Here is a 57,671-nt window from a genome sequence, read left to right on the forward strand (position 1 = left end):
GAGCGGGGGCCGCGTGCGCGCCATGGTCACGTGCGCGCGGCCAATCTCCCGCCGCCGCCCGCGCACCGGCACCGCCACCCGGCGCAGGTGCATGCCGATGAGCGTGTCGCCGATGTCGATGCCGGCGTCCGCCGCCACCGCCTCGACCAAGCACGCGTCCGGCCACGTGAAATACGCCGCCGCCGCCACCGCGCCGCCCGCGCCGGGGACGGGGACGGCCGTCACCTCGCGCCATCCGTGACGCTCGACCGCATCCGCCCGCGCCACCAGCGCGCGGTTGAGGTGCTCGCAGCACTGGAACACCACGTCGCACCCTGTCTCCTCCGCAAACGCCAGCACCGCGTCGACGACAGCTTGTCCGAGCGCCGCCGAGGTCGCCGTGCCGATGCGCTCGCCGGCAATCTCGCTCGTCGACGCGCCGACGACCAGCACCTTCCCCGGCCCGAGTCCGGCGGCCGCCTGCAGATCGGCGAGGCACTCCGCGGTCTGCCGCCGCACCTCCTCGGGGGTGACGGGTCCATCCGCACGCGCGGGCGGCTGCCCGGTGTGTGCATGCGCAGGTGGCTGTCCGGCCACGATGCTCACCTCCCGCCCTGCGGTCAGCAGCTGCTCCCGGCGTCGATCACGGCTCCCGCGGCGCGCAGGCTCTCGCGCTCGACGGCCTGGATCTTCTCCACCCGCTGCCCGTGGCGGCCGCCCATGAAACCGGTCGTCAACCAGACCTTGAGCACCTCGGCCGCCAGGCCGGGCCCGATGACCCGCTCGCCCATGGTCAAGACGTTGGCGTCGTTGTGCGCCCGCGACATGGCGGCGGAGAACGTGTCGTGCGCCGTCACCGCCCGGATGCCCGGCACCTTGTTGGCGGTGATGCACATCCCGAGGCCCGTGCCGCAGATGAGGACACCGCGATCGTACTCGCCGGCCGCGACCGCGCGCGCCACCTTGACCGCGTAATCCGGATAATCGACCGATGTTTCCTCGTAGCAGCCGAGGTCGTCAAACGCCACGCCCAGCTCCGTCAGGGTCGGCTTCAGGAGCTCCTTCAGGCGGAAGCCGGCGTGATCGCTCGCAATCGCCACTTTCATCACGGTTTGCCTCCAGTGTTTCGTCTTGCCCCGGCCGCACACCGGCACCGCCCGCCGCTGCCGCCGTCCCGGCGGCCGGTTCGGCAGCAGCATCCGCCGGTGCGCCCGCGGGCACGCCGCCGCGGGTCTCATCTGCCGCCGGCGCCAACTTGTCGACGAGCCGCTCCACCAACCGCTCGAGCTGGGCGGCACACGCTTCGTACACCTCCGCCGACCCGCCGAACGGATCGAGGATGTCGTGCACCTCCGCGGCTTCCTCCGCTCCGGCGACAAACGCGCCCAGCGCGTGGATCTTTCCGGCCAGATCCGGGAAGCGGGCCTGTGCCTCGCGCGCGTGGCTGGCGGTCATCGTCAAAATCAAGTCGGCCCGCTCCGCGAGTTCGCGCGTGAGCGGGCGGGATGCGTGCGGCTTGAGCGGGACGTGGCGCCGGGTGAGCGCGTCCTGGGCCAGCGGGGTCATCGGCTGTCCCTCTGCCGCGTACAACCCGGCGGATTCGGCCGTCCAGCCGAGGCCGCGTTCCTGGAGCTTCGCCATCGTCAACATCGCTGCCATCGGACTGCGGCAGGTATTCCCGGTGCATACGAACAACAGGTGCATCCCGTCCCGGCTCCTTCGGCAAATTCCCTGCAGATTGCGGACTCGTCTGCGGCGTTCGTTCGTGCCTACAGTATATCCCGGCCCGGATGGGGCATGCAACCGCGCTGCGGCCACGGTGCGGCGATGCGGCAAGGCGGTGTGGCAGCGGACTTGCAGCACCCCGTGACGCGGGGGCCGGACGGGTGTCCGCCGAGGCGGGTGTCAGCCGAACAGGAAGTGGGCGCCGTACCCGATGAGGATGCACGCGCCGACCACCTCGCCCCACGCACCGGCCCAGGCGTTCGCCTTCTTGCCCACGTACATCCCGGCCAGGCACATCCAAGTGGCTGCCCACCCGAACGCCAGCGCCGACATCACCCCGTACGCGGTGCTGCGCAGGCCGAGGCTGAAGCCGACCGACAGGGCGTCCACCGACACCCCGGCCGAGAACGCCAGCTTGGAGGAGAGCGTCCGGCCGAACGGCATCGCTTCCGGCTGTTGACTGACCGATCCGTACAGCATATGCAACCCCATGCCGATGAGCAGGGCTGCCCCAAAGACGTGGGCCGCGTAACCCAACCGGCTGCCCAGCACCGCACCAGCCCACAGGCCGGCGAGCGTCATCCCGACATGAAAGACGCCAATCCACGCCGCCAGCCGCAGGGCCTGGTCCCGGCGCAGACCGTTGAGCCCGAGTCCCATCGACAACGAAAACGCGTCCATGCCGATGGCGAGCGACATCAGGCAGATTTCGAGCAGGTCGTGCAGGTGTTCTGTCACTTGGCTCCCCCTCGTGCGGACACCTGCTCCACTGTATGCGCCTGTCCGGGGGATCATGAGGAGCGGAAAATCAGCTACAATGGTCGCGGAGGGAGGCGTTGCCCATGCCCCGCCGGTCAACCGGCGTTTACCGCATCACCGTGGCACTCTTTGCCGCCTGCGCGGCCGTCGCCGCACCCGCGGCGAGCGGATGGGCGAAGCAGGAACAGCATCTGGTCGCGCTCGGCGACTCCATCACCTACGGGCTGTATCTCGCGGCCGACACGGCCCATCCGGCGCCGCAAGCCTATCCCTTCCTCGTCGCCCGCGACGAGGGGTGGCAGGTGACCAATCTCGCCGTGCCCGGCTGGACGTCGGCCGACCTGCTCCACGCGCTCGCCACACCCAGGTTCACCGCGGCGTTGCGCCAGGCCACCGTCGTCACGGTGGACATCGGCAGCAACGACCTGCTGCGGGCGGCCGCACCGCTCCTGGCCCGCTACTTGGCCGACGGATCGCTCACCGTCACGCCGGCGGATACGGCCCGCCTCCAGGCGGCCGCCGCAGCGTTCGCGGCCAACCTGCCGCGGATTGTGGCGGCCATCCGGCGGCAGACCGCTGCGCCGCTCGTCCTTCTCAACCTGTACGATCCCTTCCCGGACCGCCACCCGTTGCACCCGCTGGCCGAGGAGGTGATTGCGGCGGAAAACCAGGCCATCCTGACGGTCGCGGCGCAGTCCCAGAGCCTGTTCGCCGACGTATACCTGGTGTTCAACCACCATCAGGCGGAGGACGTGCGGGTGGCTGCGCACGACGTGCACCCGACCGTGGCCGGCCAGCGTGCCCTCGCCCAATGCGTCGAGGATGCGCTGGCCCATCCCCTCGCCGCCTCGCCGCACTTCTACGCCGTGGCGCCGCGCGGGGCGGTCATCCGCAGCCAGCCGAGCCCTGCCGCGCCCGCCCTCTTCTATCTGCACGGCAACCAGGGGGTGCTCGTCATCGGCGCGGCGAGCGCGGCGCCGGGTGCGGCCAATGCGGCCCAGGACGCGGCCAACGCAGCGCCGGGTGCGGCCAATGCGGCACCGAGTGCGGCCGCGGCTTGGCTGCAGGTGGTGACGCCGGACGGCCAGCGCGGCGACGTGCCCGCCGGCGAGGTGCAGACGTTCATCCGGCCTTGGAACGACCCTGTCTTCGCCGACCGGGTGGTCCGTCTCGCCGCGGCGCCTGGCACCCCCGCCGTGTCCTGGCAGGGGACGGTCTACGTCCCTGCGGCCTGGCTCGCGCGGCAGGCGGGCGGGCGGGCCGCATGGCACAACACCACGCGTGAGGTCGCGCTGACGACGCCCGGCGCAGCCGGTGTGCGGGGAGCGGCCGCAAGCGGCGCCGCGAACCGTGCCGCAAGTGCTGCCGCAGGCGGCGTAAGCGGTGACACAAGCGGCGGCATCGAATGGGCCACGCGAACGACCATCCCCGTGCCTTCCGGCACCCCCGCGCCGCAGACGGTCATCCGTCTGGCCGGAATCGAGTTGACCATCGACGGCGAGCCCATCCGGCTCGCGCATCCGCCGTTTCTATGGCAAGGGCAGGTGTACCTCCCGGCCGCGGAGGTGTGGACGGCGCTCGGCGGCGAGGTCAGACAAGATGCACGCGGCCTGACGCTGCTTTCGCCAGCCGGTTCATGACCGCAGCGCCCAATCCATCCGGCGCCACGCCTTGGACAAGGATGTGGCGCGCTCCCTGCGCCTCGAACGCGCGCAACAGGCGATAGATCTCCCGCGCCAGCGCCTCGGTGTACGGCGTACCGGGCGGCGGCGACCAGGCGAGCACGCCCGCTTGGGCCAAGCCCTCCGTCCGTTCCGCGATCACGGCCACCGTGTCCTCTGGGTGCCGGGCTCGCAACGTCGCCAACCACGCGCGCATCGCGGCCAGCACGCGGCCGTTCGGCCCGACGAACACATGCACGTCCGCGTCCGGCGCGTAGTGGCGGTACTTCATCCCAGGCGACGGCGGCGGGCCGAGGTCAGGCGCCCCGGATGCAGCGTGGCGTTCCGCCCTGGGGACACCGGGGGGTTCTCCCTCGATATCGCTCTGCATCATCGCAGCGGCCAGCCCGGCATCCGGGCGCAACAGGTGGCCGTGCCAATCCACCGGCACGCCGGACGCCGCCATGAGCGCCTCGCGTGTCACGCCGCCTGGCCGGTAGATCACACCCCGCTCCGCGGTGAACGCGACGACCGTCGACTCCACCCCGACCTGGCACGGCCCGCCGTCCACCACGCCGTCGATACGGCCGGCGAGATCGGCCAAGACGGCGGCGGCGTCGGTCGGGCTCGGCCGCCCTGACCGGTTGGCGCTCGGCGCGGCGACTGGACAGCCCGCGGCCCGGATGAGGGCCCGCGCCACCGGATGGTCCGGCAGGCGGACGCCGACCGTGGGCAATCCCGCCCGCACCGTCGCGGCAATGCGCGGCCCCGCCGGCACGATGACGGTGAGCGGCCCTGGCCACAGCGCGGCCATCGCCCGCCGCGCCGGTTCCGGCAGCGCGTCGGGACAGGTCACCATGCCGAGCATGTCCATATCGGCGATGTGGACGATGAGCGGGTTGTCGGCCGGTCGCCCTTTCGCCTGGAACACCTTGCGGGCCGCGGCGTCGTCCCACGCGTTGGCGCCCAGCCCGTACACCGTCTCGGTCGGAAACGCGATCACGCCTCCCGCACGCAAACAGGCGGCCGCATCCGCGATGGCCGCCTGCGCCGCCTCGTCCATGTTGCCATCTGCGTCCACGTGCACGCGCCAGACGTTCATCCTCCGGCTCCTTTCCCCGCCAGCCACGCGCGCACGCCCTTCCAGACCGCTTCCCCGTAGTCGAGCGCCGCCACCCGCACCGCCACCTGGCGCGGTTGACCGTCCGCGCCGGGCACCGTGATGGTTTCGAGCGGCGGCAGGTCCGGGAAGCCGCCGGTGTTGGGCACCGCGTCGCCGTCGGCGATGTCGATGAAGCACAGCGGCGGATAGAGCACGCACCACCAGTTCTCACCCGCGCCGCGGCCGAGCACGATGCGCAGTGCCTCGTACTCCCCCGCCGGATAGACCCGGTTCCCGTACACCTTCGTCGGAAACGGGACACGGCCGAGTTGGACCTCTGCGGCATACGGCATGCCGTCGCGCCGCAGGATGCGGTCGGCCAGCGCCGTCACCTGCGGCAGGTGCGCCCGCAACACCGCCTCCGCACCGGCTGCCGACGTGACCCCATGCAGCCACGCCGCCGCCGCCGCGACCACCGCGTCGCGCACCTTCAGCTTCTCCGCCTGGTCGGCGGGGCGGTCGCTGTTGGCGATGATCCGCAGCCGCAGCGCGTCCTCCGGGATGGCTGCCGCGCGCGGGGCGGCCAGGTCCACCCAAGCATTCCCCTGCGCCCGGGCCATGAAGGCATGCCCCACGGCGGCCACCAGGCAGAGCCCCGCCAAAAACCAAAGCAACCTCCGTCCGCTCATCCGTCGTCCCTCCGGGCCGGCCGCCTGCCGGTCTTGCGTCTCTAGCAGACAGTCTGTCCCGGAGTTCGTAGAGTTAAACGCCGCGGATGAGCGTCAGGTCTGCGGCAAGGCAGGCAGCGGCGCGCCGCGCGCAGCGGCCACGACACGCGGGATGCCGCGCAGGTCGGGGATCACCGTGAACGCCCAGCCTGGCCAGCGCTCCGCCTGCGCCGCGAACAGCGCGCACACCGCATCCGCCTGGCCGTCCCCCACCTCGAGCAACATGGCGGCTGGCTCCGGCGTCGCCGCGAACGCCGCATCGCCCATGGCGGCAAACCGGCGGTAGAAGTCAAGGCCGTCGGGGCCGCCGTCGAGGGCGAGGCGGGGTTCGTGGTCGCGCACTTCGGCGTCCAGCCGCGCGATCTCGCCCGCCGGGATGTAGGGCGGATTGCTGACCACGAGATGGGGCAGCCAACCGGTGCTCGCCAGTTCCCCCCAGACCGCGAACCCGTCGCCGGTCCGCCACGCGACGCGCGCGCCCAAGGCGGCCGCGTTGCCGGCGGCCACCGCGACGGCGGCCGCCGAGATGTCGCATGCGATGACTTCCGCCGCCGGACAAGCGAGGGCGAGGCTGATGGCGAGCACACCGCTGCCCGTGCCGAGATCGTAGATGCGCGCGCGGAGGTGAGCGCACACCGGAAAGCGAAGCCACGCGGCGGCCGCGGCGTACAGCACCTCCGTCTCCGGACGCGGAATGAGCACGTCGGGCGTGACGCGGAACATCCGTCCCAGAAACGGCGCCCGGCCGGTGATGTACTGCAGCGGTTCGCCCGCTTTCCGGCGCGCCACCGCGTGCCGAAAGCGGGCGGATGCCGCAGCCGGCAGGCGATCCCGCAAGCGCGTGACGAGATCGATCCGCTCCCAGCCCGCGGCCCACAACAGCAGTTGTTCCGCCTCGGCCCGCGCCACCTCCGCGCGCGCGTCCCCGAGGCGCGCCGGGAGCCCCCGCACCATCTCCTCCTGCGCCCAGCGGATGGCCTCCGCCACGGTCAGTTCGTTCGCGCGCCGCGCATCTTCGCCGCCTGGGGCTGGCACGCCGCCCTGCCTGCACGCCGGCACGTCCGTAACCCCCGTCTTACGCCTCTGCCGCCTCCACCGCGGCGTCTGCCTGCTGTTCCAGCAGTTTCGCGCGGTGGGCGACGATGAGCGCCTGGATGATCTCTTCCAAGTCCCCGTCGAGCACCGCATCGAGGCGGTGCAGCGTGAGGCCAATCCGGTGATCGGTCACGCGGCTCTGCGGGAAGTTGTACGTCCGAATCCGCTCGCTGCGGTCGCCCGTGCCCACCTGGCTGCGCCGGTTGGCCGCAACCTCCCGCTGCTGCTCTTCTTGGTACTTTTCGTAGAGCCGGGCTCTCAGCACCCGCATCGCCTTTTCCTTGTTTTTCAACTGCGACTTCTCGTCCTGGCAGGTGACGACAATCCCGGTCGGCAGGTGGGTGATCCGCACCGCCGACTGGGTGGTGTTCACGCTCTGCCCGCCGGGGCCGGTGGAGCAGAACGTGTCGATGCGCAAGTCCTTCTCGTGGATTTCCACCTGGATGTCCTCGACCTCCGGGAGGACGGCCACCGTGGCGGTCGAGGTGTGGATGCGCCCGCCCGACTCGGTGACGGGCACCCGTTGCACGCGGTGCGCCCCGCTCTCAAACTTCAGCTTGCTGTACGCCCCGCGGCCCTGGATGGCGAGCGTCGCCTCTTTGATGCCGCCGATGTCCGTGTAGCTGGCGTCGAGCAATTCGGTGCGCCAACCGTTGCGCTCCGCGTACCGCTGGTACATCCGCAGCAGGTCTGCGGCGAACAACGCCGCTTCCTCACCGCCCGCCGCACTGCGGATCTCGAGAAACACGTTTTTCTCGTCGTTCGGGTCCTGCGGCAAGAGCAACACCTGCAGCTGCTCGCGCAGGCGATCCCGCTCTGCGGAGAGCCGCTCCACCTCGCTCTTCACCAATTCCCGCATTTCATCGTCGAGCTTCTCCTGCAGCATCGCTTTGGCGTCGGCGAGCTCCGCCTCGGCCCGCTTGTACGCACGGTACGCGGTGACGGCATCTTCCAGATCCGCCTGCTCCTTGGCGTACGCGCGCAGCTTGTCAGGGTCGCTGACGACGTTCGGATCGCACAGCAACTGCGTCAGTTGTTCGTACCGGCGCTCCATGGCTTCCAGCCGTTCCAGCACGCGCGCTCACCTCCTGTCCAAGGCAGGCGGCCTGCGCCGGCGAGCCGCCAGAAAGTAAAAAAGCCAACGCCGGAGCCATCCATCCGTGCCGCGCCGCGCGGGCACCGCGGGATGGACGAACGTCCAACCTTGGCCATGGGCACCGCCTCGATTACTGAGCCTTCGGCGTCAAGCCGTACTTCTTGTTGAACCGCTCGACGCGGCCGCCGACGTCCACCAGCTTCTGCTTGCCGGTGAAGAACGGATGGCACTTGGAGCAGATTTCGACGCGGATATTCTTCTTGACGGAACCCGTCTCAAACGTCTCCCCGCAGGCGCAGGTCAACGTGGTGATGTGGTATTCCGGATGAATGCCCGGTTTCATGTCGTTCACCTCGCTTCGTCCCTCATCAGGCGCTACGGGCCATTATAACACGTGACACGTTTCGTGTCACGCCGTGTTCGTGCCAAGCTCGCACTGCGGCCGCTTCTCCAAGCAACCGCGCGCACTGCATTCGTTTCTCCAAAATGATGATAAACATAAACTCCCCGTTATTGCCATCTCTTCCATGTGTGACTTACCATGGTAATCGCCGCGGGACGCGGCGGCACGGGGAGGTGCAGGGGATGCAGGCTGGGTGGACCACGTGGGTCGCCGGGTTCTGGACCGCGCTGTTGTCGTTGTCCGCCGTCAGTGGCGGCAGCGAGCCGGTGTGGTTGGAACCCCCGGACGACTGAGCGCCTCGGCATGAGACACGTCCAAGCTCGCACTGCAGCCGCAGGGAAAGGCTTCCACTCTTCCCTGCGGCTTTTGTGATGGCGCACCCGGCGAATGCGTCGCGGCAGCTTACCGTTTTTCCTTATGCAATTCGAGGCTCTCCAGAAATTCCTTGTTGGTCTTGTAGTTTTTGAACTTGCGGATGAACAACTCGGTGAAGTCGGGGTTGTCGCCCATCGACTTGCGGATGGCCCACACCCGCTCCAGTTCCTCCTTCGGTTGCAGCAACTCCTCGCGCCGGGTGCTGGAACGGCGGATGTCGATGGCCGGAAACACGCGCTTCTCCGCCAGGCGCCGGTCGAGATGAAGCTCCAGGTTGCCCGTCCCCTTGAACTCCTCGTAGATCACGTCGTCCATGCGCGATCCGGTGTCAATCAACGCCGTGGCCAAGATGGTGAGGCTCCCGCCCTCCTCGACGTTGCGCGCGGCGCCGAAGAACCGTTTCGGACGGTGGAACGCGGCCGGATCGATGCCTCCGGACAGGGTGCGCCCGCTCGGCGGGACCACCAGGTTGTAGGCACGGGCCAGGCGCGTGATGCTGTCGAGGAGGATGACCACGTCGCGCTTGTGCTCCACCAGGCGCAGCGCCCGTTCCAACACCAGCTCCGCCACCTTGATGTGGTTCTCCGGCACCTCGTCGAACGTCGAGGCGATGACCTCGCCCCGCACCGACCGCTGCATGTCGGTGACCTCTTCCGGGCGTTCGTCGATGAGCAGCACGAACAGCTCGGCTTCCGGGTAATTGGTGGCCACGCTGTGGGCAATCTCCTTGAGCAGCATCGTCTTGCCCGCCTTCGGCGGGGCGACGATGAGCCCGCGCTGGCCGAAACCCACCGGTGTGAACAGGTCAATCACCCGGGTGGCAATCTTGTCGGGTGAGGTCTCCATGATCATGCGCCGGGTGGGAAACAGCGGTGTCAGGGCGGCGAAGTGGAGGCGTTCGGCGGCTTCGTCGGGGCTCACCCCGTTGACCGCTTCGACGTGCAGCAGGCCGAAGTAGCGTTCATTCTCCTTGGGCGGACGCACCTTGCCGGAGACGAGATCGCCCGTGCGCAGGTCGAAGCGGCGGATCTGAGATGCCGCCACGTAGATGTCCTCCGAACTGGGCAGGTAGCCGACCGGGCGGAGGAAACCGTAACCCTCCGGCATAATTTCCAGCACGCCCTCGGCAAACATCAGGCCGTCCCGCTCGGCCTGGGCTTTGAGGATGGCGAAGATGAGTTCTTTCTTCTTCATGTTCCCGTAGCCCGGGATTTGAAACTCCTTGGCCAGGGTGTACAGCTCTGTCAACTTTTTGGCTTCCAGTTCCTTGATGTCCAATGGCGTCCCCCACATTCCGCGCGCAGGCGGAACCGTTCGCCGGCGCCACAAGGGCGCACGGCGAAACTGCCCGCACGTTGCGAGCCGATTTCTCATTCGTACAGGTTGACCGGCGCAATCATATCTTATGCGCTTTTCCGTAAGAACACCTATACTCCGCGAACTTTGTGCGCTTCTCTCTGTTCCAGGAGTTCCTCGGTGGAGTGGTCAAAGGAGTGCGAAGCCATCGATCCATGGATGTCCAGGCTGGATGGTGCCGTAGCGGCACCATCCAGCGGTGAACGCGGCGCGCGGACAGCATGTGACCGAGCGTCAGAAGATGAACCGCAGTTGACGCAGGCGCCGGCGCAGTTCCTCCATCACCCGGCGCTCCTCTTCCACCGTCGCCGCCTCGTACGTGACGGACCAGCGCACGTACGCGCCCGCGTCATCCCAGGGTACGGTCGAGATGGACTGTTCCTGGATGAGGTATTCCGAAAACGCTGCAGCACTGTCGAAGGTGGGACCGCCCACGACGCCTCGCGGTGCCTTCACATAGAGGAAGAACGTGCCCTTGGGTTTTTTCGCGTCGAACCCCGCCTCGCGCAGCACCTCCACCAACATGTCGTGGCGCCGCGAATACTTCTCCGCCGTCTCCTCGGTCCATTCCGGATGGCCGAGCGCGTACGCCGACGCCAATTGGATGGCGCGGAACTGCCCGGAGTCGTTGTTGTCCTTGACGGTCGCGAACGCCTTGACCACGAGCGGGTTGCCGGCGACGAACCCCAGGCGCCAACCGGTCATGTTGAACGCCTTGGACATCGAATGCACCTCGACGCCGACGTCATCCGCGCCCGGCAGCGAGAGGAAGGAGAGCGGCTTGGCGCCGTCGAACACCAGTGCGCCGTACGCCGCATCGTGGACAACCACCAACTCATGCTTGCGGGCGAAGTGGATGACCCGCTCGAAGAACTCCGGCGTCGCCGCGGCGCCCGTCGGGTTGTTGGGGTAATTGAGGTACATCAACTTCGCCTTGCGGGCGACCTCCGGCGGGATGCTGTCGAGGTCCGGCAGGAAACCGTTCTCCTCCGTGAGCGGCAGGTTGTAGGCGATGCCCCCGAGCCAGGTGGAAATGGTGGCCAGCACAGGATACCCGGGGACCGTCTGCAAAACCACGTCACCCGGATTGATGAACGCGTACGGCAAGAGCGCCAGCGCCGATTTCGAGCCGATGGCGTGGTTGATCTGCGTGTCCGGGTCAATCCCCTCCACGCCGTACACCCGCGCCAAATACTCCGCCGCGGCGCGCTTGTATTCGTCGATCCCGTTGTCGGCGTAAAACCGGTTCGCCGGGTCGAGCGCCGCCTGCGCAAGCACCTCGACAATCTCCTTGCGGGCCGGCGCATCCGGTTCACCGACGCCCATGTCGATGATCTCGCGCTCCGGATGGGCGGCCTTGGCCGCCGCCTTGGCGCGCTTGATGCGCTCGAACTTGTAGATGACCGTATCTTTGCCAAACTGCCGGCCGCCGATGCGATCGGCGATCAAACCTTGGATGTACGACTCAGACATACCTGACTCCTTTCCCTGCACCTCGCGGCCGTCCGAGCGCGATGTGCCACCATCCTCCGCTCGTGCGCCTCACTTCTTCTGCGCCGCGTTCCAGTCGGCGAGGAACCGCTCGATGCCTTGGTCGGTGAGCGGGTGCTTGATCATCCGGTCGAGCACCGCGTACGGGCACGTGGCGATGTGCGCCCCGGCCTTCGCCGCCTGGGTCACGTGCATCGGATGGCGGATGCTCGCCGCGATGATCTCGGTCTTGATGTCGTGGATCTGGAAGATGGTGCTGATGTCCTGGATCAACTCCACGCCGTCATAGCTGATGTCGTCCAGGCGCCCGATGAACGGACTGACGAACGACGCGCCCGCCCGTGCCGCGAGCAACGCTTGGTTGGCGGTGAACACCAGCGTCACGTTGGTGCGGATGCCCTGATTCGCCAAGCGGTGCACCGCCTTGAGCCCTTCCGCAGTCAGCGGGACCTTGATGACGATGTTCGGGTGCAGGGCCGCCAGCGGTTTGGCCTCCTCCACCATCCCGTCGGCGTCGAGGCTCACGACCTCCGCGCTGATGGGACCGTCGACAATCTGCGTGATTTCCTTGAGCACCTCGATGAAATCGCGCCCTTCCTTGGCCACCAAGGACGGGTTGGTCGTCACACCGCTCAAAATGCCCATTTCGGCCGCTTTGCGGATCTCGTTCACATTGGCGGTATCGATGAACAGCTTCATACCCCTCACCTCATCTTCTCGTCGGCAGACGAGTGTATGTACGGCGGGCCGGTCCCTGCCGGGCCCGGCCCGGCGTTGCAAGGCGGAGCGGGCGGGAAACCGGCAGACACAATTCCTACATCATCTTATCACTGAATCACAGGCGCGTAAAACGCTTTAGGACATCAGCTGCGCATGGACAGCCATCCGCAGTTCGTCGATGTCGAAGGGTTTGGTGAAGTACGCGATGGCACCGAGCTCCATGGCCTCCTGGATGAGGTCGAGCTCGCCGTACGCGGTCATCATGATGACCTTGGCCGCCGCGTCCGCTTTGCGGATGCAGCGCAAAATCTCAAGGCCGTCCATGCCCGGGATCTTCATGTCGAGCAACACCAAGTCCGGCCGCTCCCGCACGGCGACGGCCAGAGCCTCCTGGCCGTTGGCGGCCGCAAACGTCTCGTATCCCTCTTGGCTCAACACCTCTTGCAACAACACACGGATGCCCAATTGGTCGTCGACGATGAGGACCTTCTTCGCCACCTTTTCGTCTCCTTCTCCCAAGCGGCGCCCGGCCGCAATCGCGCAGGACGGGGCGTGCCCCTGCGGGGCACGCTTACAGGATTCAACAGGCGGGAAGAAAATCCTCTTCGCAAGTTTCGACAGCATCCGCCAAACGGCGCGCGGATGACGCGCTGCCCGGGTACGGCCGCCAAGGAAACATTCGGAATCCGGCGTGGCCGCCACAGAAGACCGCCACAAGCGGGGCTTGGCTCAGCCGCGGGCCACGCCCTCCACCGCCAACTGCCGCTGGTATGCCAGGGCCGCCTCGATGAAGTCGCGGAACAGGGGATGCGCCCGGTTCGGCCGCGATTTGAACTCGGGGTGGAACTGCACGCCGACGAACCACGGATGGTCCGGAAGCTCGATGATCTCCACCAGACGCCCGTCCGGACTTGTCCCCGCAATGCGCAGACCGGCCGCCTCCAAACGGGCCCGGTACGCGTTGTTGAATTCGTAGCGGTGGCGGTGCCGTTCGCTCAGCGTCAGCGTCTGGTAGGCGCGCGCCGCCAGCGTCCCCGGCACCAGCTGGCAGGCGTACGCGCCCAGGCGCATCGTGCCCCCCTTGTCGGCGACCGCCTTCTGCTCCGGCAACAGGTCGATGACCGGGTGTGCGGTGTGCGGGTCGATCTCGCTCGAATGCGCACCCGCCAACCCGGCGACATGGCGGGCGAACTCCACGACCGCCACTTGCATCCCCAGACAGATGCCGAAGAACGGAATGCGGTTCTCCCGCGCATACCGGACGGCGGCAATCTTCCCGTCGATGCCTCTGTCGCCGAACCCGCCCGGCACGAGGATGCCGTCGACACCCGCCAAGAGCTCGGCCACGTTCTCGTCGGTGACGTCTTCCGAGTGCACCAGCCGGATATCCACATGCGCATCGTTGGCGAAGCCGCCGTGCTGCAGGGCGGAGAGGACGCTGGCGTACGCATCCGGCAGCGAGACGTACTTGCCGACCACCGCGATGGTGACATGGTGGTGCAGGTGCTTGATCCGCTCGACCATCGCCGCCCACTCGGTGAGGTCCGGTTCCGGCGTGGACAGCCCGAAGTGGCGGACGACGATGTCGTCGAGCCCCTCGGCGTGGAGCATGAGCGGCACCTCATACAGGATCTCGGCGTCGCGCGCCTCGATGACCGAATCCACGTCTGTGTCGCAGAACAAGGCGATTTTCCGCTTGACCTCCAAGGAGAGCGGCACCTGTGTCCGGCAGACGATCACGTTGGGCTGAATGCCGATGCTGCGCAGTTCGGCCACGCTGTGCTGCGTCGGCTTCGTCTTCACCTCGCCGACCACCTGCAGGTACGGGATGAGGGTGACGTGGATGTACATCGTGTTCTCGCGGCCGACCTCGCTCTTCATCTCGCGGATGGCCTCGAGGAACGGCAGGCTCTCGATGTCTCCGACCGTCCCGCCAATCTCGGTGATCACGATGTCGGTATCCGGACCGGCGGCCTGCATGATCCGCTCTTTGATCTCGTTCGTCACGTGCGGAATGACCTGCACCGTGCCGCCGAGATAATCCCCCCGCCGCTCCTTGGTGATGACCGACCAGTAGATCTTGCCGCTCGTCACGTTGTTGGCCGCGCTCAGGTTGTTGTCGATGAACCGCTCGTAATGACCCAGGTCGAGGTCGGTCTCCGCGCCGTCTTCGGTGACAAACACCTCCCCGTGCTGATAGGGGCTCATCGTTCCGGGGTCGACGTTGATGTACGGATCGAATTTTTGAATCGTCACGTTCAACCCCCGGTTTTTGAGCAACCGGCCGAGCGAGGCGGCGGTGATGCCTTTACCCAGACCGGAGACCACGCCCCCGGTGACGAAGATGTATTTCGCCATGACGGTTCCCCCTCGCGATCACGCTTCCCAGATGCACGCAACCCGAATGCACGCAAAACAGCGTTCCAGCCCGCGCCGGAACGCATCCGTCTCATCGCACCGCACGCCACCGGGGTGCATGTGCCGATGTGTCTTTCCGCCCGGCACGCCCTCTGCGTCCGTCCCGCGGCGTGCAACAAGGGCGGTGCCGCATCACGATTCGTCCTCTTCGTCTTCGACGGCCGCTTCTTCCTCCGGGAGCAGCTCCTCGTCCGGCAGCTCCGCGTCGTCGACAAACACCTCGTCGTCCGCGGCAAGCAGCGGATCGGCCTCCTCTTCGTCGGCGAGCGCCGGCTCCTCCTCTTCCTCTCCGAACAGGAGCGTCTCCTCCGCCTCCTCTTCGGCAAGCTCCTCCTCTTCCGCGTACTCGTCGAGATCCAAGTCTTCGTCGTCGTCGCTGAACGCATCGCCCGTGCCGCGGATGAACCGCTTGCCAGGCTGTGTCCGCTCGTTCACCTTGTCCACCGGATACCAGCGCTTGAGACCCCAGACGTTCTGGCCGATGCAGACAAAGCGGCCGTCGATGTTGATCTCTGTGTACAGGCGCGCGATGACGTCCATGACCTCTTCGTCGGTCATGTTGCGCAGCGCCTGAATCTCTTTCATCAGGTCACGAAAATAATAAGGCTCCTTCTTCTCTTTGAGGATCCACCACGCCAGCTCGACGAGCGGCATCTGCTGGATCTCTTCCGGTGACTTCGGCAGCGTCACCGCCATCGCCAATCCCCCTCACAGGACACCGGATGGAGCTTGCGCGGGCGCGGCTCGTGCCGCCTTCCCGCGGGCAACTCGCATCAGTATCGACGCGGGCGGAAGGTTTTATTCCACCGCCCGGATACCCTTCTGCAAATGTGGCTATTATAGCACATTCGGGCGCAGGAGTTGAAGGCGACCGACACCATGGCAGGACATGGCCGTTCCCGGTGTCATGAGCCGGCTTGGCCCTGGCCTCTGTCCGCCGGTGCGTTGCGCTTGGCGAGAAACGCCGCCATGGCCGCCCGGCGCTCGGGCGTGGAAAACAGGTCCCCGAACAGTGCGGCCTCCAGGGCGAAGCCGTCGCGTCCGCCGGCCCAGCCTTCGTACACCGCCCGCTTGATGGCCGCCAGCGCCGGCCCGGACAGTGCGGCGAGGCGCTCCGCCCAGCGCATGCCCGCTTCCTCCAGAGCATCGTCCGGGACCACCTCGTTCACGAGGCCCATCGTCAGCGCCTCGGCCGCCGTCACCGGCTCCCCGCGCAACAACAGCGCCATGGCGCGCCCGAGGCCGACCAGCCGGGGCAGGCGCTGCGTGCCGCCAAAGCCGGGCAGGATGCCGAGCGTCACCTCCGGCTGACCGAAACGGGCGCTCTCCGCCGCAATCCGCAAGTCGCACGCCATGGCCAACTCCATGCCGCCGCCGAGCGCCCAGCCGTGCACGAGGGCGATGACCGGCTGGCGCATCCGTTCCAAACGCGCAAACACCGCCTGGCCCCGGGCGGCGAGTTCTGCAGCCTGTTCCGGTGCCAACCCTGCCATCTCCGCGATGTCGGCCCCTGCGGCAAACGCCCGGCCCGCGCCGCGAATCAGGACGACGCGCACGGACGGGTCGTGCGCCAGCTCGTCGAGCGCCGCCGCCAACTGCGCCAACAACGCTTGGCTCAACGCGTTCAACTGCTGCGGCCGGTTGAGGACCACCTTCGCCACAGGACCTTGCCGTTCCACCACGACCCATGATGTGTCCGCCTTCGCCGTATCCGCCATCGTCCACGCCTCCCTTTCGTCCACACCCCGCGGCAGCTCACGCTTCCAGCGCCATCGCCAACAGCTCGATGACGTCGAACACCGCGGCGCGTTCATCCGCCCCGTGCTGTTTCAGACCGTCGGTGAGCATGGTCATGCAGTACGGGCACGCCGTCCCGACGACATCCGCACCGGTGGCGAGGGCCTGTTCCGCGCGCAGGTAGCTGATGCGCGTACCCGCCTCTTCCTTGAACATCCCGCCGCCGCCTGCCCCGCAGCACATGCCGCGGGCGCGGCTCTTGTCCATCTCCACCAGCCGGATGCCCGGGATGGCGGCGAGGACCTCCCGCGGCGGGTCGTAGACGCCGTTGTGGCGGCCGAGGTAGCACGAATCGTGATAGGTGACCGTCCGCTCGACGCGCCGCACGGGCCGGATGCGCCCCTCACGCAGCAACCGCGCCGCAAATTCGGTGCTGTGGTATACCTCGGCGGTAAACCCGAAGTCCGGGTACTCGTTTTTCAGCGTGTTGTAGGCGTGCGGATCGGTCGTGATGATCTTGCGCACGCCGTAGCGGGTGAACACCGCGATGTTGCGCTGCACTAACTCCTGATAGAGGAACTCGTTGCCGAGGCGCCGGGCGGTGTCGCCGTCACTCTCCTCTTCGTCGCCGAGGATGGCAAAGTCGACGCCCGCGGCGAGGAGAACTTGCGCGAACGCCCGCGCGATCTTCTGCGCCCGTTGGTCGTAGGACGCCGCGCTGCCGACGTAAAACAGGTACTCGGCGCGGCCGGCCTCGCGCAACGTGCGCACCGGCAAACCCTGCGCCCACTTGGCGCGATCGCGCCGGTTCATGCCCCATTCGTTCGCCTGGCGCTCCAGGTTCTGAAACACCCGCGCCACCTCCGGCGGCGCTTCGCCCGCGGTGAGCACCAGGTGGCGCCGTAAGTCCACAATGGCCTGGACATGTTCGTTGGCGACCGGACACGCCTCCTCACATGCCCGGCAGGTGGTGCATGCCCACACCTCCGCCTCGCTGAACGTGCCTGCGAACAGCGACGGCATCTCCGCCGTCCCGGCCCCTGCCGCCATCTGCGCCAACGCGGGCGGACCGTCGGCCATCAGGGCATCTTTCATCTTCAAGATGAGGTATTTGGGCGAGAGCGGTTTGCCGCTCAGCGTGGCCGGGCACTGGACGTGGCAACGGCCGCACTCGGTGCACGCGAAGCCGTCGAGGAGCTGCTTCCAGGTGAATTCGAACACATGCCCGGCGCCGAACCGCTCCTGGTCTTCGTCCGTCAGGTCGAGGGCGCGGAGTTTGCCGGGCGGATCCAACTTGCGGAAATACCAATTGAACGCGGCCGCCACCATGTGCAGGTGCTTGGTGCGCGGAATGATGACGAGAAAGGCGAGGATGGCGAGCACGTGCAACCAGAATGCCGCGCCGTCGATGAGGTACAGGGTCCGCGGGGATAACCCCCGCCACCAAATGGCAAACCAGGCGGAGACAGGTGCCGCCGCGCCAAAGTTGTGCGAGACGAGGTCTGCCTCCGCACCGGTCGCCGCCCAATACGTGACGACGATGACCGAGATGAGTCCAAGGATGACCCCCGCTTCCAGCGACGGTTCGATGCGCATCGGCCGCAGCACGTAGCGGCGAACGGCCGCCATGACCACGGCGACGAAGACGAGGCTGGAGAACAGGTCTTCGAGGAACAGGTACACCGGCGAAGCCGCCCAAGGGAAGTGCCAGCCCGTGAGATGGTGGATAAGAAAATCGAGATCGCCAAAGACGAGGACGAGAAAGCCCCAGAAGATGAACAAGTGCGCGATGCCGGACGGTTCCGCCAGCACCTTGCGCTGACCGAGCACATGGACGAGGAGCGCACGCACCCGGTCGCCCGGTTTGGCGAAGCGCCCCGGCTCCGGCGCCGCGCGGCGGAGCAACCGTACGCGCAGCCAGACCTCCCGCGCGAAGAAGCCCGCCGCGCCCGCAAACAGGATCAAAAACACGACGCCTTGCACCACACGCGCCATCCCGAGCCCTCCCCCTCTACAACATACCACGCCACCCGCCGGAAAGAGAACGGTCCGCTCGGGGTGAGGGCGAACGGCGCTCGAGAAGGCGCGCGGCAGGGGGTCGGCCCATCCACCCTGCCGGCCGGCGAGGTGCCATGGCATCCTGCGCGCACGCGCTTCCCTGCGGCGTCACGCGAACGATTCGAGCACCAGCTTGCCGATGGTGCGGCCGGATTGGATCTGCGCGAACGCCTTCTCCAGATTGGCCGCCGTGATGAGGCCGAAGTGCTCGCGCAGGGTGGAGCGGATCTCGCCCTTGTCCACGAACTCCGCGAGGCGGGTGAGGATGCGGTGCTGCGCCTCCATGTCGAAGCGGTGTTTGGGCCGTGCGAACATGGCTTCGGTGCACCAGGTGGCGCTCTTGTCGAACAGCTTGCGGAAGTCGACGGGCGCAAACGGCGGCAGGATGGTGCACACCTTGCCGAGCGGCGCCAGGGCGTCCATCATCGCGTCCCAGTGCGGGTGCACCACGTTCAGGCAGAAGATGGTATCCACCGCCGGGAAACCGAGCGCCTGCAGTTGCGGCAAAAACGCTTTTGTGTGGTCGATGACGTGGTGCGCGCCGTGATGAAGGACCCAAGCCCGCGACTCCGGCCGCGAGGCGGTGCCGATGACCGTCAAGCCCGCACGGCGCGCCAGCTGCGTGGCGATGGAACCGACGCCCCCCGCCGCCCCGATGATGAGGATGGGCCGGCCCTGGTTGTCGTCGGTGTCGAGACCGAGCCGCTCAAACATCCCTTCCCACGCCGTGAGGCTGGTGAGCGGCAGCGCGGCCGCTTCGGCGAAGGACAGGCGCTTCGGCTTGCGCCCGACGATCCGCTCGTCCACCACGTGGTATTCGCTGAACCCGCCGGGCCGGGTGATGTCTCCCGCGTAGTACACCTCGTCGCCCGGGCGGAACAGCCGGCACTCCGGGCCGACCGCCTCGACGACGCCCGCGACATCCCAGCCCAGCACGCGCGGCGCGTCGCCAGGCTGTTGCTTCGTGTCCACCGGGTTGACAGACACCGCCTGCACGCGCACCAACAGGTCGCGCGGGCCTGGCACCGGCCGGGGTAACACGGCGTCCGCCAAACGCCCGGATGGTTCGAGGACCACGGCTTTCATCGTGTCGGACGCGGTCATTTTGTACACCCCTCCGTATCCGCTTGCCAGTTCGGATCATGCGTGGTCTCGCTGTTGTCGCTCGTCATGGCCGTGGTTCTTGCCTTCACACGCAAGTAACCGCCCCCGTAGGTTCGCGCGCCTGCAGGGCGGTTACTTGCCCGTACGATAAAGAAGGCGGGCAGGGACAATGCTCAGAGCGTCGGTGCCCGGAGCGTCGAAGGTGGCAGCCTTCGACGCCCTGATTGCTTTTAGAGTAACACAGTGCGAACATTCGTCAATAAGAACAGGTTTCGGGGCTCATCTCAGCTGCCACACTTGCCCATGCGAGGAGGGATGCTGGTGCCCGCTCATGTCAACGAACGCATCCTCGGCGGCGTGGTGGTGCGCGGGGTGGGCGTGGACGAACACACCCGCTGTGCGCACTACCACAGCCCGCTCGACATCATCGCCATCCGGTTCGTGTGCTGCGATGTCTACTATCCCTGCCACGCTTGCCACGAGGCGGTGGCCGACCACCCGGCGGTGCCGTGGCCGGCACACCGCTTCGACGAACCGGCCGTGCTCTGCGGTGCGTGCCACCGCACCCTGACGGCGCGCGCGTACCTCGCCTGCGGCTACCGTTGCCCGTACTGCCAAGCGCCGTTCAATCCAGGTTGCGGCTTGCACCGGCACCTCTACTTCGCAGAAACAGATCCTTCGCCGGATGAGGCCAAGCCGAAACGTGCAGAAACGACGGTTGGCACCCAGACGAGGGAGGCAAGGCGCTCCGGCCAGGCAGAGACGGCGCAGAACGTCCCGCGCGCGGTTCCGGGGGCACCTGGGTGCCTGTACTTCGATTTTCGCGGCGACGGGCTGACCCCCTTTTGGCTGACGGATCCCGTGCAAATCCTCTCGGCCCGTACAGCAAAGGAGGTACCGGGCGTACTGGCCGCCGTCGACGCGGCAGCGCAAGACGGGTACTACGCCGCCGGCTACGTGGCATACGAGGCGGCCCCCGCGTTCGATCCCGCCTTCGCCGCTCACCCGCCGGGCGAGCTGCCGCTCGCCTGGTTCGGCATCTACCGCCGCCCTGTCCCGGCCGGCGAGATGGCCGCGCCGGGCCGCCGACAGGGCGACGCGGCCGGGGAGGGACACGGTCGCCCCGTCCACGCATACCCCACCCGCACGACGGAAGCGGCCTCAGTGCACCCAGCGGAGGACACCCCTGCCCCGTACCAACTCTCCGCCTGGACGTGCGGTACGGAGGAAGCCACCTACCGCCGTCACATCCGTTTCATCCAGGACGCCATTGCGAACGGCCGCACGTACCAGGTCAACTACACCGTCCGGCTGCGGGCCGGCTTTCGCGGGGACCCGTTCGCGTTCTTCCAGGACCTGCAGGCAGCCCAGCAGGGCGGTTATGCCGCTTACCTGAACCTGGGCCGCTGGCACATCCTCTCCGCGTCGCCGGAACTGTTTTTTCGCCTGGCGGACGGTTGGCTGACGACCCGCCCGATGAAAGGCACCCGGCCGCGCGGCCGGTGGCCGGCGGAGGACGCGGCTTTCCGCGCGGAGCTCGCCGCATCCGAGAAAGACCGGGCGGAAAACGTGATGATTGTCGATCTGCTGCGCAACGACATCGGCCGCATCGCCGCGCCGGGCACCGTGATCGCGGAGCCGTTGTTCTCCATCGAGCGCTATCCGACCGTCTGGCAGATGACATCCACCGTGCGCGGCCGCGTCGGCACACCCGGCGTCGCCGAAGTCTTCCGCGCCCTCTTCCCGTGCGGATCGGTCACCGGGGCGCCCAAGGTGGAGACGATGCGCATCATCCGCGAACTGGAGGAACCGCGCGGCGTCTACTGCGGCGCCGTCGGCTTCGTGGCGCCTGGCGGGCGCGCGGTGTTCAACGTGGCCATTCGCACGGTGGTCGTGGACACCGCGGCCGGGTGCGCCGAGTTCGGCACCGGCAGCGGCGTCACCGCCCTGTCCAGCCCGGAGGAGGAGTACGCGGAGACGCTGGCGAAAGCAAGCATTCTCACCGCCCGCCGGCCAACGTTCGCGCTCCTGGAGACCATGCGGCTCGAGGGCGGCAACATCCTCCTCCTCGACCGCCACCTGGCGCGCCTCGCCGCATCGGCCGACTACTTTGGCTTCCCCTTGGACCGGCATGCCCTGACGGCGGACCTGGTGGCCTTCACCCGCCGCCACGCGCTGTCGCCGCCCACGCGGCTACGGCTTGTGCTCATGCCGGACGGGCGGTGGGACATCGCGGCCGATCCGCTGCCGGATGCCGCGCCGTGGGGACGGCCGCCCATCGACCCGCGGCCGCCGCGGCCGGTGGTGTGGGCGGATGAACCCATCGACCCGGCCGACCCGTTCCTCTACCACAAAACCACGCACCGCATCCGGTACGAGGCGGCGCGCCGGGCGCATCCCGACGCGTTCGACGTGCTTCTGTGGAATCCCGACGGCGAGGCGACCGAGTTCACCATCGGCAACGTGATCGCCGAGATCGACGGCGTATGGTGGACACCGCCGGTGGCGTGCGGCCTGTTGGCGGGGACCCTGCGCGCCTGGCTGTTGGCGGAAGGATGGGTCAAGGAACGGCGGCTGACGCGCGCGGACATCCAGAGCGCCGCCCGGCTGTGGCTGGCGAACAGCGTGCGCGGGCTCGTGCCGGTGGTGTTGGCGGAAGGGGCCCGGTAAGCGCAACCGGTCCCGCCTGTCGAAGCAATTCACAATCCTTCGCCTACTCCGCCAAGTCGCGCTGTGCATGCTAGAATGGAATATCGCGTTTGAACATCGCGTTCGCGCGCGGGCATCCCGTGGCGCGGACGACGTGAAGATAAAGGGGCATCCGCATGACAGGCTATCGAAACTTCCAACTCGCTTTGTATGTCACGGCTGGCTGCATCCGCAACGAGACCCCGGCCGGCTTCGAGGCGGCCTTGGCGTTCTTCGCGAAGCACACCAAACTGACGAAAGCCTACCTCGAGGTGCACCGCGGGGACATCACGCATCCCGCCGACAAGATGCGCGAAGTGAAAGCGCTGTTCCACCAACACGGCATCCGCACGGCCGGCGGCATCACTCCGACCATCCCGCCAGCCTACCGGCCCGACCACGAGCGGTTCATGCACGTGTTCTGTTACACCGACGAGGCTTCGCGCGCCAAGCTGCGGGAAGCGGCTGAAATTGCGGCCAGCGTGTTCGACGAGGTCATCCTCGACGACTTTTTCTTTACCAACTGCGCCTGCGACGAGTGCATCCGCCGCAAAGGGGACAAAAGCTGGGAGGCGTTCCGGCTCGAACTGATGACCGAGGTGTCGGAGAACCTCATCATCCGGCCGGCGAAAGCGGTCAACCCGCGCGTCAAGCTGGTCATCAAGTACCCGAACTGGATCGAATCCTACCAGGCGACCGGCTACAACACCGAGACGCAGCCACGCCTGTTCGACGGCGTGTACACCGGCACCGAAACGCGCGATCCCGCCACCAGCCAGCAGCATATCCCGCGCTACGGATCGTACTCGCTGGTGCGTTGGTTTGAACACGTCAAACCGGGCGGCAACGGCGGCGGCTGGTTCGACAACTTCGACTGCACCACGCTTGACCACTACCTGGAGCAGGCCAACCTGACGGTGTTCGCCAAGGCGCGGGAGATCACACTCTTCTGTTACAGCTCCTTGAAAGACACCATCTTCATCCCGGCGGTCGGCTTCCAATTGGAAAAGCTGGACGAGGCCATGGCGGGGGTGGGATCGCCCGTCGGGACGCCGGTGTACCTGCCGCATCACGCCTGTGGCGAAGACCACCTGTACGACTACCTCGGCATGCTCGGCATCCCGCTCGAACCGGTGCCGGAGTACCCGGCGGACAGCCGCGTGGTGCTGCTCACCGCCGACGCCGCGCGCGATCCGGCGCTCGTCACGAAGATGGAGCAGACGCTGCGCCGGGGCGGCGACGTCATCATCACCTCGGGCCTGCTCCAGGCGCTGCAGGGCCGGGGCATCGAGCAGTTCACGACGCTCGCGGCCACCGGTGCGCGGGTGACCGCCTCCCGGTACGCCATCCAGACGGCCGGGTGCACCTTCCGCGACTTTGTGGCGGCGCCTCGGCCCGTGACCTGGCCGGTGCTCGCCTACCGGACGAACGCCACCTGGCAGCACGTGGTCGCCGTGGCCGGGGAGAACAACATCCCCGTCCTGATGTCCGACCACTACAGCCGCGGCCGCCTGTTCACGCTCACGGTGCCGGACAACATGGCCGACCTGTACCACCTGCCCGCGCCCGTGCTCGCCCCGCTGCGCCAGGTGCTCGCCGGCCGCCTGCCGGTGGTGCTGGACGGCGACAGCCAGGCCGGTTTGTTCGTGTACGACGACGGATCGTTCATCGTCGCGTCGTTCCGGCCGCACCTTCACACGTGGCGCGCCCGGGTCGCGCCGGGCAAGGTGCTGGTCAACGCCCGCGGCTCGGCCGTGGCGCCGTACTGCACCGAGCCGGACGGGACCAGCGTCTACCAAGTCACCCTGCGCCCGTCGGAGTGGCGGCTGTACCGCGTGGCGGACCGGGCGGAGATATGAGTGCGGCCACGGCCGCAGGCCTCGTCGAGACAGGCCGCGGCATGATTTTGCGTGCCGAACCTTTGATCCCTGGAGGTGTCCCATGCCTGCCATCGACGACCTTCTCCGCGCAGCGGACGTCGTCTTCACCGAAGGTGCAGTGGTGGAACGCTTGCGGAGAGAGTTGAGCGCGCCGCTCGATCCGCACGTGGTGCACGCGCACCTGGTCTACGATCCTGCATGGCGCCATCGACTTGGAAAATTTACCTACAGTACGTGCAAGCCGTCGCTGCGGCGGGCCTTCCGCTCATCCTGCTCGCTCCCACGCACCGCGCCCATCCGCGGCGCGTGCAAGCCGCGGGACTGCAAGAGAGAGACGTGATCGCGGACAATGTGCGGTTCGTCCGGCAACTGCGGGAGTTGTCCGGCGTTGCTTGCAGCCATGCGGAATACGGCGAAGGACCACGCGGCCCTGTCCTCATCGGCGGCACGATGGGCTGCTACGGTGACGCGTACAACCCGCGCGAGGCGTTGCCGGAGCCTTCAGCGTTCGTATACCACCGGCTGCACGCATCCCAACTCGCCACAGCGGGTGTGGATTTTTTATACGGCACGACCCTGCCGGCTTTATCCGAGGCCGTCGGTATGGCGCGTGCCATGGCTGCGACAGGCGTGCCGTACGTGCTCAGTTTCATCATTCGATCCGACGGGAGATTGTTGGACGGGACGCCGCTCGTCCAGGCCATTGAGCGGATCGATCAAACAGTGAGTCCGCCGCCCAGGTTTTATATGGTGAACTGCGTCCACCCGTCCATCTTGCTGTCCGCCTTGTCTGCCCCGGTGAATGCGCGGACCGCCGCGCGGTCCCGGCTGCTCGGCATCCAGGCGAATGCATCGGCGAAGAGCCCGGAAGAGCTGGACGGCACCGCGACGCTGCAAGCGGACGACTTCGACGAGTGGGTGGCGGGCATGGTGCGCCTGCGTGCCGAACACCGCCTCCGCATTTTCGGCGGCTGCTGCGGAACGAACGACCGGTATATCGCGCGGTTGGTGGCGGCGTTGACGTGATGCGCCCCGGGCGCAAGGCTCCGACAGCGTTCGCCGTGAAAGCACCGCAGACCGTTTCACCGTGCCCACTGGACTTGGCCGTCCGGCGTGATGTGCAGCAGGACACAGCCGGGCGGTACATACAGGTTGAGCACGCCATGCGGGTCGTCCTGGCCGGATGGATTCAAGCAGCGGACGGTGAACTTCGATCCGCCTTTGAACACGAGCAGCACGCGCCGTCCTGGTTCCGCCAGCTGCACATCCAGGGCGAACCGCTCCAGCGCCGCCGCTTCTGACGCCGGAAGCACGGGTGTCGCATCGCCGTAGGCGGGGGAATACGCGGGCACGTTGGCGGCGATGACCACCACCTTCGCCGTGCTCGCCGCGAGCTGCTGCGCCAGCCACGCCAACTGCCCGCCTGTCGGCACTTGGTGCGCGTCGGAAGCGGCCAGTTCGCCGTGGGCGTCATCCAGCACCAGCCATTGCACGAAGCCTTGGCGGTAGGTGTAATGCGTGGCGCCGAACGCTTGGCGGAACACCTTATCTTCTGGCGCGCCCGCCGCCTCGGCCACCCCGACCGCCGCATGCACGGGATAGCCGTACCGTTGCCACACCTGCTGCCACGTGGTGGCGTTGGCCGCCACCGCGGACAACGCCCCCGCCGGAAACACGTCGCCGAGGGTTTGCACGCCCAGCACGCGGTCTCCCTGCGTCTGCCGGGCGGCCAAGGCTTGGCCGATGCGCGCCCAGACCGCCGCATCGGTTGCGCCCGCAGCCGCGCCCGACATTGCGCCGGAAGCAGTCCCTGAAGCAGTCCCCGCAGCCGCGCCGGAAGCAGTCTTTGAAGCAGCCCCCGTAGCCGCGCCGGAAGCCGCTGCCGAATTCGCGCCCGGCGTTGCGCCGGAAGCGGCGCCGCTGCCCGCTGTACCACCCACCCCGCCAGCCTGTCCGGCCACCAGCACGAACGTTGCCCCTTGACCGCGAAAGTTGGCGGGTGAACCGGCGGCGCGGAACCAAGGCGGCGGCACGGTCGGCCGCCCAAAACGCGAGACCGGATCCGGCGGGTACAACGCCGCAAGCCCGCTGACGTACAGCGTCCCCTTTTGCTCCGCCGGCGGCTGGTTCGTCAGGAAATCGAGAAAGTTCACCGTGACCGCCGGACCCAGTCCGTTCGGCAGCGGGACGGTGACGTAACGCCAGCCGCGGAAGGTCACCCGAAACGGGTAGAGCGTCACCCGGTTGCCGAAGGCGCCGGTGAGCGAGACGGCGAACTGCACCCCGCTGCCGTCTCCTTTCACCCACATCCCCAGCGCCTGCGGTGGTGCCTGGTTGGGCCCCGCTCCCGCCACCAGTGTCCCCTGCGGCCAAAACACCATCTGTTGCACGCCGCCGCCGGGAAGAAAATCGTAGTCGAGCCTAAGCGCACCCTTGGCCATGGAGTCCGGCGGTGCGGCGGCGCAGGCCGAGATGCGTCCGGCGTTGTGCGATCCGACCGCCCAACCGTGCAAGCTCGCCAGCGGATCGAGCACCGCCCGGACGTAGCCAACCGCCACCGTGGCCGATCCACTGACCCCGCCCACACTGGCCGTGACCTGCCCGGTCACGCGCGCAGGAGCTCCGCCGGACAACGGGCTGGCCTGCAGGACCCCGCTTGCCACCTGCCCCAGCCCGGGATGGGACACGCTCCACTGCACCATGTTGTCCGGCACCGCGAGCGGCAGCCCGTCCGCGGTGCGCGCGGTGATGGTGAACGCCTGGCGCTGGCCCGGTGCGAGCGCGGCCACCGCGGGTTCCACCGTGACGGACGCGGGCGCGGCCACCACCACCAACGGCACGCGCGCCGAGGCGCCGGAGGGCGTGATCGCGATGAGCTGGCCACGCCCCGGCTTCAGGGCTTGCACCCGGTTCCCGTTCACCCGCGCGAGCCCCGCCGGCTGCACCGTGAGCTGGACCGGCTCCGCGGCCGTATTTCCGGCCGCATCGAGCGCATAACAAGGCACCGTCTGCGCGGTCCCTGCCAACATGGCGACGGGCGATCCGTAGTTGAGCACGACCTGGGTCGCCGGCGCCGGCTGCGTCTCTGTGGAATACACGAACAGTCCGTTGGCCACGCGCCGCTCCCAACCGTCCGATGGCGAGTTGAGCACCGTGACCGATTGGCTGCCGGGCAACCGCGCCACCATCTCGCTCGATCCGCCGCCATCCAGGACGGCAGCGTCCCAGGCGCCGAGCTGCTGCAGGTACGCCGCCATCTGGCGGTAGGTGAGCCCGACGCTGTGGTTCGACTCGCGTCCGTCGGCCACCACCATGAAGGCGTGCCGGCCGTCGCGGGTCACGCCCACCGCAGTCAACGGGTTTTTCACGTCCACGTTCGGCGCGCCGAGCGCTTGCGGATCGTCGTACCACTGGCCGTGTTTGAGCACTTGGTAGCCTGCACCCACCGCCTGTACCAAATCGTCGTCCGGATTCAGGTGCACCGTGATCGACACGACGCTCCCCGGCTTCAGGTAGGCCGCCGCCCAGTCGGCCGCTGCCCCCGGCGCCGCGGTGAGCACAAACTGATCGGTCAGCTGGGGCACCACCTTGGCCCCCGGCACCAGCCGCTGCACCTGATACCACTGGGTCTGGCCGAGCACGGGTCCCATCGCCGGGGTTGTTCCCGCGCGGTTGCTCGCTGTTGGGGCAGGGCTCGACCCGTTGGCTGCACTGGCCGGCGGGGACGCGCTCTGTCCCGGCGGTGTCGTGTCCGCGGGAGAAGCACCCGTTCCTCCGGTTGCAGCAGACGGGGAGGCGCTCTGTCCCGGTGATGCAGGAAGCGGCGTCAGATACACCAAGGTGTCCGACTTCACATACACTTTATCGCCCATGGCCGGTGTGATGAGGCCGAGCTGGCCGCCGTCTTCTGTGCCTGGGCGGTTGACGGAGATGAGCGGAAAGGAGGGATAAGCGCTCGCTGATCCGTTGTTCCCGGCACCGGACGGGTCTCCGTGCAGACCCGCGGGGGTCCCGCCCGGTGTACCAGCGGACGCACTGGTGGGCGCCCCAACGGACGCTCCATTCGATCCACCGTTCGACACACCGTGGGCTCCTCCGGCGGAAGCACCACCGTTTGCGCCCGAACCGCTACTCGCACCCGAACCTCCGCTCGTGCCCGTACTGCCGCCCGCGCCGGATGCGCCGCCCGGATTCGCCCCGCCGCTCGCCGGAACCGCCGTCACCACTCCGGAAAACGCTTCGGGTCCAATGGTCACCCGCCCGTCCGCCGTCACGCCCACCACCGCGTAGCGGCCCTGGAGGGGACTTTGCAACACCACGCCGTCACGAATGCATAAGTTTTCCGGGCGCCCCGACCTGCCAAGTTCAAAGAAGTCGCCGTTGATACCCGCCACCGCGCCCGTACGGGCCGCCATGGAAGTGAGCGTCTCATCTGGACTGAAGAGCCGGTCATTGGCGAGGACGACACCCAACTTGACATTGGGATCGGTGAGATTGACCGACAGCAGGTTGATCTGGATGGGCCCGCTCGTCGTCTCCCACCGATCCGCTTCCTGCACCACGCCGTGCGTCAGCATGGCAGTCTGCGCGGATTGGTCGAGGACGAGCGGCCAGCCGGCGGGCGTGATTGGCACGCCGTGGGCAGACCACACCCCCGCCGCGGCCTGTGCGGACACCGTACCGCCCAAGACCAAGCTGGCCAAGGCAATGAGCACACATGCACGCTTCCATTGACGCATCATACCTTGCATCCGGGTGCATCCCTCCGTCAACCGTTCACGGTCGGACATCTGCTGCCCGCCTTTCCTCACCGAATCCAACCCCTGCTCTACTCTTTTAACACATGGAATGAACGGGATAGAAATGAGAGTGTGAAGTTTATATGGGGGTTTTGCACGGGATGTGTGATTGATGGTAGCGGCGCAGTGATGCTATAATTTTCTTGCAACATTGGCTGTCTCGGCCATCCAGTTGCATCGAAAGGCAAACCCGCCGAAAGGCGGCGGCGCAAAGCCACGGGTCTAAGGGCGATTGCCTATGACAGCCGGGCTGCCGGAGCCCACCGTGAAAAGGGAGTGGATTGTCATGAAAAGGTTTATGGTCTGTGCCAGCCTTGTGGCATGCACGTTGGGATGGCCCGCCGTACCGGCCTTTGCCAAAGCCGGAGCGAAGAGCGCCAGTCCGACATCCTCCGGGGTTGTGGTCACGAACACGAGCAACCCGTCCTCAACGAACACCACGTTCAGTACCAGCGCAACGAACACGTATTCCCCCGATGGTTGGCGGCCTGTTCCCGGCGACTGATGCCTGTCCTTGTACCGCGGGTGATACATTGTGCTGCCGGACGTTCAACTGGATGCGGCAAAGAAACTGCGGCGCAAAGGGCTTTATCTCGCTGCGCTCTGCACGTTGCAAGCCGTTCCCCACGCGCATCATCCGGAAATCCGCGGCGAAACGCACAATGAACTGGGTTTGGTGCACTACCATTTAGGCCAATACCGCGAGGCTGCAGCGCATTTTGAGCAAGCGGCTGCGTACGCGAACGACACCGATGCGTGGGTTCTGTACCATATACGACGGGCTTTAGCGTATCGGGGTCTGTCCGATGATGATGCTTGTTACCGGATCCTGAACCAGATGAGACCGTTTGGCGGGCAGGTCGCGGCGAAAACGCGCGGCCTGCTCTTCGCGAATTTGGCGATGATCCAGGGAATGTACGGCTTGTACGAAGAGGCCATTGCGAGTATCGAAAAGAGCTTTGCCGCGTTCCGGGAAGCGTCGATTCACACGTACGATGTGCTGCTGTGGAACAACCTCGGTGTGGCCCACTTGGAACGAGGGGACCTGCAGCGTGCGGAACAGGCCCTCCTGCAAGCGCTGGACCTCAGCCAACACGGGGACCTGTCCGTATTGGCGGAGTTGGGGCGGCTTTACTTCCTGCGCTGGCAATTGTCGGAGAGCCTCGCCTATACGGAGCGTGCCCTGCGCATGGTGTGGTCCTCCGTCATCCGCTACGAGAAAGAAGAAATCGCGCGCTTGTGCCGGCTGCTGGCCCACATCACGATGCACCTGGGCCACGATGCGTTGGCACGGCGCCTCAATGAAAAAGCGCAGCTGCTTTTTGGTCAACTCGGACAGTGGCGGCAATGGGAGGACATCGCCGCGGAATTGCTTCGCTGGCCTCGCCATGCCCGGACACGGGAAAGGGCAGCCGAAACACAAAGCGGATTTGTCACAAACACCATCCCGAATTTTCTGCGGTGCTTGGACGCCTTCCACGCGCAAGAACTGCTCCATCCCAAGGTATCGCAGTGGTTGGACCTGCGCGCACACTACGCCGCCTTGTTGGCCCTTGAGCTGGGCCTTGGCGAACGTATGCGGGACCATCTTGTCCTGGCATCGAGATTGGCTGACTACGGACTGACCGCCCTGGAACCGGTGACCGCCGCGAACACACCATGGTCGCCGGCGGTTTTCGCGAACTATGCACAGCACCCATCCTTAAGTGCCCGGATGGCGCAAGCGCTGGACATGCCTCGCGAGGTGGTGCAGGCGATTGCGGACCACCATGAACGCTGGGACGGAACTGGATTCCCGTGTGGAAAATCCGGAGCAACCATCCATCCGCTGGCACGCATCTTGGCGGTTGTGGATACATACTGTACGTCCTTTGTCTTCGACCACCAACCCCATGATCGCATCTTGAAAAGCATGGTGCACGAAAGCGGCCAGAGCTTGGATCCGCAGGTGGTGCAAGCTTTCGTGGCCATGCACCATACGGCATAGCGCGCCATGGGCTCACGGTTGGGACATACCGGTGGCTTACATGCCTTCTTCAAGGTGCAGGATGGCTTGGGTCAATAAATCCATCGCGTCATCCTTGCTCAGTGGACCGCGCAGCTTCTTCCGGCAAGCGGTCAGTGCCCGCGCGACGTCTTCCACACCGACAGGCTTGGCGAGAAAGGATGAGGCTCCCGCGTCAAACGCCTGCTGCACGACATCCGGAGACGCGTCCACAGAACAGACGACGATGAATACCTTCGGATATGTTGACCGGATGGCCCTGCATAACGCGATCCCGCTCCCATCCGCCATTTGAATGTCCAAAGACACGTAATCCACCGGATGGTGCAACATGTGTTGCCAAGTTTCCTCCGCCGTGCGGGCATACCCGACCACCTGCACGTCTGGCTGTAGTCCGTAGATGAGCGCGAGGGTATCCAGCGTCTCCGCGTGGTCGTCGACCAGCAATACCCTGACCATCATCCGATACTCCTTTCAAACGATTCCCCTTTCCATCGCAAGTCCCATACAACCGTGTCGAGGCGCACGCGCTTGTCTCCAACCTGGAGGAGCGAATTTGGGTGGGCAAGACGGCAGCGGATGAATCCGTTCGGCTGGGTCACCCGGACGCTGCCTTCACTGCCGGACGACGTGCCCAATTCATGCAGATATGCCGACCGCGCGCAAATGGCAAAGCCGCTGCGCAATGTCCCCAGCACGGTGATGGTTCTGCCGCACTCCAGCGCGCTGGCGATACACTTGCCCCGGACGACGATGTTCCCTGTGGCGCGCAGTGAGCTGGCGACCGCCGCGCCGACCCTGATACAGGATAAAGCCTGTTCCCGTTGGCGGACTGCCTCGAGATATGCGGCCATCCCCGTCCGCAACTTCTCGATGTCCCGGCGATAGAGAACCCCTTGACCCGCCAGCAACCACTGCGATTGGATAAGTTGCCGCAACTCGGTGTAATCCGGATCCCGCGCGGCAAGCTGTTCGTATACTTGTAAGAAATCTTCCAATCCGCGGCGCAATTCCGGGTGCCTGGCCTGCAAGAGGAGGTGCGGGATCCTGGGAATGATGACCCCCGCATTCGGACGCCCCATCGCATGACGAACCATGATCTCATACTCATCCACGAAGTCATCCAGCTGGGTGAGGATGCGCTCCATCAGAGACGGAAGCTGTTGATACATCATTTGCGACTGACCCGCGACGACGTGGGCTTGCATCACGTCTCCTTTGACCGTCACACCTTGTTCGCCCACGATGGTGGCGTGTTTGACGCTCCCGTAAATCCAAACCTGTCCCGCCGCGCGGATGGACCCCCCGGAGACCGAACCGTGCACCACCACATTCCCGTCAAACGTGATCTCTTCGTCCGTCACATGGCGTTCGATGACTTGTTCCGGAATGACGTCCAACCGGCCACGCGCGCAATACAACCTCCCATCCCGGGCAGCCACGAGCTGACGGTTGACTTCCACAATCCCACTGCCAAACGTCCAGCGCGGCTTCTCGTCGCGTGCCAGGATGGGGTTCCCATACACGTCCTTTCCAGGCCGGTGATGCTTTTCCGGACCCATCACACCCATGATGGTGCCCATGGAAACGAGCCCGGCTCGCTTCGTGCGCAGGAGGCTGTCAGCTTCCACAGGGAAATTCACCCAAGTGATCGCGCGTGGGTTTCCGGCCTCTGGCGGCACACCACGCAGCACAACCGCTTCGGTGTTTTCCATGGCTTTGCATACGCGCAGGACGGCGTCGTGATCCAGGATGCCTTCCAGACCTGATTGGGACAACATGTTCAGAATGACTTCAGGAGGGGTTTCCGCCGGCGGATACGAGGCTTCTTCCAGTTCCAGAACCAACGTTTCCGCAGGAGGACAGTCCTTTAAGCGCGGGATTACACCACAAACCACCCGTTTTCGCAAACAAACGCTGAGCCTGTCCTCGGAAACCTCCAGCTCGTACGAGACCGAAGGTGATTGTTCAACCAATTCGACTTGGATGTCTTGTGACGCGCTCACCACCACCCGCCCGGTCACCGGCCTGCCATCCACAAGCACGCGTATGTGCGGGCTGTCAGGAACCACCATGGTGGCGTAGGTGCCAAAATGTTCTGGATCAGATACCTGGATGCGGCCTGCAGCGACCCAGGCCCTGCCATGCACAGGTGATGGCAGGACGGTTTCCGGCTGCGGTTCCGTGAAGGAAGCGCCGGTCGTTGCGCGGTTGCGTTTGAGCAGCTGGCCCAATGCGGCGGGTGACTTGTCCAGCCCGGCCTGACGGATGATGTTCCAAATCTTTGTGACCTTCATCTCCGACCCGCTCCGCTGTTTGGATTGTCCTCAGCGCCCCGTCGGAGACAGAAAAGGCAACCTGACGATGACAGGTTGCCCTCCCTTATCCCGTAAGACCCCCACGGTGGCAACCCGGCGATCATAGGTGCGCAAACGATGCACACCCTTAGACCCGTAGCTTTGCGTCCCAGCGTTTCCACTGGTTTGCCCTGAGACACTGTTGGTCTTCGTATATGGTTTCGTATGATTGACGTTCATTGTATCCCTATTGTGACGGCTTCTTCAACCATTTTCAACAGTTTTCCCACGTATCTTCTGCGCCGCCGCCGTATCGAGCAGCACCGTCACGTCGCGGTGCAGCTGCAAGAGACTCGCCGGCAACCGGGTGGTGATGGGGCCGGTCAGCGCCCGCGCCACCACCTCCGCCTTCTGCTCGCCAAACGCCAGGAGCACAACCCGCTCTGCGCGCAAGATGCCGCCGACACCCATGGTGATGGCCCGGCGCGGCACCTCGCCGGGGTCACGGAAGAAACGCGCATTGCTCCGGATGGTCGTCTCGGACAGTTCGACAAGGTGCGTTTCCGCCACCAGCTCATCCCCCGGTTCGTTGAAACCAATGTGCCCATTCAGACCAATGCCGAGGAACTGCAGGTGCACAGGGTGTGTGGCCAAAAGCCGGTCGTAACGACGGCACTCGGCGGCAAGGTCCGGCGCGCACCCGTCGGGGATGTGGGCACGCGCGCCATCCCACGGAACGTGCCGGTACAGGTGCTCGCGCATGAATCCGGCGCAGCTCTGCGGGTGTTCTGCGCCGAGCCCTACGTACTCGTCGAGGTTGATGGCCCACGCCCGTGAAAGATCAAGACCTTGGCGCACCGCCTGAACCAGCGCCTTGTAAAACGGGATCATGGTCCCGCCCGTCGCCAATCCGAGCACCGGTTCCGCATACACCGCCGCGGTCTGCTCGACGAGCGCCACCGCATACGCGGCTGCAGCGTCCGGCGTGTCAAACACGCGTATCCTCATCGTCCGTCTCCTCCTTCGCACTCCCGCATGAGCCCTGCCCGTTCTTTTCTCCCGGTCCAACGCAATTCATCCGCCGCCAGGAAGACCGTGGCCGCCGCACCAAGCGCGGCCGAGTCTTCCCCCAGACCGGCGAGTTCAATCGGACATGATACGGGCGACAAGCGGGCGACGTGCGCACGCACAGGTTCCAGCAGCGCCGATCCCGCCTGTGCCACGCCGCCCCCGAGCAAGACCAGGTCCGGGTTGAGCAGGGTGATCATGTTCGCAATCGAAAACGACAGAAACAGGATGGCCCGCCCAATCACTTGCTGCGCGATGACGTCTCCCGCTTTCGCTGCGGCAAACAACTCCTCCGCGGTCATGCGGCGCGGATGCTCCTCCACCGCGGCACGCATCGTCAACGCGACCTGTTCCATCCCGAGCCCGGATGCGGCCGACTCCAGGGGGCCGAACTCGTGCAACGTCCGCCGCCTGTCGGCGAGCAGCGGATCGACGTGCAGATGGCCGATCTCTCCGGCCGATCCGCCGGCGCCCCGATACACTTCTCCATTCAGGATGAGCCCCGCGCCGATCCCGGTGCCGATGGCCACCAGGACGACATTCTGCAGACCTTGTGCGGCGCCGAGCCACCGCTCCCCGATGACCCCCATGTTCACATCGTTGTCGATGAAGACGGGGCCGGGCAGCGGATCGAAAAATTGGACGGCATCAAAATCGACCAGGCCGAGGCTGGGGGAATTGAGGACAACACCCCGCGCGGTGTCGGTGACCCCGGGGAAACCAATCCCGGTCCCGAGCAGTTTTTCCCGTGCCACCCCGGTCCGGGCCAAAAACGCTTTGACCCGTTCCAAGATGGCGGCAAGGGGATGTTCGTCGCCCGCACGCGTGGGGAACTTCTCCCGTGCGACGACATGCCCGGCCAAATCGGTGAGGACGACGATGGTGTTGGTCCCGCCGATGTCGACGCCGAGGGCGAACTTGGCATCGGGCACGTAGTGCAGATACTGGGGCGGCCGCCCGCCTTGGGCGGTGGACTGGCCGTTGGCGCCTTCCCGGATGCGCCCTTCTTGAATGAGTTCATCCACGATGGCCGAGACGGTGGACCGGCTCATCTTCAGGACGCGGGCCACACGCGCCCGGGACATCGGACCGTATTCTTTGATCAGGTGAAGCACGCTCATCCGATTGGCCTGGCGGATGCCCGCAGGCGTCTCCTTCACAAACCGCATGCACAAAAGCCTCCCTGGTGAACGTGTCGTGGTCTTGGCCGCGCGGACGCCGCCATGGGACATCCGCGGGGCGCCCGCGTGGAGGAAGACCTTTGGCGCGGACCTCGTCCACCTTCCGTCAGCCTTTGACCCCGCCTGCGGTCATGCCGCTGACAATATAACGGTACAAGAGCAGCGAGATGGCCACCGGCGGCAGAGAAGCGATGAACCCGCCTGCCGTCATCAAACCCCAGTCCATTCCGTGTTTGCCGATAAACTCGGAGATGGCAATCGGCAGGGTCTTGGACGCGTACGTTTGGGTGAAGGCGTTGGCAAACATGAACTCGTCCCACGCGCCGAGCAGCGTGAAGATGGCGGTGGCGGCAATGCCCGGCAGCGACAGGGGGAGCACCACCTGAAACATGGCGCGCAGCCGGTTGCATCCGTCCACGTAGGACGCCTCTTCCAGTTCCAGCGGAATGGTCTGGAAGTAACCGGCCAACAGCCAAATGACAAACGGCAGCGAAAACGTCGTGTACGCGATGACCAGTGCCCAGACCGTATCCAGCAAGGGCGGCGATTGGTACAACACGACCCCGGTGAACGGGAGGTCGATTTGCACCCCGTTGCGCATCATGACGTACATGGGCACGAGAATGCTGATGGAGGGCAGGATCTGCATCGCCAACACCGCAAACAAGCTCGTCATGCGGAGCGGGAACCGGATGCGAGCAAATGCGTAAGCAGCAAACACCCCGATGACCATGGAAAAGACCGTGGTCCAAACCGCCACGGTGACGCTGTTGCGGATGGCGTGGATGAAATCCCCCGCGCCTGCGCCCGTGAACAACCGAACGTAGTTATCGAGCGTCACCCGGTGCGGTACCAGGTGACCGCTGAGCAACTCCTGCTTCTCGGACAAGGAAGACGTGAACAGGTACACAAACGGTGCCAACGTGAACACCGTGAGGAGGATGAGGCCCACCCAAAGATAAAACGGCGGGAAGAGGTCCGTACTGCGAGCCCGAAACCACTTGCGCCAGACCGGGTATCCCTTCCGTGCCCGCGGGCCTCGCGCATCTTCGCCTGCCGTGGTGGCACGCGCACCGTCCAAGGCGCGATCACGCTGCCGGAGCATGCTCTTCCCTCCTTCGTACTTTGCAGCGCGGCTGCCGGGGGCGACAGCCGCGGCTTACTGCGCGTCGGCGTTGCGCTTGAGCGCCCAGATGTAGACGACGATGAGCGCCAGGATGAACAGGGTGCTGAACCAGGCCATGGCCGAAGCCTTGCCGAGGTAGAAGTACCGAAACGCGTAGTTGAACGTCAAATAGGAGACCGACGTGGTCGGATCGCCCGTGAAGACGGTCAGGATGTCGTAGACGCGGAAGGCGCCCATCAGACGCAGGACCAGCGCCACGAGGATGGACGGCATCAACTGCGGAATGGTCACGTAGCGCAGCTTCTTCCAGAAACCCGCTCCGTCCATCATGGCGGATTCGTACAGTTCACCCGGGATGGATTGCAGGCCCGCCAGCAAGATCAAGGTCATAAACGGCGTCATCTTCCAGATGTCCGCCACCGCGACGAAGTTCATGATGCCGGCGGAACTGCCCAGCCACACCGGGTCCTGGTGCGGGCCCAGGATGTGCAGCCCGTGCAAGATCACGCTCAACGCGCCGAAGCCCGGCTGGTAAATCCAGTCCCACAACAAGCCGTTGACCAGGGTCAACAGCGCCCACGGAATGATGATGATGGCCCGGAAGAACGTCCGCCCGGGAAACATTTGATGGAGCAGCAACGCGCTGAAAAACCCAAACACCAGTTCGGCCGCCACCGAAACGACCGTGAAGTACACCGTCCGGTCAAACGCAACCCAAAAATCGCTGCTGGCCAGGATCTCCTGATAGTTGCGCAAACCGATGAACCGCGTCGGCGTGCCATCGAGCAGGTTGTAGTGATAGAAACTCCAGACCGCCGACTCGTAGATGGGCACCACGAAGATCTTGGCCAGCACGTAGACCGTCGGCAGGAGGAAGAGGGCGGCGAGCCCCCAGTCCCGCCACTGCCTCCTGGTGATGGTGAACCGGTGTTTCTGATTCGTCCGGGTTGCCATCTGCGCCGCCACCCAAGCCTCAGCTGTTTTCGTTCTGGATGGCCTGCTCAATCTTCGCCGCGGCCTTCTGCAGGGCCTTATCCGGAGCCATCTGACCGCTGAGCGCGCTGTGCAAGGCGCTGGCGAGCGTGTCCGACCAGTTCACGTAACCTGGGGCGTTGGGCCGGTTGATGCCGTACTGGAACTGCGCTTGTATCTTGGCCAGCGTGTGGGACGTATCGGCCTTTTTGAGCGCGGGATCGTTGTACAGCGACTTCAAGGACGGGTACTGCCCTTCTTGTTGGAACTCGGCCAGCTGGTATTCGCGGCTGCCAATCCATTTCAAAAACGCCAACGCCGCCTCCTTGTGCTTGCTGTTTTGCATGATGGCCACACCTTCGGATCCCGTGCAGCTGGCCGAGACGACGTTCCCCTCACCCGGCAGCAGACCGACGTCCGCTTGACCGACGATCTTGGATTGCGACGGGTCGTTGACCTGCGGGAAGACGCCCTCCCAGTTGCTCATCATCGCAATCTTGCCCGCCTCAAACGCGTTCAAGACGTCCTGTTCCGTCCACTGCAGGCTGGCTGGATCGACCGTTTTGTCCTTCATCAGTTGCACCATGAACTGCAGCGCCTTCAAACCCCCGCCCTTGTCGAACGCCGGATGCCCGTTTTTGTCGAAGAACTGGCCGCCGAACGCACCCACCATACCGACGTAGTCGCAGGTGAGGCTCTCCGCCTGTTTCCAAGACCACCCTGAGGCGTAAATCCCCTTGGGCCCGAGCTTCTTTTGAATGATGAGCGAGTCTTGCCGAAATTCGTCCCAGGTGCGCGGCGGGTGTGTGATGTCGGCTTCATGCAGGAGCTTGTTGTTCCAGTAGAAGTGTTTCGTGCTCGAGTACCAGGGCATGGCCATCAGATGACCCTGGTACGTCACCGAACCGAGGGAGGACGGTGTGAACCCGTCTTGCACCTGCTTCGGGATCACGTGCGTCAGGTCCACCGCGATGTGGCCTTGGTAGTATTGGCCCGCCCAGATGGTGTCCATCTCGACGACGTCGATGTCGGACGTGTTGGCCATGGCGGCCGTCATGACCTTGTCGTACAGGTTGTTGTACGCCACGCCAAGTTCTCTGACCTTGATTCCGGTCTCTTTGGTGAACTGTTTGAGCAGTTTGGCCTTGGGGCCGTTCGGGCCGTTGGTGTCTGTCCACAACACCGTGATGGTCTGCCCCTTGAGCGACGGATCGGAGGTCTTGTTCCAATCCAGGCCGTTCGCATTGGCGCCCGTCTTTTGCGATCCGCCGCTGTTCCCGCCCCCAGGCGCCGGCGGCGCGCCGCCGCAACCGCTGACCGTCAGCACCAATCCGGCGGCTGCCGCCGCCATCCACGTGACTCGCCGTGTCATGTTCATAACCCCCTGTTGCTGCTTTCTCTTTTTGTTTGATTGGGATCTCCTTTTTCGGTAAAAGTATGCCCGCGCCCAAGGCGCATTCCTTTGCACCAAACCGGCTGAGCCGGTCATCCGGACTGCGCCCGGTCTTGACGAAACTGGGGCAGGTACGGCGCATGCACGTCGAGCAGCTCGGCGAGCGTCTTCTCAGCCGCCGAGATGCTGTCCACCACCGGATCGACCAAGAGCGCCTGCATCGCCAACCGGCGGTCTCCGTGGACGGCCGCTTCCACCGCCAGCCGTTGCACGTGCACTTGCGCGCTGCACAGTGCGGCGATGCCGGGCGGCAAATCACCCATGGTCAGCCCCTGCACACCGAAACCGCTTACCAATGCGGGCACCTCGACAATCGCGTCGCTCGGCAAGTTGGTGATGCAGCCGCGATTGGGTATGTTCACGGCCAAAACATACTCGTTCCGGTTTTCGGTGATGGCGCGGATGATAGGAAACGCCAGTTCCCCGGACGGCTTCGTCAACAGGTCCCCCAACGGTTCTTCGCCAGCGGCCATGCGGCGAATGCGCTCCCACGTCCATTTGCGGTGCCGGTCGGCTGCCGCAAAGTCGTATCCTTCGAGACCGGTCAACTCCCAGGCATAGGGCAGGTACTCGCCGATATGGTCGTCCGTAGGCGCCGGCCAATAGCCAAAGTGGCGGAACATGGCGCGCGAAAGCGGATCGGGGCCGAAGATCCCCGGTGCATCGGGCGGCAAGGCGGCCTCCTTTTCCCGCAACAACGGATACAAGTCCTCCCCCGTGTGGCGATCCCGGATGTCGAGCAGCCACACGAGATGATTGACGCCCGCCGCCTTGACGTCCAAGTCCTCCCCGCGCCGTCCCAGGATTTCCGCCACCCTGTCCCGGCCCATGAACACGCCGTGGCACAACCCGACGGTGCGGATGGACGTGTACTTGCTGACCGCCATGCAGATGCGGCTCTCCGGGTTTGAAAAGTTGATGAGGTATGCGTTCGGGCACAATTCCTCCATGTCGCGGCAGATGTCGAGGATGATGGGAATGTTGCGCAGGGCGTGCGATAACCCGCCCGGGCCGCCGTTCTCGCCGAGCACCTGGCGAATGCCGTGCCGGCGCGGAATCTCCCAGTCGAGACGCCACAGTTCATCCCGGCGCACCGCGACGGACGTGATGACAAAGTCGGCCTCCGGCAGGGCGCGCCGGCGGTCGGTGGTCCCCTCGATGATGAGCCCCGTGCCCGCCTCGTCGTTCATGCGCCGGGCGAGCCTGGTCATCAGTTCAAGGTTGGTCTCGTCCACATCCACCAATATCAGTTGGCTGCCCCGCAACTCCGGCATCTGCATCGCATCACGGAGAGAACCTGGACCGAACGAAACACTGCCGGCGCCGATGACCACAATCTTGACCGGCCGCACACCACCCGCTCCTTCCCAGCCACCGCGGAGACGCCGCCGGCCCCTCAGGTCCCCTCTCGGCCCGTGCCCCCGCAGCGACCTGCGATGTTCGTTTGTCGTGTTCGTTTTGGTGTGTTCGTTTTGGGATCGAACAAACCTGACTTAAGTATAACATAAACTTTCAGAAGACCTCAATCCGTCGGGGTAGACAAAAGGCATGGTAAGTTGTGTCGGATCTGCCGTCATGAACCGAACGCCAGCGAATTAGAACCAGCGTACTAGAAAAGCGTTCGGCATCCACGATGTGAGCACAGCAATCCGTGATCGTCAATCCTGTTCGGCAGCCTGTCGACGTACGTGGTGCTGTAGGTTAGGAATGGGCAGCAAAGTTTACGATGAAGTGATTTGCTGCTGGGTAATGGCTGAGCGGCGTGACATTTTGGGGCATGGGATGATCCAGACCGCGGGAGAATTACGGCATAAAGGAAGACGGCTTTCAAACTACGCAGCTTTGCGCGAACCCTGTGTGACGGCGAAATACCGGGGGTTTCGCGCATTCCTGGAAACCCGCATGATATCTGGATTTTTTGCTTCGGAGCGGCTACAATGAGGGCGTCTGCAACGGTTGAGGTGCATGTATTCTTGAGGGGTTCGCGGAAATCGGCTGAGATTCCGCGTCATGACTGGGGTGGCTCGGGAAGAGTTGATCCGCGGACGAAGTCTGCGGCCCCATTGAAGCGCACATTGACTTGTTGGGTTACAACTCTGAGATTTGGTTGATCCGCGGACGAAGTCTGCGGCCCCATTGAAGCTGGCATTGGATCGTACTTCGCTGCCGCCGGACGCCGGTTGATCCGCGGACGAAGTCTGCGGCCCCATTGAAGCTCGTACCACTCAGCCCATTCGGTCGTCAGCTTAGCCAGTTGATCCGCGGACGAAGTCTGCGGCCCCATTGAAGCCGGCCCTGGTGTGATGACACCGACGCCCGTCAGGTCGTTGATCCGCGGACGAAGTCTGCGGCCCCATTGAAGCCTTCAGAGCCTTCTCCGCGATAGCAATCTCCGGGAGTTGATCCGCGGACGAAGTCTGCGGCCCCATTGAAGCGGATGCACCGTCACGGTCACACCGCGGATGCGGTCGAGTTGATCCGCGGACGAAGTCTGCGGCCCCATTGAAGCGCAGCACGAAGTGGTATGTCGAGCCGCCGGAGGACGGGTTGATCCGCGGACGAAGTCTGCGGCCCCATTGAAGCGATTTTCGGTATCATACCATTTACTAACAGCGTAAGTTGATCCGCGGACGAAGTCTGCGGCCCCATTGAAGCTTACGACGGGAATCGGTTTGTTTCCGAACCACAAGACGTTGATCCGCGGACGAAGTCTGCGGCCCCATTGAAGCGTACACGTCATGGAAAAAGCGGTCGTACATCTCCGTGTTGATCCGCGGACGAAGTCTGCGGCCCCATTGAAGCCCCAACGGCCTCCGCGCCCCGCTCGCGCAGGCTGCCGTTGATCCGCGGACGAAGTCTGCGGCCCCATTGAAGCGTTGATGTTTGCCATGTACAGGTCACCTCTCATCAGATTCGTTGATCCGCGGACGAAGTCTGCGGCCCCATTGAAGCTTCCAGAGCCCCGCATGGCAGAACGCCCCGACGTGTTGATCCGCGGACGAAGTCTGCGGCCCCATTGAAGCGCCAATGGCGTCAATCCAGTTGTCGATTTTGCGTTGGTTGATCCGCGGACGAAGTCTGCGGCCCCATTGAAGCCTGCAGGCCACACATACAAGCACGCTGACCATTACCTCGTTGATCCGCGGACGAAGTCTGCGGCCCCATTGAAGCAAGGCTGTCGGAACGCGTAACAATGACACGGCCGCAAGTTGATCCGCGGACGAAGTCTGCGGCCCCATTGAAGCCCACAGCGGGCCGGCCCGGAGCCGTTCTTGCGCCTGCGTTGATCCGCGGACGAAGTCTGCGGCCCCATTGAAGCCCGCCCCCGGCGGAACGTCCTCCATGACCGCTTACTGCGTTGATCCGCGGACGAAGTCTGCGGCCCCATTGAAGCTTCGGAAACGGGAGCATGCCGGGTGGTGTGCTCAAGGTTGATCCGCGGACGAAGTCTGCGGCCCCATTGAAGCACTGTCTCCACGCACCAGTACCATGTGTGCACGGGCGACGTTGATCCGCGGACGAAGTCTGCGGCCCCATTGAAGCATCCAATGGTGTCAAGCGGGCGAATGGGATTCCGCGTTGATCCGCGGACGAAGTCTGCGGCCCCATTGAAGCTCCATTTTCCGCAGCCTCCCATCTGCGTATTTCCGTTGATCCGCGGACGAAGTCTGCGGCCCCATTGAAGCTTTGTTACGTGACCTCTCATCAGCGATGAACACCTCGTTGATCCGCGGACGAAATCTGCGGCCCCATTGAAGCCTCGTGTGGTGATAGTGCCTACGTAGTGCTCTTCGTGTTGATCCGCGGACGAAGTCTGCGGCCCCATTGAAGCGCGAAGGACCAGTTGAGTTGGCTGTTGAACGAAAGTTGATCCGCGGACGAAGTCTGCGGCCCCATTGAAGGAAGTAAGTGAAGCCAAGGGCTGGTCCTGCGCGTCGAGCGACCAGAAGTACCCGCCGTGCTCCGCGTCGAAGAAGTCCGGCTGCAGCACCACGTACGCCGCGTCGGCCATGTCGCGGTACGCCGCGAGAACCGCCGCCCAATCCGCAGTCGAATCCGCGGCCCTTTCTGCCACCCTGTCCGCAGCCCAGTCCGCGGCACCGCGCACCGCCCTGCCCGGCTCGTCGGCGGGGTCCACACCAGGATGTGCCACTGTGCCACTGTGCCGCCGTGCCGTCATCCGGCGCACAAAGCGGGCCCAGCATCCGCGCGCTTGCCGAAACCGTCCACAGGATGTGGGCGCAGATGACGAGCGATCGCGGCGCGCCCGCGAGCGGATCGCCGCTCGGGCCGACCGCGCCGTGGCATCCGCCCTGTGCCGCATCCCGTGCAAAGCGCAGCCAAAACGGCAGGATGTTGTGCGTCAACATGTCACGGCAGGCGTCCGCCCACGCGTACGCCCCATCCGGCATCCGTACGTTGGTGTGCATCCGCGCCGAGCGCCGCCGGTTTCATCCCGGCGGCGCCGTCCCTCCTCTCCTTTCGCCGCACGTTGGCCGGTTCAAGATTTGAGCCGCGGCGTGATCAGCCGCCGTTCGTAGAACGCCGTTGGATACTGCCCGAACATGACTTGTTCGCGGACCAGGACAAAGCCGAGCGACTCGTAGAACGTGCGCAGCTTGCTCCGCTCCGCAGCGCAGTCGAGCCGCAGGTACGCCTTGCCCCTCCGGATGGCTTCTTCACCTGCCCACGCCAGCATCGCCTGCGATACGCCCTGCTTGGCGTACGCCCGCCGTACGCTCAACTTGTGGACAAACAGCGACGTACCGGGCGCCGCCTCCGGCCAGAAGACCGGATCCTCTTCCTGCACGATGATGGTGGCTGCCGCGACCCCATCGACAAAACCCAAAAAGAGCTCGGCGTCGTGGTATTCCGCCCATACCCCCGCCGGCGACACCTGTTCTGCGGTCCACATCGGCATCCCCGCCTGTGCCAGCCACGCAGCGGCTTCGCTCAGGATGGCACAGAAGGTGTCGAGTTCGTCCGGGGATATTCTGCGTACGTCCAGGTGCATACCCAACCTGCCTCCGTGCGCCCCTCCTCCGTGCGCCGCGCGCACCCGCCGCGGGGATGGGCCGGCTTATCCGCTGACGGCCCCCCGCAAGAACCGCGGAAAGCGCCACGCCGCCAGCGCAAACGCGGCGGCGGAAAACGCGGCGAGCACAGCCACGTTCTGCCATATGGCCGCCACGTGCCCTGCGCGCAACATCACCGTCTGCATGCCCTGTTGCGCCCAATACTGTGGTGTCAAGTGGCCGATGATTTGGATGGTGTGCGGCATCATGTCGATGGGGAACCACAAGCCGCCGACCATCGCGCCGCCGAGGGCGAACAGCTGCGTCCAAGCGTTGCCTTGATTCTCGCTCTTCACCCACACCGCCACCGCCAGTCCCATGCTGGTCACGCACAGCGCCACTGCCGCCACGAGCACCGCGATGGCCAACACATCCCCCAGGTGCACGCCGTACAACAACCGCCCAAACGCCAGTAACACCGCGCACTGAACACACACTGCCATGCCGTACGGAAGCCAGGCCCCGGCCAGGTACTGCCACGGCCGCAGCCGGGTGGTCATCAGGCGCGCCGTCATCCCCAGGTCTTTATCGAGATGAAAGCGGCGCACGATGCTGATGATGGTGTAAAACGCGAACATCACGGTATACCCTGGAACGATTTGCGCCAACGCGTCGTACGTCTGCGCGTTCACCTCGACGTCCTCCACCCGTACCGGCCCGGCCAGCACCTTGGCCACGGCCGGCATCGGCAACCCATGTGCAGCCAGCGTCTTGGCCACGGCCTGCATGCGGTACGTGTTGGCCGCCTGTTCCACCGCCGCCAACACCGGCCCTGTGCTTTGATCCGATCCCGCCGCCCGGTACAACGCCACCTTGGCTGTGCCATGCGCCAACGCCCGGCCGAAGCCTTGCGGCACCACGAGCAAGAGCGACTGTCTGCCGGCAGCCACACGCGCCTTCTGGTCCGCCAAGGCGGACGCCGGTTCTTGGGAGAGCGTCAGGCCCCCGGTCTTTTTCACCGCGTCCAGAAACGCCTGCGCCGCCTTCGTCCCGTCGAGATTGACGTACGGCACCGTGATGCCCGTGCCGGACAGGTGACTGAAGACCGCGCCAAACACCAGGATGAAGACCATGGGCAAGACCAACAACCAGAATACCACGCCCCGTTCGCGCAGGAGCAGCAACCACTCCTTGCGCGTCAACGTCCATACCGCCATCCTGACCGCCTCCCTTTACGCTTCGTCGCGCAGCGACGTCCCGGTGAGCTTTAAGAACACCCGCTCCAAGGCGGGACGCACCACTTCCAGCCGCCGCACGCGCAGCCCTTGTCCACGGCAAGCCCCGGCCACTGCTTCCAACACCGCCAATGCGTCGTGGCCGGCAGTCAGCCTGTACAACCACCCGTCCCCGTCCGGCTGAGGCGGAGACGCACCGGTCACCACCGGCGGCGTCACCCCCGCAGGAGCCTCCGGGTACCCTGGCTCATCCAGTTCCAGATACACCGCAGGCTCCGCGTGCTCGCGCAGCACCGCGCTGAGCGGACCACGGGCAATGACCGCGCCGTGATCGAGGATGGCGATGTGGTCGCACAGCGCCTCGGCCTCCTCCATGTAGTGCGTGCAGTAGATGACGGTCACGCCGCGGGTTTTCATCTCGCGCACCAAGTTGAAGATGTGATAGCGCGACTGGGGATCCACGCCCACCGTCGGTTCATCCATGATGACCAGCTCCGGCTCGTGCAACAGGGCGGCCGCGATGTTCAACCGCCGCTTCATGCCGCCGGAGAAGCGCGCGACCGGTTCCCGGGCGCGGTCGGCGAGCCCCACTTGGGTGAGCACCGTCTCCATGCGGGCGGCGAGCGCCGCGCCCCGCAGCCCGGACAACCTGCCGAACAGCGCCAGGTTCTCTTGCGCGGTCAACTTGTCATACAACGTGATGGCCTGCGGGACATAGCCGATGCGGCCCGCGTCCGCGTGCCCGCCTGACACCTCGCGCCCGAACAGGCGGACCCAGCCCGCCTGTGGCCGCACCAGCCCGCACAACACCTTCATGGTGGTGGACTTGCCTGCGCCGTTGGGCCCGAGCAGGCCGAAGCACGTGCCGGCCGGAACCTCGAACGAGACACCGGCGAGCGCCACCCGCTCTCCGTACAAAACCTTCAGACCTTCCACCGCCACCGCCGGCTCGCCGGCCGCCGTCTTTGCACTGCGTGCCGTTTGCGTCATCCACCTTTTCCCTCCCGCCATGACAACCGTTTCATCTCGTTGCGCCATCACTGACACCCGCCGCCATGATGCGCACCGAAACCCCAAACACGGCCGCGGCCGCCAACCAGGTCAGGGCCAACCAAACGGGCAGCCCGGTGATCAGCACGTGAACCCACGCCGGCTCCTGTGCAGCCGCATGTTGCACCGCGATGGTGAGCCAAATCGCCGTGTCGCCAAGCAAACCGTAACATGCCCACAGCAACGGCTTCGCCAACCACCACCGCCCGTGCGTGGTGACGCCGAGAAGCAGGCCCCAGGATACCAACAACGGCGTATAGCTGGCGCAGATGAGGAAACTCTCCCATACCTGCCGGACAGTGGCATCCGCATGTTCCGGTCCGGACGCGGCCACCGCAAGCCACCAAACGCCGGCCACCAGCCAGAACAAGGCGTATAACAACAAGGCCACCGTGACCCCGCACAACCACTTCACTCCGAGCAGCCAGGAGCGCGGCACCGGCAGCGTCAGCCACCAACCGGCTGTGTGGTTCGACCACTCCCTGTGCACCAAACCGAAGGTGATGACCGTGGTGGCAAACGGCAGCATGTAGAGCAGAAACGACGGCCCGCCCAATCGGCCCCCCAACCAGCCTTCCGCCGCCAACAACAGGGCCACCAAGCCGGCGCACAGCGCCAGCACGCGCCAGTGGTGCAGCCAACGCCGCCCCAGGTTCAACCACTCGGCCTGCCATAGGTCAACGAACGTCGGGCCCGTCATGGCGCCGCCCCCTTTCAGCGAACAACCGCCGGTACACGTCCACCATCGAGCCTTGATCCGCCCGGATGTCCTCCGCCGCGCCGGCAAGCACCACCCGCCCGCCGCGCACAAACACGGCGTAGTCCAAGACGCCCTCCACCTCGCCAATCTCATGCGTGGACAAAAGCACCGTCATCTCCCGCCGGCTGGCCATCTCGATGAGCGCGGACAATATCCGCTCACGCGACAGGATGTCGATCCCGGTGAACGGCTCATCGAGGATGTACAGCGGCACCTGGCGCGCCAGGCACAATGCGAGCATCAACCGCGCCTCTTCGCCGCGCGACATGCCACTGACATCCATGGCGGGTTCCAGGTCCATCCGCACCAGCAACTCCTCTGCCACATCCCGCGCAAACCCCGGCCACAAGCGGGCAGCCCAGCGCAGCGCGTCTTCCACCCGGTGTCCCGCATACCACCGGGCGCGATCCGGCAGGTACGCGATGCGGCGCATGGCCTGCCACCCGGGCGTCTCGCCCAGCACACGCACCTCGCCGGCGTCAGGCCGAACCAGGCCGGCCAGGGTGCGAAAAAACGTGGACTTGCCGGAGCCGTTGGGGCCGAGGACGCCCGCGATGCAACCGAAGGGGATGTGAACGGTGAACCGGTCAAGGGCTGTCCGCCGTCCGTACCGCTTGGACAAATCCTGGGCTGTCACCGCATAACAGGCTCCGTTTTGCTCAGGTTCCCAAGTCATGGCGTGTCTGCGTCGCTCCTCTCCTGCAGCATACGCACGACGTCCGGCAGCGTAAAGCCGAGGCGCTCCATCTCCGCGAGGAACGCCGCCACCGCCGCTGCCGCCAGATCCCGCCGCACGGCTTCCACGCGGCCCGCGTCGCGGGTGATGTACGTGCCCTGGCTGCCGTGGCTCTCGGCCAGGCCTTCGCGCTCCAGCTCGCGGTACGCGCGCATGACCGTGTTGGGGTTGATCTGCAGCGCCTGCGCCAGTTCGCGCACGGAAGGCAGGCGGGCGCCGAGCGGCAACTCGCCGCGCGCAACGGCGCTGCGGATGTGGGCCAACACCTGTTCGTACAGCGGCTGGCCGGGGTCCAGCGAGAACCGCATGCTGCCGACATGGATCTCCTTCACGGCCTCGCCCCCTGTGTTTTATGTATTATATCACTTAATACATTTAGTGCAACGGGCGATCACCTGATCCGATTGGACCATCGGCACCCAGTCCTGCTCGCCGGTGCGGACGAATCCAACCGGGCACGCAAAACCATCGCAATGGGTCTCGCCGCCAAAGGCCGCGCGTTGGAAAATGAAGATGCAACAAGGCCCAAGGCCATCCGCCAGGGCGAACAAGGAGGCGACCAGTCATGGTCCAATGGTTGCGCAACAGCGTGGTGGCGCGTTGGTTGTTGACTGTGCTGCGCATTTGGATTGGTGTAGAATGGATCCAGGCCGCGACGGAAAAGATTGGCTCACCGGTGTGGACGGGAGCCAAGGCGGGTGTGGCGGTCAGCGGGTTCCTGCAACACGCACTGACGCTCACCGGCGGCGCCCATCCGGCGGTGCAAGGGTGGTACGGAGGATTCATCCGCAACGTCGCCCTGCCGAACGCGAAACTGTTCAGCTACCTGGTCAGCTACGGTGAACTGCTCGTCGGCATCGGACTCATCCTCGGTTGCTTCACCACCTTCGCCGCGCTGGCCGGTGTGGTGATGAACATGTCGTACCTGCTCGCCGGGACGACCAGCACCAACCCGAACATGGTCATCTGGCAGGTGCTGCTCCTGGTGGCTGGTGCGAACGCCGGATACTACGGCCTGGACTACTTCGTGCTCCCGTATGTGCGGCGCCTGTACCGTAAGTGGTTGCACATGGCGCAGGCGGAAGCTGAACTGCCCGCGCGCAAGCCGAAAATGCCGGCGTAAGACGGGTGGCCCGACGCTTCATCCCAGGTGTTGGCCCGGCCCGAACGGCCGGGTCAACACGTCCAGCTCGTCCAGCTCGTCCACCAGCTCGGAAATTCCCGTTCAGTCCCATCCGCCCCAGTCCCACTGGGTGTCAGAACCATCCGTAGCCCGCCGCGGCCAAAGACGTACGCGATGGCACTTCATCCTGACCGAGGGAGGCGTTTCGATGCGCACCATTTTGTTTGCCACCGACGGTTCCGAGTGTTCCGAGAAGGCGCAACGCGTGACGCTCGACCTGTTGACCCGCTACCCGGAGGCCCGCGTGGTGGTGCTGCATGTCATCCGCCCCATTTACCTGGGCGACGGACTCGGCTTCGCCCAGACCGCCGCCACCGACGCGGAGGAGCAATTGGCACGCGAGATTGGCCAAGAGGCGGAGCGCGCGTTCACCGATTTCGCCAGCCGCTTCGAGTACCGCACCGAGATTGGCCAACCGGCGCCGACCATCTGCGCGGTGGCGAGTGAGATTGGCGCCGACCTCATCGTCGTCGGCAGCCACGGCCGCACCGCGGTGGACCGGCTGCTGCTCGGCAGCGTGAGCAACGGGGTCGTCCACCGCGCGAAGCAGCCCGTGCTGGTCGTCAAGTGACGTCACGCCCCGTCGCTTCCGCCTCGCCGCCCGCCCGGCTCTGCTCGCCTGCGCCAGCTTGATGGCCGGCGGTGCCACGGGCGGAGAGGCACGCCGCGAGCGCTGCCCGGTAGACGGCGTGATCGGCCGCGGTGTATTGAACCAGCCGGACCTCGGCCAGGGCGCCCGGGTTGGCTTGCAAGTACGCGATCACGGCGTCCACCGCCACCCGGGACGCCCACTGGATGTCGCAGCCGAACGCGCCGGTGCTGATGGAAGGGAAGGCGATGGTCCTAAGCCCTTTTGCCGCCGCCAGCTGCAGCGAGTTGCGGTAGGCGGCGGCCAAAAGGCGCGGCGGATCCGGGTCCACACCGCAGATGGGGCCCACGACGTGGATGACGTGGCGCGCCTTGAGCCGGTACCCCTTCGTCAGCACCGGTTGCGCCGTCTCCAGATAGCGCCCGCCGAGCACCTCCTCCCGGATGCGCCGGCACTCAGCCAGCAACTCCGGCCCGGCCGCCCGGTGGATGGCACCGTCCACGCCTCCGCCGCCGAGCAAGGTTTTGTTCGCCGCATTGACAATGGCGTCCACGTCCTGCTCCGTGATGTCCCCTTGGACCAGCGTGATGAGACTGCCGAAGATGGTCGCTTGCATGCGTTCTGCCCCCTGTAGCAAGTTGGCTTCCGCCCAGCCGGCATGCCAAAATGGAGACGGAGTAGCCGAGCCAGTCCACCGCGTTGCGGCGGCGGGATGCGGCTGCGCCGAGTCGCGGTCGCGACCCAGGCGCCGCGGGCCGCCGCACCATGCCTGCGAAAGGGCGGATGGCGATGAACATCGTGTTGGCCACCCTCAACGCCAAGTACATCCATTCCTCGTTGGCCTTGCGGTACCTGCGCGCGTATGCGGAGCGGGATTTCCCGAACATCTCTTTGTGCGAATATACCATCAAGGACCCGCCGCTCGCCATCGTCGCCGACCTCTACCGCCGCCGGCCGGATGTGGCTGCGTTTTCCATTTATATCTGGAACGTCGAGGAGACCATCCCGGTCATCCGCATGCTCAAACAGGTGTTGCCGCAGGTGCGCATCGTCGTGGGCGGACCCGAGGTGTCGTACGACATCCGGGATTGGATGGAGCGCCTGCCGGAGGTGGACTTTCTCGTCTACGGCGAGGGAGAGGCGACGTTTCACCACCTGCTGACCGAGTTGGCAGGCAAGGGAGATTTCGCGCGCGTGCCCGGGATGGCATACCGCGACGGCGGCTTTGTGCGCATCAACCCGCCGCGGGAAAAGGTCGATCTCGCCCTCATCCCGAGCCCCTATCAAGACGAGGCGGACATCCGGTCGCTCGTCAACCGGATTGTGTACTTTGAAACCAGCCGGGGCTGCCCGTTCTCCTGCCAGTTCTGCCTGTCCTCCATCGAGCAGGGCGTACGCTACTTCCCGCTGGAACGCGTGCAAGAAGACCTCTTGCGCCTCATCCGCGCAGGCGTGCGCACCATCAAGTTCGTCGACCGCACGTTCAACTTGAAACGTTCGTACGCCATGGCACTGTTTCAATTTTTGATCGATCACGGTGGCGACACGGTGTTTCAGTTCGAGATCACGGGCGACATCCTGCACCCGGAGGTGGTGCGCTTTCTCACCGAGCGGGTGCCGAAAGGCAAGTTCCGATTCGAAATTGGCGTGCAGTCCACCAACGACCTGACCAACACTTTGGTGCGCCGGCGCCAGAACTTCGCCCGCCTGGCGGAGAACATCCGCGCGCTGAAGCAGGCGGGCAACATCACGCTGCACCTCGACCTCATCGCCGGGTTGCCGGAGGAAGACTACGCCTCGTTCCGCAAGACGTTCGACGACGTGTTCGCCTTGGAGCCGGAGGAGTTGCAACTGGGGTTTCTCAAACTGCTGCGCGGCACCGGATTGCGGGAACAAGCGGCCCGCTACGGGTATGTCTTCATGGACCGCGCGCCGTACGAGGTGCTCTGCAACCGCGTGCTGTCGTTCCAGGATTTGCTCGCCATCAAGCAGGTGGAGGACGTGCTCGACAAGTACTGGAACGACGGCAAGTGGCGGACCACCGTCCGGTTCCTCGTGCGGCACGTGTTCCGCAGCGGGTTCGACTTCTTCCAGGCGTTCGGCGCGTACTGGGAGGCGCAAGGATGGCAGCGCATCGGGCATCAGGTGGAGGACTTGGGCCGGCGCTTGCTCGCGTTTGTCCGCGACCACTGCGGTCCGCAGGCGGCGGAGTTGGCGGAGGCACTGCTCATCTACGACTTTTTGCGCGCGTACCGGACGCGCCCGCACAACATCTGGTGGGAGAAGCGCCTGGACAAGCACGGGCGCGCCGAGGTGGCGCGCTTGGCCTTGCGCGATCCCGAGCGCCTGTTCGGCCCGGCATTCGCCGCACTCGGGTTGACGGAGCAGGACCTGGAGAAACACGTCCTGTTCGAGTTGCTGCCGTACCGGTTCGACCCGTCGCGTCCCGACGAGCCGCCGGTGCAGGAACCGTGTTTGCTGGCCGTGTACTACCGCCCGGGCCTCGCCAAGGGCGAGACGCCACCGGCGTTCCTGGCACCGCTGTCTTCCTGGGATTTACCCGGTTGGCACCGCCATAAGATGGCGAACGCCACCAACGCGACTGCGAAACAAACCCAGTTGGCGTGACGAAAGCCCATCATCTGGCCCAGGATGCCGCCGCCCAAGTTGCCCAACAGCCCGCCGATGGTGGAGCTGTTCGAATAGAGCGAAGTGGCGACCCCGGGCGATTCAGGCAGAAGCCCGGTAAAATAGCTGATGCCGTTGCCCATGAGCATCGCCACAAACGCGGCTTGCAGAAGTTGCGCCACGAGCACTTCCCACGGACGCGTCGCGATCGCAAGCACGGCAAAATACATCATCGCCAACAGACCGCTCGCCATGATGAAGACATGATTCGATACCTTCCTGCCCAAGGCCCCGAGCCAGAGCATGAACGGAATTTCCAAGCCGGCGCAGACACTGACCACCAGGCCCACGTCCGTATGCGTGCCGTGCAACACATGGACGATCAACAACGGTGTGTTGATGGCGTTCACGAAGTTGACCGTAAACAGCAAGGTGCACGCGATGACCGGCCAGAGGATGTGCCAGCTGCGGATAGATGGCGCGGCTCCCCGGTGCTGCGGTGCCTGTGTTCGACGGGATACCTGATTTGGATTCGGTAAAAACAGGAGCACCGAGAGCGCGACGAGCACATACATGAAGGACGTGCTCAAAAACAGGCCGGGATAGCCCGCCAAACCCAACACCAAGGTACCCGCCAACGGCCCCAGCATGAAACCGAGTGAGAACAACGACCGCAACGCGGACATGGCGAACGTACGGTCTTCCGTGTTGCTGGCCTGGATGGCTTCATGCGTGTACGCATACATCTGCGGGATGACGGCGGCCCCGAACCCGTTCAAGATGCTCACGGTCACCAACAACGCCCCGTATTGACGGAAGGCCAAATACGAGGCAAACCCCAGTGCCGATGAAAACGCCGCGGCCACAATCAACCCTTTGCGATTCAGGCCACGGTCGGAGCGTTTGGCGATGAGCGAGTTGGCCACCACGCCGCTGATCCGCGTCACCGCCATGAACAAGCCGAACGCGGCGGCGGTCATGCCGAGGCTCTCTGTGCAGTACAGCGGCAGATACGGGGACGTGACGGAAAACCCTGTGCCAATGAGCAGCATGCACGCCACAAGCACACGGTAGCCTGGTATGGAAAAGAGATTCGTGATCCTGCTCACCCATGTTGGCCCCCTCATACGCCCTTCATGAACCGCCCGGCGACAACCTGGTCCTCCTGGAAGTGGTGAATAACTCAGAGGTCGGCTTCCGCGCTGTCCGGAGGGGCGGCACCGCGCTTTGCACGCTGTCCGTTGCCGTCTGCGCCGGTTGCACCGCCTGTTGCACCGGCATCGGTTTGTACCAACAGCGCCTCGGCTCTCAGCCGCAACAGGTGGCCGAACCGCCCGCACTGGGCGGTGGTCGCCTCACCGAAGTAGCCCTCGTACACCTCGTCCAAGCCGACTTCCCGTGCCACCTCTTCCCGCATCCGTTCCATCAGCCTGGCCAGTTCCGGATGGGTCTGCTTGCGCTTGCGCAACGCCGCTCCCCTCCTCAGCCCGGACCGCTCGCGCCTGGCTGTGCCGTCTCTCGTTCCTCGACGGTGAACCAGACGGTGACGCGGACCGACTGGTGTACAGCGTCCTCTGGCTCACGGCTTTCTCCAAGCGCCAGGTCGTACTCCACTTCCACCCTGCCGCCGCGCGGCGTGACGTGCATCTCAAGCCGCTTGGTCGCGATGGCGGTGCGCAGCGTGAGCGGGCCGACCCTCATCAGGGAAGCGTGCTGCTTGCCCGCCTCAAACGTGTGTTGCCAGGCCACATCGCCGTAACGCACGAGGGCTGCGCGCAAGGGCTCCAACCGCAGCACGGTGCGCACCGACTGGGCACCATCCCCCTCCACCACCTGCTCTTCATAATGGAGGACATGGACGGAGCCCATTTCCCGCCAGACACCGGCGACCGGATGGCCGCGCGCGGCTTCGACGTATTCACCGTCGGGCCCCCGCTCCTCGCGCAGCCAGCTCACCCGCACCGGCATGACCCGGCCTGCACCTGTACCTGGATCTGCACCGGTGTGCGACGCCATGCCTCCGGAGTGCCACGCCATGCGTTCATCACCGCACACAAGCCAAGAGCAGCTCCCGCACCAATTTCGCCGCCAGGATCTGCGAGAGCTCGCTCGGATCGATCTGCGGCGAGACCTCGACCAAATCGAGGCCGACGACGCGCAACTCGCGCAGCAACCCGATGGCGGCGAACGCCTCCTGCGGGGAAATCCCGCCGTGCTCCGCCGTGCCCGTCCCCGGGGCGAAGGCGGGATCGAACACATCGATATCCCAGGTGACGTAGACCGGGTGGCCGCGCAATTCGCCGAGGACTTGGCGCAGCGGATCGAAGAGCGCGAACGGGAAAAAGCGGGTATTGGCGCGTGCCCAGGAAAACTCCTCGCGCGTCCCGGAACGGATGCCGAACTGGTACACCCGCTCCGGCCCAATCCGCTCGCATACCCGGCGGATGACGGTCGCGTGCGACAGCCGCTCGCCCTCGTAGTCTTCGCGCAGGTCCGTGTGCGCGTCGATGTGAAGGACGCGCAGGTCCGGGTAGGCGTCTGCCGCCGCCAGGATGGGGCCCAGTGACGCGAGGTGCTCCCCGCCCAGTCCAAACGGAAGCTTGCCGGCGGCGAACAGTGTGGACGCATAACGGTGCAAGGCCCCGACACTCTTCTCCGGGTTGCCGAACGGCAGCGGCACGTCGCCGGCATCAAAGTACCGGATCTCCGAGAGGTCACGGTCCAAGTACGGGCTGTACTCCTCCAGCCCGACCGAAACCTCCCGGATGCGCGCCGGCCCGAGCCGCGTGCCGGCCCGGAACGACACCGTCCAGTCCATCGGCATCCCGTAGATGACCGCCTGCGCCGCGGCAAAGTCTTGCGTCGCACCGATGAACACGTTGCCGCTGTACGCAGGATTGAACACGGGCGGGGACGCCTGACCCTGGGTCATCCGGCGATGACCTCCTGCACAAACGGCGGCAACACGAAAGCGGCGCGGTGCACCTCCGTGGTGTAATACTTCGTCCCGCGGACACGGCACGGCTGCGGCTCCAGCGGGTTGTAGCGCTTGCTGCCGAGGGTGAAGCTCCACATGCCGGTCGGATACGTGGGCACGTACGCCAAGTACAGATGGGTCTGCGGGAACACGTCGCGCACGTCAGCGAACACCCGCGCGATGAGGTCCTGGTTGACAAACGGCGACTCGGTCTGCGCCGCGAACAATCCGTCTTCCTTCAGCGCCCGGTACACCGCTTGATAGAACTCCTTGGCGAACAAGCCGACCGCCGGGCCCACAGGGTCGGTCGAATCGACGAGGATGACGTCGAACTCGCCCGGATGCTCCTGCACGTACCGGATGCCGTCCGTCACCTGGATCTCGACGCGCGGATCGCCAAAGCCCGCGGCAATCCCCGGGAAATATTCCTTCGCGATCTCGATGACGCGCCCGTCAATCTCGGCCAAAACCGCCTTTTCGACCGATGGGTGTTTGATGACCTCGCGGATGACGCCGCCGTCGCCGCCGCCCACCACCAACACCCGTTTCGGATTCGGGTGGGTGTGCAGCGGCACGTGCGCCATCATTTCGTGATACACGAACTCGTCCTGTTCCGTGGTCATGATGCACCCGTCGAGCACAAGCATCCGCCCGTATTGCACCGTCTCCACGACGTCGAGCCCTTGATACGGGGTTTGCTCGCTGTGCAGGGTGCGCCGGATGCGCAGGCCAATGGACAAATTCTCATTTTGCAACTCGGTGAACCATAGCTCCATGTTGGCCACTCGTTCCCACCTCCGACCGCTGTCCGTGCGCCTCGCTTTGGGGCACATGGTTCATCACGGCTTGGCGCGCATGTGCGCCTCTCGCTCGGTTGGCACTCTCCGAAAAGCCGCCCGTCACGGCCACAACGCAGTCGTATTATACCAGGAAACCGGCTGAACCACTGCAGAAGGATCCCTGCACATGGAATTGCCGTCTCATCTGACGGTCGACGGCACTCTTTGGGGTTGTTCAGTTCAATTCACTCACGCATTTAAGCTGGGAAAACTATGGATAATCCTCATCTTTCATGATATAACAGCCGTTGGGAGGGTGAACCTCCTCCACACCTCTCGGATGAAGGGGGGTGGTGGGTTGTGCGGGCTGATTGAGGCTGCCATAGCGGTCTGGTTGGTACTGCGGGGCTTAGCACATGTGTCCTATGGCATCGCAGACATCATCCGGGCCATGCATGGCGAATCCCGCCGAGGCGCCAACCATACGGCGGGATTCCGACACCCACGCAGGAGGGGTTAACCCTCCTGCACTTTCCAGTGTTATTCTAACACGGTCTGGTTCATTCCGTCCACATATCCCCGCCCAGAAGGCTTGAACCTGCGCATAAACCGCGCCGCCTCTTCGCAAACTAACGCCACCTGGAATGTATCGGATCAATTGGACGAATGCAGCCAATACTGCTGGCGATGGCTGTGACCGTGGAGGTGGCTCATGCGCTCCCCCCAACCTTCCTTCAGCAATCCTGTCCCGGCACCTGCAGGTTGGCGCCGCTGGTGGCGGCAGCTGCCGCTGTGGCTCAAGGCGGCCGTGCTGCCGCTTTTGGGGGGATTTTGCAGCATGACCCTGTTGCTCGTCGCGCTGCGGCTGCTGCCGCTGCCGGACGAGAGCCTGCTCGACCCCACGGAGATGGACGCGGCCGACGGCACAACGCTCGCCGTCTGGACACCGAAGGGCATTCGGGCCGAACGCGTACCGCTCGAAGTCATCCCGCGCTGGTTGCAGGAAGCCACCATCGCGGTGGAGGACGCGCAGTTTTACCACCACCACGCCTTCAACCCGCTCGCCATGCTGCGCGCCCTCTGGGTGGACGTGTCGCGCGGCCGCGTGGTTCAGGGCGGATCGACCATCACGCAGCAGTTGGCGAAGAACCTGTACCTCAGCCAGGACCGCACCCTGTGGCGCAAAGTGAAAGAGGCGCTGTACGCCATGCAGCTCGAACTGCACGAGAGCAAGCGCACCATCCTCGAACAGTATCTCAATACCGTCTACTACGGCCACGGCGCGTACGGTGTGCAAGCGGCGAGCCTCCTCTATTTCAACAAGCCCGTGCAGGCGCTCTCTTTGCCGGAATGCGCCCTGCTCGCCGGCCTGCCGAAAGGCCCTGCGTTCTATTCCCCGCTCACCCACTTCGCCCAGGCGAAAGCGCGGCAACGCGTGGTGCT

The 57,671-nt window shown here is 65.4% G+C and carries 50 protein-coding genes, 1 pseudogene, 1 CRISPR repeat array and 2 riboswitches (1 of these 54 running past the window's edge); of the genes and pseudogenes, 11 read left to right on the top strand and 40 right to left on the bottom strand.

What is annotated here, in order from left to right; genetic code table 11:
• The 4 genes from IEX97_RS04890 to IEX97_RS04905 form a co-directional block, all read right to left on the bottom strand.
• Positions 1 to 576: TIGR01440 family protein (locus IEX97_RS04890; RefSeq protein ID WP_373289406.1), on the bottom strand; the 576-nt coding region annotated here is incomplete at its 3' end.
• A 23-nt stretch (positions 577 to 599) separates the two neighbouring features.
• Positions 600 to 1,085, bottom strand: a complete 486-nt coding sequence (rpiB, locus tag IEX97_RS04895) for a ribose 5-phosphate isomerase B (RefSeq protein ID WP_229776413.1) — start codon at positions 1,083 to 1,085, stop codon at positions 600 to 602.
• A complete protein-coding gene (locus IEX97_RS04900; protein ID WP_188881487.1) occupies positions 997 to 1,683 on the bottom strand; it encodes a low molecular weight protein arginine phosphatase in 687 nt (228 codons plus the stop codon). The genes rpiB and IEX97_RS04900 overlap by 89 nt, the downstream gene beginning before the upstream one ends.
• 201 nt (positions 1,684 to 1,884) lie before the next feature.
• Entirely contained in the window at positions 1,885 to 2,442 is a 558-nt protein-coding gene (locus IEX97_RS04905; RefSeq protein ID WP_229776415.1) for a manganese efflux pump MntP, read from the bottom strand.
• Positions 2,443 to 2,546: 104 nt separating this feature from the next.
• On the opposite strand from IEX97_RS04905, the gene IEX97_RS04910 reads away from it, so the two are divergent.
• Entirely contained in the window at positions 2,547 to 4,103 is a 1,557-nt protein-coding gene (locus IEX97_RS04910) for an SGNH/GDSL hydrolase family protein (RefSeq protein WP_188881488.1), read from the top strand.
• On the opposite strand, the gene IEX97_RS04915 is transcribed toward IEX97_RS04910, so the two are convergent.
• The 14 genes from IEX97_RS04915 to IEX97_RS04980 all read right to left on the bottom strand — a co-directional run bounded on the left by IEX97_RS04915 (position 4,054) and on the right by IEX97_RS04980 (position 19,807).
• Positions 4,054 to 5,226: an L-threonylcarbamoyladenylate synthase gene (locus tag IEX97_RS04915; protein ID WP_188881489.1), complete on the bottom strand. Its 1,173-nt coding sequence runs from the start codon at positions 5,224 to 5,226 to the stop codon at positions 4,054 to 4,056. The genes IEX97_RS04910 and IEX97_RS04915 overlap by 50 nt on opposite strands.
• Positions 5,223 to 5,915, bottom strand: coding sequence for a stage II sporulation protein R (gene spoIIR / locus IEX97_RS04920; protein ID WP_188881490.1), 693 nt, complete (start codon positions 5,913 to 5,915; stop codon positions 5,223 to 5,225). The genes IEX97_RS04915 and spoIIR overlap by 4 nt, the downstream gene beginning before the upstream one ends.
• Positions 5,916 to 6,008: 93 nt before the next feature.
• Positions 6,009 to 7,013, bottom strand: a complete 1,005-nt coding sequence (gene prmC / locus IEX97_RS04925) for a peptide chain release factor N(5)-glutamine methyltransferase (protein WP_188881491.1) — start codon at positions 7,011 to 7,013, stop codon at positions 6,009 to 6,011.
• Positions 7,014 to 7,029: 16 nt separating this feature from the next.
• Entirely contained in the window at positions 7,030 to 8,124 is a 1,095-nt protein-coding gene (gene prfA / locus IEX97_RS04930; RefSeq protein WP_188881492.1) for a peptide chain release factor 1, read from the bottom strand.
• A gap of 151 nt (positions 8,125 to 8,275) precedes the next feature.
• Complete coding sequence (gene rpmE, locus IEX97_RS04935) at positions 8,276 to 8,488, bottom strand: 50S ribosomal protein L31 (protein ID WP_188881553.1); 213 nt, start codon at positions 8,486 to 8,488, stop codon at positions 8,276 to 8,278.
• Positions 8,489 to 8,950: 462 nt separating this feature from the next.
• On the bottom strand, positions 8,951 to 10,216 hold the full coding sequence (gene rho, locus IEX97_RS04940) for a transcription termination factor Rho (RefSeq protein WP_188881494.1): 1,266 nt from the start codon (positions 10,214 to 10,216) through the stop codon (positions 8,951 to 8,953).
• A 297-nt stretch (positions 10,217 to 10,513) separates the two neighbouring features.
• Positions 10,514 to 11,752 carry an LL-diaminopimelate aminotransferase gene (locus IEX97_RS04945; protein ID WP_188881495.1) on the bottom strand — a complete coding sequence of 413 codons (1,239 nt, stop codon included), beginning with the start codon at positions 11,750 to 11,752 and terminating at the stop codon, positions 10,514 to 10,516.
• Between the two features lie 69 nt (positions 11,753 to 11,821).
• A complete protein-coding gene (fsa, locus tag IEX97_RS04950; protein WP_188881496.1) occupies positions 11,822 to 12,469 on the bottom strand; it encodes a fructose-6-phosphate aldolase in 648 nt (215 codons plus the stop codon).
• 156 nt (positions 12,470 to 12,625) lie between these two features.
• Entirely contained in the window at positions 12,626 to 12,988 is a 363-nt protein-coding gene (locus IEX97_RS04955) for a response regulator (RefSeq protein WP_188881497.1), read from the bottom strand.
• A gap of 231 nt (positions 12,989 to 13,219) precedes the next feature.
• On the bottom strand, positions 13,220 to 14,848 hold the full coding sequence (locus tag IEX97_RS04960; protein WP_188881499.1) for a CTP synthase: 1,629 nt from the start codon (positions 14,846 to 14,848) through the stop codon (positions 13,220 to 13,222).
• Between the two features lie 192 nt (positions 14,849 to 15,040).
• Positions 15,041 to 15,604 (bottom strand): DNA-directed RNA polymerase subunit delta, encoded by a 564-nt coding sequence (rpoE, locus tag IEX97_RS04965; protein ID WP_188881501.1) that lies wholly within the window; start codon positions 15,602 to 15,604, stop codon positions 15,041 to 15,043.
• Between the two features lie 209 nt (positions 15,605 to 15,813).
• Entirely contained in the window at positions 15,814 to 16,626 is an 813-nt protein-coding gene (locus IEX97_RS04970) for an enoyl-CoA hydratase/isomerase family protein (RefSeq protein ID WP_188881502.1), read from the bottom strand.
• Between the two features lie 37 nt (positions 16,627 to 16,663).
• Positions 16,664 to 18,640 carry a (Fe-S)-binding protein gene (locus IEX97_RS04975; protein ID WP_188881504.1) on the bottom strand — a complete coding sequence of 659 codons (1,977 nt, stop codon included), beginning with the start codon at positions 18,638 to 18,640 and terminating at the stop codon, positions 16,664 to 16,666.
• Positions 18,641 to 18,811: 171 nt separating this feature from the next.
• Complete coding sequence (locus tag IEX97_RS04980; protein ID WP_188881505.1) at positions 18,812 to 19,807, bottom strand: zinc-binding alcohol dehydrogenase family protein; 996 nt, start codon at positions 19,805 to 19,807, stop codon at positions 18,812 to 18,814.
• A 321-nt stretch (positions 19,808 to 20,128) separates the two neighbouring features.
• Here IEX97_RS04980 and pabB point away from each other — a divergent pair, with 321 nt between their 5' ends.
• From pabB to IEX97_RS05000, 4 genes are all read left to right on the top strand, one after another.
• The gene (gene pabB / locus IEX97_RS04985; RefSeq protein ID WP_229776417.1) at positions 20,129 to 22,477 is read left to right on the top strand and encodes an aminodeoxychorismate synthase component I; all 2,349 of its coding nucleotides are present in this window, start codon (positions 20,129 to 20,131) and stop codon (positions 22,475 to 22,477) included.
• 155 nt (positions 22,478 to 22,632) lie between these two features.
• The gene (locus IEX97_RS04990; RefSeq protein ID WP_188881507.1) at positions 22,633 to 24,354 is read left to right on the top strand and encodes a permease; all 1,722 of its coding nucleotides are present in this window, start codon (positions 22,633 to 22,635) and stop codon (positions 24,352 to 24,354) included.
• Between the two features lie 82 nt (positions 24,355 to 24,436).
• Complete coding sequence (locus tag IEX97_RS04995; protein WP_188881558.1) at positions 24,437 to 24,715, top strand: hypothetical protein; 279 nt, start codon at positions 24,437 to 24,439, stop codon at positions 24,713 to 24,715.
• Entirely contained in the window at positions 24,610 to 25,401 is a 792-nt protein-coding gene (locus IEX97_RS05000) for a homocysteine S-methyltransferase family protein (RefSeq protein ID WP_188881508.1), read from the top strand. Before IEX97_RS04995 ends, IEX97_RS05000 begins: the two co-directional genes overlap by 106 nt.
• A gap of 56 nt (positions 25,402 to 25,457) precedes the next feature.
• Here IEX97_RS05000 and IEX97_RS05005 read toward each other — a convergent pair whose 3' ends face one another.
• Both IEX97_RS05005 and IEX97_RS05010 read right to left on the bottom strand, forming a co-directional pair.
• Positions 25,458 to 29,186: a phosphodiester glycosidase family protein gene (locus IEX97_RS05005; protein WP_188881510.1), complete on the bottom strand. Its 3,729-nt coding sequence runs from the start codon at positions 29,184 to 29,186 to the stop codon at positions 25,458 to 25,460.
• 161 nt (positions 29,187 to 29,347) lie between these two features.
• Positions 29,348 to 29,432: riboswitch (cyclic di-GMP riboswitch) on the top strand.
• Positions 29,397 to 29,639, bottom strand: coding sequence for a hypothetical protein (locus IEX97_RS05010; RefSeq protein WP_188881511.1), 243 nt, complete (start codon positions 29,637 to 29,639; stop codon positions 29,397 to 29,399). (Overlaps the previous riboswitch by 36 nt.)
• Positions 29,640 to 29,709: 70 nt before the next feature.
• Here IEX97_RS05010 and IEX97_RS05015 point away from each other — a divergent pair, with 70 nt between their 5' ends.
• Positions 29,710 to 31,161, top strand: coding sequence for an HD domain-containing phosphohydrolase (locus tag IEX97_RS05015; protein WP_188881513.1), 1,452 nt, complete (start codon positions 29,710 to 29,712; stop codon positions 31,159 to 31,161).
• Between the two features lie 36 nt (positions 31,162 to 31,197).
• Here the strand turns inward: IEX97_RS05015 and IEX97_RS05020 are convergent, their stop codons facing one another.
• The 8 genes from IEX97_RS05020 to IEX97_RS05055 form a co-directional block, all read right to left on the bottom strand.
• Positions 31,198 to 31,638, bottom strand: a complete 441-nt coding sequence (locus tag IEX97_RS05020) for a response regulator (protein WP_188881514.1) — start codon at positions 31,636 to 31,638, stop codon at positions 31,198 to 31,200.
• Complete coding sequence (locus tag IEX97_RS05025) at positions 31,638 to 33,476, bottom strand: FapA family protein (RefSeq protein ID WP_188881515.1); 1,839 nt, start codon at positions 33,474 to 33,476, stop codon at positions 31,638 to 31,640. The genes IEX97_RS05020 and IEX97_RS05025 overlap by 1 nt, the downstream gene beginning before the upstream one ends.
• Positions 33,477 to 33,581: 105 nt before the next feature.
• Positions 33,582 to 33,677: riboswitch (cyclic di-GMP riboswitch) on the bottom strand.
• 63 nt (positions 33,678 to 33,740) lie between these two features.
• Positions 33,741 to 34,484, bottom strand: coding sequence for a glucosamine-6-phosphate deaminase (locus IEX97_RS05030; protein WP_188881516.1), 744 nt, complete (start codon positions 34,482 to 34,484; stop codon positions 33,741 to 33,743).
• A complete protein-coding gene (locus tag IEX97_RS05035; RefSeq protein WP_188881517.1) occupies positions 34,481 to 35,713 on the bottom strand; it encodes an ROK family transcriptional regulator in 1,233 nt (410 codons plus the stop codon). Before IEX97_RS05035 ends, IEX97_RS05030 begins: the two co-directional genes overlap by 4 nt.
• Positions 35,714 to 35,831: 118 nt before the next feature.
• Positions 35,832 to 36,830, bottom strand: a complete 999-nt coding sequence (locus IEX97_RS05040; protein WP_188881518.1) for a carbohydrate ABC transporter permease — start codon at positions 36,828 to 36,830, stop codon at positions 35,832 to 35,834.
• Positions 36,831 to 36,884: 54 nt separating this feature from the next.
• Entirely contained in the window at positions 36,885 to 37,805 is a 921-nt protein-coding gene (locus IEX97_RS05045; protein WP_188881519.1) for a carbohydrate ABC transporter permease, read from the bottom strand.
• Between the two features lie 19 nt (positions 37,806 to 37,824).
• The gene (locus IEX97_RS05050; RefSeq protein ID WP_188881520.1) at positions 37,825 to 39,195 is read right to left on the bottom strand and encodes an extracellular solute-binding protein; all 1,371 of its coding nucleotides are present in this window, start codon (positions 39,193 to 39,195) and stop codon (positions 37,825 to 37,827) included.
• Positions 39,196 to 39,308: 113 nt separating this feature from the next.
• A complete protein-coding gene (locus IEX97_RS05055; RefSeq protein WP_188881521.1) occupies positions 39,309 to 40,628 on the bottom strand; it encodes a family 4 glycosyl hydrolase in 1,320 nt (439 codons plus the stop codon).
• A gap of 681 nt (positions 40,629 to 41,309) precedes the next feature.
• A CRISPR array of direct repeats spans positions 41,310 to 43,179; the repeat unit is 37 nt; unit sequence GTTGATCCGCGGACGAAGTCTGCGGCCCCATTGAAGC.
• Between the two features lie 342 nt (positions 43,180 to 43,521).
• Here IEX97_RS05055 and IEX97_RS05060 point away from each other — a divergent pair.
• The gene (locus IEX97_RS05060; protein WP_188881522.1) at positions 43,522 to 43,788 is read left to right on the top strand and encodes a hypothetical protein; all 267 of its coding nucleotides are present in this window, start codon (positions 43,522 to 43,524) and stop codon (positions 43,786 to 43,788) included.
• Here the strand turns inward: IEX97_RS05060 and IEX97_RS05065 are convergent.
• From IEX97_RS05065 to IEX97_RS05090, 6 genes are all read right to left on the bottom strand, one after another.
• Positions 43,778 to 44,290, bottom strand: a complete 513-nt coding sequence (locus IEX97_RS05065; RefSeq protein ID WP_188881523.1) for a GNAT family N-acetyltransferase — start codon at positions 44,288 to 44,290, stop codon at positions 43,778 to 43,780. The two genes, IEX97_RS05060 and IEX97_RS05065, sit on opposite strands and share 11 nt — an antisense overlap.
• Positions 44,291 to 44,356: 66 nt before the next feature.
• On the bottom strand, positions 44,357 to 45,508 hold the full coding sequence (locus tag IEX97_RS05070) for an ABC transporter permease (RefSeq protein WP_188881524.1): 1,152 nt from the start codon (positions 45,506 to 45,508) through the stop codon (positions 44,357 to 44,359).
• Positions 45,509 to 45,523: 15 nt separating this feature from the next.
• The gene (locus IEX97_RS05075; protein ID WP_188881525.1) at positions 45,524 to 46,516 is read right to left on the bottom strand and encodes an ABC transporter ATP-binding protein; all 993 of its coding nucleotides are present in this window, start codon (positions 46,514 to 46,516) and stop codon (positions 45,524 to 45,526) included.
• Positions 46,517 to 46,547: 31 nt separating this feature from the next.
• On the bottom strand, positions 46,548 to 47,276 hold the full coding sequence (locus tag IEX97_RS05080; RefSeq protein WP_188881526.1) for a hypothetical protein: 729 nt from the start codon (positions 47,274 to 47,276) through the stop codon (positions 46,548 to 46,550).
• Complete coding sequence (locus IEX97_RS05085) at positions 47,254 to 48,012, bottom strand: ABC transporter ATP-binding protein (RefSeq protein ID WP_188881527.1); 759 nt, start codon at positions 48,010 to 48,012, stop codon at positions 47,254 to 47,256. Before IEX97_RS05085 ends, IEX97_RS05080 begins: the two co-directional genes overlap by 23 nt.
• Positions 48,009 to 48,404, bottom strand: coding sequence for a GntR family transcriptional regulator (locus IEX97_RS05090; protein ID WP_188881528.1), 396 nt, complete (start codon positions 48,402 to 48,404; stop codon positions 48,009 to 48,011). Before IEX97_RS05090 ends, IEX97_RS05085 begins: the two co-directional genes overlap by 4 nt.
• 233 nt (positions 48,405 to 48,637) lie before the next feature.
• Here IEX97_RS05090 and IEX97_RS05095 point away from each other — a divergent pair, with 233 nt between their 5' ends.
• Positions 48,638 to 49,195: a DoxX family membrane protein gene (locus IEX97_RS05095; RefSeq protein WP_188881529.1), complete on the top strand. Its 558-nt coding sequence runs from the start codon at positions 48,638 to 48,640 to the stop codon at positions 49,193 to 49,195.
• 208 nt (positions 49,196 to 49,403) lie between these two features.
• A complete protein-coding gene (locus IEX97_RS05100) occupies positions 49,404 to 49,826 on the top strand; it encodes a universal stress protein (protein ID WP_188881530.1) in 423 nt (140 codons plus the stop codon).
• Here the strand turns inward: IEX97_RS05100 and IEX97_RS05105 are convergent.
• Positions 49,819 to 50,460: an O-acetyl-ADP-ribose deacetylase gene (locus tag IEX97_RS05105; protein WP_188881531.1), complete on the bottom strand. Its 642-nt coding sequence runs from the start codon at positions 50,458 to 50,460 to the stop codon at positions 49,819 to 49,821. The two genes, IEX97_RS05100 and IEX97_RS05105, sit on opposite strands and share 8 nt — an antisense overlap.
• Positions 50,461 to 50,633: 173 nt before the next feature.
• On the opposite strand from IEX97_RS05105, the gene IEX97_RS05110 reads away from it, so the two are divergent.
• Positions 50,634 to 52,472, top strand: a complete 1,839-nt coding sequence (locus tag IEX97_RS05110) for a B12-binding domain-containing radical SAM protein (protein WP_188881532.1) — start codon at positions 50,634 to 50,636, stop codon at positions 52,470 to 52,472.
• Here the strand turns inward: IEX97_RS05110 and IEX97_RS13525 are convergent.
• The 5 genes and pseudogenes from IEX97_RS13525 to speE form a co-directional block, all read right to left on the bottom strand.
• A pseudogene (locus IEX97_RS13525) lies at positions 52,445 to 53,599 on the bottom strand (sugar efflux transporter); the annotation flags it as partial. The gene IEX97_RS05110 and the pseudogene IEX97_RS13525 sit on opposite strands and share 28 nt — an antisense overlap.
• A 56-nt stretch (positions 53,600 to 53,655) precedes the next feature.
• Positions 53,656 to 53,940, bottom strand: a complete 285-nt coding sequence (locus IEX97_RS05115) for a small, acid-soluble spore protein, alpha/beta type (protein ID WP_188881533.1) — start codon at positions 53,938 to 53,940, stop codon at positions 53,656 to 53,658.
• A 14-nt stretch (positions 53,941 to 53,954) separates the two neighbouring features.
• Positions 53,955 to 54,488 (bottom strand): YwiB family protein, encoded by a 534-nt coding sequence (locus IEX97_RS05120; RefSeq protein ID WP_188881534.1) that lies wholly within the window; start codon positions 54,486 to 54,488, stop codon positions 53,955 to 53,957.
• Between the two features lie 28 nt (positions 54,489 to 54,516).
• Positions 54,517 to 55,404, bottom strand: coding sequence for an agmatinase (gene speB, locus IEX97_RS05125; RefSeq protein ID WP_188881535.1), 888 nt, complete (start codon positions 55,402 to 55,404; stop codon positions 54,517 to 54,519).
• Positions 55,401 to 56,225: a polyamine aminopropyltransferase gene (gene speE, locus IEX97_RS05130; protein ID WP_188881554.1), complete on the bottom strand. Its 825-nt coding sequence runs from the start codon at positions 56,223 to 56,225 to the stop codon at positions 55,401 to 55,403. Before speE ends, speB begins: the two co-directional genes overlap by 4 nt.
• Positions 56,226 to 56,940: 715 nt before the next feature.
• Between speE and IEX97_RS05135 the strand changes: the two genes are divergently transcribed.
• Positions 56,941 to 57,671: the 5' end (the start) of a transglycosylase domain-containing protein gene (locus tag IEX97_RS05135; RefSeq protein ID WP_229776419.1), read on the top strand. The gene runs 1,318 nt beyond the window's last position; 731 of the gene's 2,049 nt are visible here — the first part of the coding sequence; its start codon is at positions 56,941 to 56,943; its stop codon lies off the right edge, out of view.

It is taken from the genome of Paenalicyclobacillus cellulosilyticus (assembly GCF_014647315.1).
Taxonomy (GTDB): Bacteria; Bacillota; Bacilli; order Alicyclobacillales; family Alicyclobacillaceae; genus Alicyclobacillus_J; species Alicyclobacillus_J cellulosilyticus.

What these genes read in the sequence shown, in the direction of transcription:
- rpiB (WP_229776413.1), bottom strand. Translation starts at nt 1,085, where the DNA reads ATGAAAGTGGCGATTGCGAGCGATCACGCCGGCTTCCGCCTGAAGGAG.
- IEX97_RS04900 (WP_188881487.1), bottom strand. Translation starts at nt 1,683, where the DNA reads ATGCACCTGTTGTTCGTATGCACCGGGAATACCTGCCGCAGTCCGATG.
- IEX97_RS04910 (WP_188881488.1), top strand. Translation starts at nt 2,547, where the DNA reads ATGCCCCGCCGGTCAACCGGCGTTTACCGCATCACCGTGGCACTCTTT.
- IEX97_RS04915 (WP_188881489.1), bottom strand. Translation starts at nt 5,226, where the DNA reads ATGAACGTCTGGCGCGTGCACGTGGACGCAGATGGCAACATGGACGAG.
- spoIIR (WP_188881490.1), bottom strand. Translation starts at nt 5,915, where the DNA reads ATGAGCGGACGGAGGTTGCTTTGGTTTTTGGCGGGGCTCTGCCTGGTG.
- rpmE (WP_188881553.1), bottom strand. Translation starts at nt 8,488, where the DNA reads ATGAAACCGGGCATTCATCCGGAATACCACATCACCACGTTGACCTGC.
- rho (WP_188881494.1), bottom strand. Translation starts at nt 10,216, where the DNA reads ATGTGGGGGACGCCATTGGACATCAAGGAACTGGAAGCCAAAAAGTTG.
- IEX97_RS04945 (WP_188881495.1), bottom strand. Translation starts at nt 11,752, where the DNA reads ATGTCTGAGTCGTACATCCAAGGTTTGATCGCCGATCGCATCGGCGGC.
- fsa (WP_188881496.1), bottom strand. Translation starts at nt 12,469, where the DNA reads ATGAAGCTGTTCATCGATACCGCCAATGTGAACGAGATCCGCAAAGCG.
- IEX97_RS04960 (WP_188881499.1), bottom strand. Translation starts at nt 14,848, where the DNA reads ATGGCGAAATACATCTTCGTCACCGGGGGCGTGGTCTCCGGTCTGGGT.
- rpoE (WP_188881501.1), bottom strand. Translation starts at nt 15,604, where the DNA reads ATGGCGGTGACGCTGCCGAAGTCACCGGAAGAGATCCAGCAGATGCCG.
- IEX97_RS04970 (WP_188881502.1), bottom strand. Translation starts at nt 16,626, where the DNA reads ATGGCGGATACGGCGAAGGCGGACACATCATGGGTCGTGGTGGAACGG.
- IEX97_RS04975 (WP_188881504.1), bottom strand. Translation starts at nt 18,640, where the DNA reads ATGGCGCGTGTGGTGCAAGGCGTCGTGTTTTTGATCCTGTTTGCGGGC.
- IEX97_RS04980 (WP_188881505.1), bottom strand. Translation starts at nt 19,807, where the DNA reads ATGACCGCGTCCGACACGATGAAAGCCGTGGTCCTCGAACCATCCGGG.
- IEX97_RS04990 (WP_188881507.1), top strand. Translation starts at nt 22,633, where the DNA reads ATGACAGGCTATCGAAACTTCCAACTCGCTTTGTATGTCACGGCTGGC.
- IEX97_RS04995 (WP_188881558.1), top strand. Translation starts at nt 24,437, where the DNA reads ATGCCTGCCATCGACGACCTTCTCCGCGCAGCGGACGTCGTCTTCACC.
- IEX97_RS05020 (WP_188881514.1), bottom strand. Translation starts at nt 31,638, where the DNA reads ATGGTCAGGGTATTGCTGGTCGACGACCACGCGGAGACGCTGGATACC.
- IEX97_RS05025 (WP_188881515.1), bottom strand. Translation starts at nt 33,476, where the DNA reads ATGAAGGTCACAAAGATTTGGAACATCATCCGTCAGGCCGGGCTGGAC.
- IEX97_RS05030 (WP_188881516.1), bottom strand. Translation starts at nt 34,484, where the DNA reads ATGAGGATACGCGTGTTTGACACGCCGGACGCTGCAGCCGCGTATGCG.
- IEX97_RS05035 (WP_188881517.1), bottom strand. Translation starts at nt 35,713, where the DNA reads ATGCGGTTTGTGAAGGAGACGCCTGCGGGCATCCGCCAGGCCAATCGG.
- IEX97_RS05040 (WP_188881518.1), bottom strand. Translation starts at nt 36,830, where the DNA reads ATGCTCCGGCAGCGTGATCGCGCCTTGGACGGTGCGCGTGCCACCACG.
- IEX97_RS05045 (WP_188881519.1), bottom strand. Translation starts at nt 37,805, where the DNA reads ATGGCAACCCGGACGAATCAGAAACACCGGTTCACCATCACCAGGAGG.
- IEX97_RS05050 (WP_188881520.1), bottom strand. Translation starts at nt 39,195, where the DNA reads ATGACACGGCGAGTCACGTGGATGGCGGCGGCAGCCGCCGGATTGGTG.
- IEX97_RS05060 (WP_188881522.1), top strand. Translation starts at nt 43,522, where the DNA reads ATGACGAGCGATCGCGGCGCGCCCGCGAGCGGATCGCCGCTCGGGCCG.
- IEX97_RS05065 (WP_188881523.1), bottom strand. Translation starts at nt 44,290, where the DNA reads ATGCACCTGGACGTACGCAGAATATCCCCGGACGAACTCGACACCTTC.
- IEX97_RS05070 (WP_188881524.1), bottom strand. Translation starts at nt 45,508, where the DNA reads ATGGCGGTATGGACGTTGACGCGCAAGGAGTGGTTGCTGCTCCTGCGC.
- IEX97_RS05075 (WP_188881525.1), bottom strand. Translation starts at nt 46,516, where the DNA reads ATGACGCAAACGGCACGCAGTGCAAAGACGGCGGCCGGCGAGCCGGCG.
- IEX97_RS05080 (WP_188881526.1), bottom strand. Translation starts at nt 47,276, where the DNA reads ATGACGGGCCCGACGTTCGTTGACCTATGGCAGGCCGAGTGGTTGAAC.
- IEX97_RS05085 (WP_188881527.1), bottom strand. Translation starts at nt 48,012, where the DNA reads ATGACTTGGGAACCTGAGCAAAACGGAGCCTGTTATGCGGTGACAGCC.
- IEX97_RS05095 (WP_188881529.1), top strand. Translation starts at nt 48,638, where the DNA reads ATGGTCCAATGGTTGCGCAACAGCGTGGTGGCGCGTTGGTTGTTGACT.
- IEX97_RS05100 (WP_188881530.1), top strand. Translation starts at nt 49,404, where the DNA reads ATGCGCACCATTTTGTTTGCCACCGACGGTTCCGAGTGTTCCGAGAAG.
- IEX97_RS05105 (WP_188881531.1), bottom strand. Translation starts at nt 50,460, where the DNA reads ATGCAAGCGACCATCTTCGGCAGTCTCATCACGCTGGTCCAAGGGGAC.
- IEX97_RS05110 (WP_188881532.1), top strand. Translation starts at nt 50,634, where the DNA reads ATGAACATCGTGTTGGCCACCCTCAACGCCAAGTACATCCATTCCTCG.
- IEX97_RS05120 (WP_188881534.1), bottom strand. Translation starts at nt 54,488, where the DNA reads ATGGCGTCGCACACCGGTGCAGATCCAGGTACAGGTGCAGGCCGGGTC.
- speB (WP_188881535.1), bottom strand. Translation starts at nt 55,404, where the DNA reads ATGACCCAGGGTCAGGCGTCCCCGCCCGTGTTCAATCCTGCGTACAGC.
- speE (WP_188881554.1), bottom strand. Translation starts at nt 56,225, where the DNA reads ATGGAGCTATGGTTCACCGAGTTGCAAAATGAGAATTTGTCCATTGGC.